58 protein-coding genes and 1 tRNA gene (1 of these 59 cut by a window edge) are annotated in these 53989 nt (G+C 71.0%); 30 read left to right on the top strand and 29 right to left on the bottom strand.

The window, feature by feature from the left end; genetic code table 11:
• Positions 1 to 480, top strand: the end of a protein-coding gene (locus JMJ56_RS23405; RefSeq protein WP_202834191.1) for a porin. It extends 972 nt beyond the left edge of the window; the window shows 480 of its 1452 coding nt (coding positions 973-1452); the start codon falls outside the window, past its left edge; its stop codon occupies positions 478 to 480.
• A 17-nt stretch (positions 481 to 497) separates the two neighbouring features.
• Here JMJ56_RS23405 and JMJ56_RS23400 read toward each other — a convergent pair whose 3' ends face one another.
• The gene (locus tag JMJ56_RS23400; RefSeq protein WP_202834190.1) at positions 498 to 716 is read right to left on the bottom strand and encodes a hypothetical protein; all 219 of its coding nucleotides are present in this window, start codon (positions 714 to 716) and stop codon (positions 498 to 500) included.
• 173 nt (positions 717 to 889) lie between these two features.
• On the opposite strand from JMJ56_RS23400, the gene JMJ56_RS23395 reads away from it, so the two are divergent.
• From JMJ56_RS23395 to JMJ56_RS23380, 4 genes are read left to right on the top strand one after another with little or no spacing between them, the layout of a single operon-like run.
• Positions 890 to 1756, top strand: a complete 867-nt coding sequence (locus JMJ56_RS23395; protein WP_202834189.1) for a transporter substrate-binding domain-containing protein — start codon at positions 890 to 892, stop codon at positions 1754 to 1756.
• Positions 1753 to 2493, top strand: a complete 741-nt coding sequence (locus JMJ56_RS23390) for an amino acid ABC transporter ATP-binding protein (protein ID WP_328702457.1) — start codon at positions 1753 to 1755, stop codon at positions 2491 to 2493. The genes JMJ56_RS23395 and JMJ56_RS23390 overlap by 4 nt, the downstream gene beginning before the upstream one ends.
• A 3-nt stretch (positions 2494 to 2496) precedes the next feature.
• Positions 2497 to 3177: an amino acid ABC transporter permease gene (locus JMJ56_RS23385; protein WP_043341165.1), complete on the top strand. Its 681-nt coding sequence runs from the start codon at positions 2497 to 2499 to the stop codon at positions 3175 to 3177.
• 3 nt (positions 3178 to 3180) lie between these two features.
• Positions 3181 to 3861: an amino acid ABC transporter permease gene (locus tag JMJ56_RS23380; protein WP_202834188.1), complete on the top strand. Its 681-nt coding sequence runs from the start codon at positions 3181 to 3183 to the stop codon at positions 3859 to 3861.
• A 70-nt stretch (positions 3862 to 3931) separates the two neighbouring features.
• Here JMJ56_RS23380 and JMJ56_RS23375 read toward each other — a convergent pair whose 3' ends face one another.
• The 3 genes from JMJ56_RS23375 to JMJ56_RS23365 all read right to left on the bottom strand — a co-directional run bounded on the left by JMJ56_RS23375 (position 3932) and on the right by JMJ56_RS23365 (position 5733).
• Positions 3932 to 4765 carry a cytochrome c family protein gene (locus JMJ56_RS23375; RefSeq protein WP_202834187.1) on the bottom strand — a complete coding sequence of 278 codons (834 nt, stop codon included), beginning with the start codon at positions 4763 to 4765 and terminating at the stop codon, positions 3932 to 3934.
• A gap of 70 nt (positions 4766 to 4835) precedes the next feature.
• Positions 4836 to 5303, bottom strand: coding sequence for a DUF3237 domain-containing protein (locus JMJ56_RS23370; protein WP_202834186.1), 468 nt, complete (start codon positions 5301 to 5303; stop codon positions 4836 to 4838).
• A 13-nt stretch (positions 5304 to 5316) separates the two neighbouring features.
• Positions 5317 to 5733 carry a rhodanese-like domain-containing protein gene (locus tag JMJ56_RS23365; protein WP_202834185.1) on the bottom strand — a complete coding sequence of 139 codons (417 nt, stop codon included), beginning with the start codon at positions 5731 to 5733 and terminating at the stop codon, positions 5317 to 5319.
• Between the two features lie 108 nt (positions 5734 to 5841).
• On the opposite strand from JMJ56_RS23365, the gene JMJ56_RS23360 reads away from it, so the two are divergent.
• The 4 genes from JMJ56_RS23360 (at position 5842) to JMJ56_RS23345 (ending at position 11975) form a co-directional block, all read left to right on the top strand.
• A complete protein-coding gene (locus JMJ56_RS23360; RefSeq protein ID WP_202834184.1) occupies positions 5842 to 6585 on the top strand; it encodes a maleate cis-trans isomerase family protein in 744 nt (247 codons plus the stop codon).
• Between the two features lie 365 nt (positions 6586 to 6950).
• Positions 6951 to 8972, top strand: coding sequence for a TonB-dependent receptor (locus tag JMJ56_RS23355; protein WP_202834183.1), 2022 nt, complete (start codon positions 6951 to 6953; stop codon positions 8970 to 8972).
• Positions 8973 to 9003: 31 nt separating this feature from the next.
• On the top strand, positions 9004 to 10191 hold the full coding sequence (locus JMJ56_RS23350) for a multidrug effflux MFS transporter (protein WP_202834182.1): 1188 nt from the start codon (positions 9004 to 9006) through the stop codon (positions 10189 to 10191).
• 215 nt (positions 10192 to 10406) lie between these two features.
• Positions 10407 to 11975, top strand: a complete 1569-nt coding sequence (locus JMJ56_RS23345; RefSeq protein ID WP_202834181.1) for an ABC transporter substrate-binding protein — start codon at positions 10407 to 10409, stop codon at positions 11973 to 11975.
• A 6-nt stretch (positions 11976 to 11981) separates the two neighbouring features.
• Here the strand turns inward: JMJ56_RS23345 and JMJ56_RS23340 are convergent, their stop codons facing one another.
• Positions 11982 to 12803: an EipB family protein gene (locus tag JMJ56_RS23340; protein WP_202834180.1), complete on the bottom strand. Its 822-nt coding sequence runs from the start codon at positions 12801 to 12803 to the stop codon at positions 11982 to 11984.
• 29 nt (positions 12804 to 12832) lie between these two features.
• A complete protein-coding gene (aspS, locus tag JMJ56_RS23335; RefSeq protein WP_202834179.1) occupies positions 12833 to 14635 on the bottom strand; it encodes an aspartate--tRNA ligase in 1803 nt (600 codons plus the stop codon).
• 112 nt (positions 14636 to 14747) lie between these two features.
• On the opposite strand from aspS, the gene rnd reads away from it, so the two are divergent.
• Positions 14748 to 15932 (top strand): ribonuclease D, encoded by a 1185-nt coding sequence (gene rnd / locus JMJ56_RS23330; RefSeq protein ID WP_202834178.1) that lies wholly within the window; start codon positions 14748 to 14750, stop codon positions 15930 to 15932.
• 112 nt (positions 15933 to 16044) lie between these two features.
• On the opposite strand, the gene JMJ56_RS23325 is transcribed toward rnd, so the two are convergent.
• The 3 genes from JMJ56_RS23325 to JMJ56_RS23315 are packed head-to-tail and all read right to left on the bottom strand — an operon-like array spanning position 16045 to position 17257.
• Entirely contained in the window at positions 16045 to 16521 is a 477-nt protein-coding gene (locus JMJ56_RS23325) for a hypothetical protein (protein WP_328702456.1), read from the bottom strand.
• Positions 16522 to 16525: 4 nt separating this feature from the next.
• On the bottom strand, positions 16526 to 17083 hold the full coding sequence (locus tag JMJ56_RS23320; protein WP_202834176.1) for a nucleoside 2-deoxyribosyltransferase: 558 nt from the start codon (positions 17081 to 17083) through the stop codon (positions 16526 to 16528).
• A gap of 36 nt (positions 17084 to 17119) precedes the next feature.
• Positions 17120 to 17257, bottom strand: coding sequence for a hypothetical protein (locus JMJ56_RS23315; RefSeq protein ID WP_202834175.1), 138 nt, complete (start codon positions 17255 to 17257; stop codon positions 17120 to 17122).
• A gap of 269 nt (positions 17258 to 17526) precedes the next feature.
• Here JMJ56_RS23315 and JMJ56_RS23310 point away from each other — a divergent pair, with 269 nt between their 5' ends.
• Genes JMJ56_RS23310 through JMJ56_RS23300 form a run of 3 tightly spaced genes read left to right on the top strand, consistent with a single transcriptional unit; the run spans position 17527 to position 19856 of the window.
• Positions 17527 to 17745 carry a DUF2934 domain-containing protein gene (locus tag JMJ56_RS23310; RefSeq protein ID WP_202834174.1) on the top strand — a complete coding sequence of 73 codons (219 nt, stop codon included), beginning with the start codon at positions 17527 to 17529 and terminating at the stop codon, positions 17743 to 17745.
• Between the two features lie 45 nt (positions 17746 to 17790).
• Complete coding sequence (locus JMJ56_RS23305) at positions 17791 to 18648, top strand: MBL fold metallo-hydrolase (protein ID WP_202834173.1); 858 nt, start codon at positions 17791 to 17793, stop codon at positions 18646 to 18648.
• Positions 18645 to 19856, top strand: a complete 1212-nt coding sequence (locus JMJ56_RS23300) for an MFS transporter (RefSeq protein WP_202834172.1) — start codon at positions 18645 to 18647, stop codon at positions 19854 to 19856. The genes JMJ56_RS23305 and JMJ56_RS23300 overlap by 4 nt, the downstream gene beginning before the upstream one ends.
• On the opposite strand, the gene JMJ56_RS23295 is transcribed toward JMJ56_RS23300, so the two are convergent.
• Positions 19843 to 20109, bottom strand: a complete 267-nt coding sequence (locus JMJ56_RS23295; protein ID WP_043338497.1) for a hypothetical protein — start codon at positions 20107 to 20109, stop codon at positions 19843 to 19845. The genes JMJ56_RS23300 and JMJ56_RS23295 overlap by 14 nt on opposite strands.
• 16 nt (positions 20110 to 20125) lie before the next feature.
• Positions 20126 to 20608: a peroxiredoxin gene (locus JMJ56_RS23290; RefSeq protein ID WP_202834171.1), complete on the bottom strand. Its 483-nt coding sequence runs from the start codon at positions 20606 to 20608 to the stop codon at positions 20126 to 20128.
• Positions 20609 to 20756: 148 nt separating this feature from the next.
• Here JMJ56_RS23290 and JMJ56_RS23285 point away from each other — a divergent pair, with 148 nt between their 5' ends.
• Entirely contained in the window at positions 20757 to 21359 is a 603-nt protein-coding gene (locus JMJ56_RS23285; RefSeq protein WP_202834170.1) for a YqgE/AlgH family protein, read from the top strand.
• Between the two features lie 102 nt (positions 21360 to 21461).
• Here JMJ56_RS23285 and JMJ56_RS23280 read toward each other — a convergent pair whose 3' ends face one another.
• Together JMJ56_RS23280 and pdxR are read right to left on the bottom strand one after the other, a co-directional pair.
• Positions 21462 to 22691 carry a multidrug effflux MFS transporter gene (locus JMJ56_RS23280; protein ID WP_202834169.1) on the bottom strand — a complete coding sequence of 410 codons (1230 nt, stop codon included), beginning with the start codon at positions 22689 to 22691 and terminating at the stop codon, positions 21462 to 21464.
• A 52-nt stretch (positions 22692 to 22743) separates the two neighbouring features.
• Positions 22744 to 24156 (bottom strand): MocR-like pyridoxine biosynthesis transcription factor PdxR, encoded by a 1413-nt coding sequence (gene pdxR / locus JMJ56_RS23275; RefSeq protein ID WP_202834168.1) that lies wholly within the window; start codon positions 24154 to 24156, stop codon positions 22744 to 22746.
• 95 nt (positions 24157 to 24251) lie between these two features.
• On the opposite strand from pdxR, the gene JMJ56_RS23270 reads away from it, so the two are divergent.
• Complete coding sequence (locus JMJ56_RS23270; protein ID WP_202834167.1) at positions 24252 to 24977, top strand: pyridoxamine 5'-phosphate oxidase family protein; 726 nt, start codon at positions 24252 to 24254, stop codon at positions 24975 to 24977.
• Positions 24952 to 26367: an amidase family protein gene (locus JMJ56_RS23265; protein ID WP_202834166.1), complete on the top strand. Its 1416-nt coding sequence runs from the start codon at positions 24952 to 24954 to the stop codon at positions 26365 to 26367. Before JMJ56_RS23270 ends, JMJ56_RS23265 begins: the two co-directional genes overlap by 26 nt.
• A 15-nt stretch (positions 26368 to 26382) precedes the next feature.
• Here JMJ56_RS23265 and JMJ56_RS23260 read toward each other — a convergent pair whose 3' ends face one another.
• Genes JMJ56_RS23260 through JMJ56_RS23250 form a run of 3 tightly spaced genes read right to left on the bottom strand, consistent with a single transcriptional unit; the run spans position 26383 to position 29937 of the window.
• Positions 26383 to 27966: an ABC transporter substrate-binding protein gene (locus JMJ56_RS23260; protein ID WP_202834165.1), complete on the bottom strand. Its 1584-nt coding sequence runs from the start codon at positions 27964 to 27966 to the stop codon at positions 26383 to 26385.
• Positions 27967 to 28020: 54 nt separating this feature from the next.
• A complete protein-coding gene (locus JMJ56_RS23255; protein WP_202834164.1) occupies positions 28021 to 28881 on the bottom strand; it encodes a TIGR01459 family HAD-type hydrolase in 861 nt (286 codons plus the stop codon).
• Positions 28882 to 28893: 12 nt separating this feature from the next.
• Positions 28894 to 29937, bottom strand: a complete 1044-nt coding sequence (locus tag JMJ56_RS23250; protein ID WP_202834163.1) for a quinone-dependent dihydroorotate dehydrogenase — start codon at positions 29935 to 29937, stop codon at positions 28894 to 28896.
• Between the two features lie 117 nt (positions 29938 to 30054).
• Here JMJ56_RS23250 and JMJ56_RS23245 point away from each other — a divergent pair, with 117 nt between their 5' ends.
• A complete protein-coding gene (locus JMJ56_RS23245; protein WP_202834162.1) occupies positions 30055 to 31002 on the top strand; it encodes a DMT family transporter in 948 nt (315 codons plus the stop codon).
• Here JMJ56_RS23245 and JMJ56_RS23240 read toward each other — a convergent pair.
• Both JMJ56_RS23240 and JMJ56_RS23235 read right to left on the bottom strand, forming a co-directional pair.
• On the bottom strand, positions 30909 to 31259 hold the full coding sequence (locus JMJ56_RS23240; RefSeq protein WP_202834161.1) for a DUF952 domain-containing protein: 351 nt from the start codon (positions 31257 to 31259) through the stop codon (positions 30909 to 30911). The two genes, JMJ56_RS23245 and JMJ56_RS23240, sit on opposite strands and share 94 nt — an antisense overlap.
• Complete coding sequence (locus JMJ56_RS23235) at positions 31259 to 32407, bottom strand: aminotransferase class V-fold PLP-dependent enzyme (protein WP_202834160.1); 1149 nt, start codon at positions 32405 to 32407, stop codon at positions 31259 to 31261. Before JMJ56_RS23235 ends, JMJ56_RS23240 begins: the two co-directional genes overlap by 1 nt.
• A gap of 59 nt (positions 32408 to 32466) precedes the next feature.
• On the opposite strand from JMJ56_RS23235, the gene kynA reads away from it, so the two are divergent.
• Positions 32467 to 33303, top strand: coding sequence for a tryptophan 2,3-dioxygenase (gene kynA / locus JMJ56_RS23230; protein ID WP_202834159.1), 837 nt, complete (start codon positions 32467 to 32469; stop codon positions 33301 to 33303).
• Positions 33304 to 33375: 72 nt separating this feature from the next.
• Positions 33376 to 34671 carry a DUF4214 domain-containing protein gene (locus JMJ56_RS23225; protein ID WP_202834158.1) on the top strand — a complete coding sequence of 432 codons (1296 nt, stop codon included), beginning with the start codon at positions 33376 to 33378 and terminating at the stop codon, positions 34669 to 34671.
• Positions 34672 to 34675: 4 nt separating this feature from the next.
• Here the strand turns inward: JMJ56_RS23225 and JMJ56_RS23220 are convergent, their stop codons facing one another.
• On the bottom strand, positions 34676 to 35161 hold the full coding sequence (locus tag JMJ56_RS23220; protein ID WP_202834157.1) for a hypothetical protein: 486 nt from the start codon (positions 35159 to 35161) through the stop codon (positions 34676 to 34678).
• A gap of 108 nt (positions 35162 to 35269) precedes the next feature.
• Here JMJ56_RS23220 and JMJ56_RS23215 point away from each other — a divergent pair, with 108 nt between their 5' ends.
• The 8 genes from JMJ56_RS23215 to JMJ56_RS23180 are packed head-to-tail and all read left to right on the top strand — an operon-like array spanning position 35270 to position 41934.
• On the top strand, positions 35270 to 36040 hold the full coding sequence (locus JMJ56_RS23215; protein ID WP_202834223.1) for a heme ABC transporter permease: 771 nt from the start codon (positions 35270 to 35272) through the stop codon (positions 36038 to 36040).
• A complete protein-coding gene (locus JMJ56_RS23210; protein WP_202834156.1) occupies positions 36037 to 36195 on the top strand; it encodes a hypothetical protein in 159 nt (52 codons plus the stop codon). The genes JMJ56_RS23215 and JMJ56_RS23210 overlap by 4 nt, the downstream gene beginning before the upstream one ends.
• Entirely contained in the window at positions 36192 to 36710 is a 519-nt protein-coding gene (ccmE, locus tag JMJ56_RS23205) for a cytochrome c maturation protein CcmE (protein ID WP_202834155.1), read from the top strand. Before JMJ56_RS23210 ends, ccmE begins: the two co-directional genes overlap by 4 nt.
• Positions 36707 to 38671, top strand: coding sequence for a heme lyase CcmF/NrfE family subunit (locus JMJ56_RS23200; protein WP_202834154.1), 1965 nt, complete (start codon positions 36707 to 36709; stop codon positions 38669 to 38671). Before ccmE ends, JMJ56_RS23200 begins: the two co-directional genes overlap by 4 nt.
• On the top strand, positions 38668 to 39255 hold the full coding sequence (locus tag JMJ56_RS23195) for a DsbE family thiol:disulfide interchange protein (RefSeq protein ID WP_202834153.1): 588 nt from the start codon (positions 38668 to 38670) through the stop codon (positions 39253 to 39255). Before JMJ56_RS23200 ends, JMJ56_RS23195 begins: the two co-directional genes overlap by 4 nt.
• A complete protein-coding gene (locus tag JMJ56_RS23190; RefSeq protein ID WP_202834152.1) occupies positions 39252 to 39710 on the top strand; it encodes a cytochrome c-type biogenesis protein in 459 nt (152 codons plus the stop codon). Before JMJ56_RS23195 ends, JMJ56_RS23190 begins: the two co-directional genes overlap by 4 nt.
• On the top strand, positions 39707 to 40513 hold the full coding sequence (gene ccmI / locus JMJ56_RS23185; protein WP_202834151.1) for a c-type cytochrome biogenesis protein CcmI: 807 nt from the start codon (positions 39707 to 39709) through the stop codon (positions 40511 to 40513). Before JMJ56_RS23190 ends, ccmI begins: the two co-directional genes overlap by 4 nt.
• Positions 40471 to 41934, top strand: coding sequence for a capsular polysaccharide export protein, LipB/KpsS family (locus JMJ56_RS23180; RefSeq protein ID WP_202834150.1), 1464 nt, complete (start codon positions 40471 to 40473; stop codon positions 41932 to 41934). The genes ccmI and JMJ56_RS23180 overlap by 43 nt, the downstream gene beginning before the upstream one ends.
• 10 nt (positions 41935 to 41944) lie before the next feature.
• Here the strand turns inward: JMJ56_RS23180 and JMJ56_RS23175 are convergent, their stop codons facing one another.
• Positions 41945 to 42916 (bottom strand): Bug family tripartite tricarboxylate transporter substrate binding protein, encoded by a 972-nt coding sequence (locus JMJ56_RS23175; RefSeq protein WP_202834149.1) that lies wholly within the window; start codon positions 42914 to 42916, stop codon positions 41945 to 41947.
• A 462-nt stretch (positions 42917 to 43378) separates the two neighbouring features.
• Here JMJ56_RS23175 and JMJ56_RS23170 point away from each other — a divergent pair, with 462 nt between their 5' ends.
• Complete coding sequence (locus JMJ56_RS23170) at positions 43379 to 43552, top strand: hypothetical protein (protein WP_202834148.1); 174 nt, start codon at positions 43379 to 43381, stop codon at positions 43550 to 43552.
• A 238-nt stretch (positions 43553 to 43790) separates the two neighbouring features.
• Here the strand turns inward: JMJ56_RS23170 and JMJ56_RS23165 are convergent.
• The 6 genes from JMJ56_RS23165 to JMJ56_RS23140 all read right to left on the bottom strand — a co-directional run bounded on the left by JMJ56_RS23165 (position 43791) and on the right by JMJ56_RS23140 (position 50318).
• Positions 43791 to 43865 (bottom strand) — tRNA-Gly (locus JMJ56_RS23165).
• A gap of 257 nt (positions 43866 to 44122) precedes the next feature.
• On the bottom strand, positions 44123 to 44332 hold the full coding sequence (locus JMJ56_RS23160; RefSeq protein WP_202834147.1) for a hypothetical protein: 210 nt from the start codon (positions 44330 to 44332) through the stop codon (positions 44123 to 44125).
• Between the two features lie 307 nt (positions 44333 to 44639).
• On the bottom strand, positions 44640 to 46442 hold the full coding sequence (locus JMJ56_RS23155; RefSeq protein WP_202834146.1) for a DUF927 domain-containing protein: 1803 nt from the start codon (positions 46440 to 46442) through the stop codon (positions 44640 to 44642).
• A complete protein-coding gene (locus JMJ56_RS23150; protein ID WP_236038327.1) occupies positions 46439 to 47515 on the bottom strand; it encodes a hypothetical protein in 1077 nt (358 codons plus the stop codon). Before JMJ56_RS23150 ends, JMJ56_RS23155 begins: the two co-directional genes overlap by 4 nt.
• A 26-nt stretch (positions 47516 to 47541) precedes the next feature.
• On the bottom strand, positions 47542 to 48927 hold the full coding sequence (locus tag JMJ56_RS23145) for an ATP-dependent DNA helicase (RefSeq protein WP_202834144.1): 1386 nt from the start codon (positions 48925 to 48927) through the stop codon (positions 47542 to 47544).
• Between the two features lie 515 nt (positions 48928 to 49442).
• On the bottom strand, positions 49443 to 50318 hold the full coding sequence (locus JMJ56_RS23140) for a hypothetical protein (protein WP_202834143.1): 876 nt from the start codon (positions 50316 to 50318) through the stop codon (positions 49443 to 49445).
• Positions 50319 to 50408: 90 nt separating this feature from the next.
• On the opposite strand from JMJ56_RS23140, the gene JMJ56_RS23135 reads away from it, so the two are divergent.
• Positions 50409 to 50780, top strand: coding sequence for a hypothetical protein (locus JMJ56_RS23135; RefSeq protein WP_202834142.1), 372 nt, complete (start codon positions 50409 to 50411; stop codon positions 50778 to 50780).
• Complete coding sequence (locus tag JMJ56_RS23130; protein WP_202834141.1) at positions 50780 to 51001, top strand: hypothetical protein; 222 nt, start codon at positions 50780 to 50782, stop codon at positions 50999 to 51001. Before JMJ56_RS23135 ends, JMJ56_RS23130 begins: the two co-directional genes overlap by 1 nt.
• 253 nt (positions 51002 to 51254) lie before the next feature.
• Here JMJ56_RS23130 and JMJ56_RS23125 read toward each other — a convergent pair whose 3' ends face one another.
• The 3 genes from JMJ56_RS23125 to JMJ56_RS23115 form a co-directional block, all read right to left on the bottom strand.
• Positions 51255 to 52985 carry a competence protein CoiA family protein gene (locus JMJ56_RS23125; protein WP_236038325.1) on the bottom strand — a complete coding sequence of 577 codons (1731 nt, stop codon included), beginning with the start codon at positions 52983 to 52985 and terminating at the stop codon, positions 51255 to 51257.
• 203 nt (positions 52986 to 53188) lie between these two features.
• Entirely contained in the window at positions 53189 to 53341 is a 153-nt protein-coding gene (locus tag JMJ56_RS23120; RefSeq protein WP_202834139.1) for a hypothetical protein, read from the bottom strand.
• Between the two features lie 12 nt (positions 53342 to 53353).
• Positions 53354 to 53749: a hypothetical protein gene (locus tag JMJ56_RS23115; RefSeq protein WP_202834138.1), complete on the bottom strand. Its 396-nt coding sequence runs from the start codon at positions 53747 to 53749 to the stop codon at positions 53354 to 53356.
• Positions 53750 to 53989 lie beyond the last annotated feature (240 nt).

Below are 53989 nucleotides of genomic sequence, written 5' to 3'. Positions count from 1 at the left end.
CGCTGGCGCAACTTCATGCTGCAGGGCGAGTACCAGCAGATCAACGTGGCACAGGCCCAGACCAGCGGCGCGCTGCGGCCCGACCTGACCTTCGATGGCGGCTATGTCGAGGCAAGCTGGGTCATGACCGGCGAGCCGCGGCGCTACAGCACCTCCTCCGCCGCCTTTGGCCGGCCCAACCCCGCGCGCCCCTTCGACTTCAGCGGCGGCGGCTGGGGCGCCTGGGAGCTGATGGCCCGCTACAGCGTCGCCGACCTGAACGACAAGGTCACCCGCGGCCAGGCGCAGGCGGCGACTGGCGGCGTCCATGGCGGCCGGCAGGAGGTGGTGGGCCTGGGCCTGTCCTGGTACCCGACCAACTTCCTGCGCTTCATGCTTGATTGGAACATCGTCAACGTGGACCGGCTGAATACCGCCGGCACCCAGCAGATCGGCGACCGCTTCCACACGATCGGGCTGCGGTCCCAGATGGCGTTCTGATCCGTGCCGCGCCGGCCTTAGCGGCCGTAGAGGGCCGGGACCGGGTGGCGGTCCCGGCTGGTGCGTTCCAACATCATCAGCCCGGCGATCAGCATGCCGCCGGCGCCGCAGGCCGCCCAGAAGGCCAGCATCGGCGGCACGCGGCCGGGGGTGAAGGCGTCGGACAGCAGCAGGGCGACCAGGGCCGAGATCACGGCCAGGGAGGCGCCGATCAGGCTGCAGGCGATCCGTTGCATGCTGAGTTGCTCCGTTCATCGATGGGCCAGTCGGCCCGTGCAGCGATAAGAACACCCGGCGCTTGGCAGCTTCTGGTCGGTGATGGGGCGATTTCGTGGCAGCGCTCCCGGTTGCGCCGCAGCAAGGAATGCGGGATCGTCCCGCCCCGACGCCTGCCGGGAGCCCCTCGCCCATGATCCGTGCCTTCCTCGCCACCCTGCTGGGCGCCGGCCTGCTGGCCGCGCCGGCCCTCGCCCAGACCACCGTCGGTGCCCCGGCCGGCGGCCAGCCGCCGCTGCGCTGCGCGGTGGATGGCACCTTCGCGCCGCACGCCTTCCCGAGCCTCCAGGGCGGGGTGCAGGGCTTCCAGATCGACCTCTTTGATGCCGTGGCGAAGCGGCTGGGGCGGCAGCTCGTCATCGACAGCGCCAGCTTCTCGGGCCTCATCCCGGCGATGAATGCGGGGCGCTACGATTTTCTCTGCGCGCCCGTGACGGTGACGGAGGAGCGGGCGCGTAGCCTGCTCTTCACCGAGGGCTATCTCTGGACCGAGCTGCAATTCGGCATCAGGCGCGGCACCACGCCGATCCGCTCGGAGGAGGACCTGCGCGGCAAAACGGTCAGCGTGAACAAGGGCACGCCCTATGAGCAATGGGTGCGCAACAACGCCGAGCGGCTGGGACTGACGCTGCTCGCCTTCGACAGCCAGCCGGATGCGGTGCAGGCGGTGCTACAGGGCCGAGCCTATGCCAACCTCTCGGGCAACACGGTGATCAAGTACTCGGCGGCGCGCACGCCGCAATTCATCGCCGACTTCGCGCTGCCCGGCACGCGCTTCCATTGGGGGACGCCGACGCGGCAGGACAACACGGCGATGCGGGCGCAGCTCGAGGAGGCAATCGAATGCCTCAAGAAGGACGGCACCATCGCGCGGCTTTCCGAGAAGTGGTTCGGCGCAGCGCCGAAGGAGGACGATGCGGAGCGCGTCCCCTTCCCCGGCTATGGCCCGCCCGGCCTGCCGGGCTATGACGCGACGCCGGTGCGCGCGGCCTGCGGGTGAGCGCCGCGATCGTCGAGGCGCGCGGCGTCCACAAGCATTTCGGCGGCCTGCATGTGCTGAAGGGCGTCGATCTCGCGGTGCGGGAGCGTGAGCTGGTCTTCGTCATCGGGCCGAGCGGCTCGGGGAAGTCGACGCTGCTGCGCTGCCTCAACCGGCTGGAGGAGCCGAGCGACGGCAGCATCACGGTGGACGGCATCGACATGCTCGACCGCCGTACCGACATCAACAAGGCCCGTCAGCGGATTGGGATGGTCTTCCAGTCCTTCAACCTCTATCCGCACATGACGGCGCTCGGGAATGTCGCGCTGGCCTTGCGCCGGGTGCAGGGGCTGCCACGGGCGGAGGCGGAGGCCAGGGCACGGCAGGCGCTGGAGCGGGTGCACCTGGCGGACCGTGCCGGGCATTACCCGGGCCAGCTCTCGGGCGGGCAGCAGCAGCGCGTCGCCATCGCGCGGGCCATCGCGCTGGAGCCCCGCGTGATGCTGTTCGACGAGCCGACCTCGGCGCTCGACCCGGAGCTGGTCGGCGGCGTGCTCCAGGCGATGCGGGAGCTGCGCGAGAGCGGCATGACCATGGTCGTCGTCAGCCACGAGATGGGCTTCGCCCGCGCGGCGGCGGACCGGGTGGTGTTCATGGATGGCGGCCGCATCGTCGAGGAGGGTCCGCCCGAGGCGATCTTCGGCAACCCGCAGCAGGAGCGGACGCGCGCCTTCATCGGCCAGATCGAGCGGCACTGACCCGTGACCAATTGGGACCGCTTCCTCGACAGCTTCTTCAACGCGCGCGTGGCCGCCGAATACCTGCCGAAGATCATCGAGGGCTTCTGGCTCACCATCCTGCTCGCCGCCTGCATCATCCTGGCCGGGGTTGCGGCGGGGCTGGCGCTGGCGGTGCTGCGCAGCCTGGGCATCCGGGTGCTGAACTGGGCGATCATCTTCGTCGTGGACCTGTTCCGGGCGCTGCCGCCGCTGGTCATCATCGCGCTGCTCTATTTCGGGCTTCCCGCGGCGGGGCTCTCGCTCTCCGGCTTCGCGGCGGCCTGGCTGGCGCTCTCGCTGGTGCTGATGGCCTTCACCGAGGAAATCTTCTGGGCCGGCATCACCGCCGTGCCCAAGGGCCAATGGGAAGCGGCGCGGAGCACGGGGCTCGGCTTCCTCGACACCTTCACCCTGGTCGTGCTGCCGCAGGCGGTGCGAATGGTGATCCCGCCGCTGACCAACCGCACCATCGCCATCACCAAGGGGACGGCGCTGGCCTCCGTCGTCGCGGTGCAGGAAATCCTGGGCGCGGCGCAGGCGGGCGTCTCCTTCAGCTTCAACCCGACGCCGCTGACGCTCGGGGCGGTCGCCTATCTCGTGCTGTTCCTGCCCGTCGTGATCCTCGGCCGCTGGGTCGAGACGCGCTTCGCCTGGAAGCGTTGAGCCATGTCCTTCGATGAGTTCCTCCAGGCCTTCTTCTCGCTCGAGATATTGCAGCAGGCCTGGCCGATCCTCTGGGCGGGGCTTCTCAACACGCTGCTGCTCTCGGTCGTGGTGGTGCCGCTCGGCTTCCTCGGCGGGCTGATCCTCGCCCTGCTCGGCACGGTGCACAGCCGGTGGGTGCGCTGGCCGCTGATCGCCTGGGTCGACCTGTTCCGCTCGCTGCCGCCGCTGGTGCTGCTGGTCTTCGTCTATGCCGGTCTGCCCTTCGCCGGGCTCGAGGTCACGGCGCTGACGGCGGTGGCCATCGGCTTCTTCCTCAATACCGGCGCCTATTACGGCGAGATCCTCCGCGCCGGCATCGAAAGCGTGCCGCGCGGGCAGGTGGAGGCGGCGCGCTGCACCGGCCTCACCGCGGCGCAGGCGATGGCGCATGTGGTGCTGCCGCAGGCGGTGCGGAACGTGCTGCCGGACCTCATCTCCAACACGCTGGAGGTGGTGAAGCTCACCTCCATCGCCTCGGTGGTGGCGCTGCCGGAACTGCTCTTCCAGGCGCGGCAGGCGCAGAGCGTGACCTACAACGCGACGCCGATCATGGCCGCGGCGGTGATCTACTTCATCCTGCTCTGGCCGGTGGTGCGGCTGCTCTCGCGGCTGGAGAACCGGCAGATGGCCGGGCGGCGGTAGTCCTCGCCGTCAGCCGCCTGCTCATCCCGTCCGTTCGTGGGCGGCGCCCATGAGCTTCAAGGACAGATGACTAAGGCCCACTGGGCAGGGCCCGCAGATAAGCCACGATGTCCGACAGGTCGTCGGGGCTGACGCGCGCATAGTAGCCATAGGCCATCGGCGGGTTGAGCTGGTGGCCGTCGGCGGAGATGCCCTGCGTGATGGCGCGGAAGATCTGCGCCTCGGTCCAGTCGCCGATGGCCCTCGGGGTGATGTCGCGCGGCACGACCTGCCCCAGCGGCGAGGCCATCGGCGGGCCGCCGGCGCCCGCCCGGCTCCAGTCGCGCCGCCCGTCGGGACCGACCGGGCTATGGCATTCGATGCAGTGCCCGAGGGGCCCGGCGAGATAGGCGCCGCGGGAGACCGGGTTGTCGGCCGGCATCGCCACCGTCCCGACCGGCGGCCCGTAGGAGGGCGGCAGCGGGATCTGGAAGCTCGACCTCCCCGTCGCGTTCCGCACCGGCGGCACGCTGCGGAGATAGGCGACCATGGCGGCGAGGTCGCGGTCGGCGATGCCGCGATAGAGCTCGATTGGCATAGGCGGGCCGATCAGGCTGCCATCCGGCCGCCGCCCCTCGCGGATGGCGAGTGCGATCTGCGCATCGGTCCAGCGGCCGATGCCGGTCTCGGGGTCGGGCGTGATGTTGGAGGCGACGGCGCGGAACAGCCCTGGCTCTTCGATGACCAGGCCGCCGGCCAGCGCCATGCCCGGCACATCGCCGGACGGGCCCTTCGGCGTATGGCAGTTGCCGCAGGCGGCAATCCCCTCGACCAGGTAGCGGCCGCGCTCCAGCAGGGCGGCCTCCTGGGCCAGGGCCTGGCCGCCAAGCAGCAGGGCCAAGCCCCATCCAAGCCAGAACCGCATCCTTCCGCCCCCTATTGGTCCGGCCAAGAGAGCAAGGACGATGCACCGGCGCAACCGGCGCGGCGGTCATCTACTTCACGGCATAGACATCGTAGGTCGGCCCGCTCGGCGGCCGCTGGCCGATGCCGATGGCGAGGATCCGGTTCAGCCAGGCCAGCGGCGCGGCGCCGGTCTCGAAGCGGATGGCGGTGCGGAAGTAGTACTCGGCCGGGTCCACCGCCTCGCCGGCATTCAGCCGCGCCAGCACCTCGGGCGCCGCGGTGCGGATGCCGCTGTAATGCATGAAGATGTGGTGGCCTTCGGCGGACTTGACGGTCAGCCGCACATCCATATGCGCCGTGCCGTCCGGGTCGACGCGCAGCCAGTCGGCGGCGGTGCCGGGGAGGATCTCGCCGGTCAGCGCCGGGCCTTCGATGCGGCCGCCGGTGACGGGGACGATGCGGAGGTCGCCGGTCCGTGTCGCGCCCACGGGCTGGGGCGCGCCGACCGTGAGGGTGGCGCGGAAGAGGAATTCGCCCATCAGTGGCAGGGGTGTCATGGCCTTGTCCTCCTTATCGTTGCCGCCAGGGCAGGCCTTCGGCCTTCCAGCCGGCGAGTTGGCCGCGATGGCCCTCCTCGTCGGGCGGGCCCTCGAAGCCGTCGGCCACGTTGAAGGCATGCGGGAAGCCCATGCTCTGCGCAGCCTGCCCGGCGGCGAGGCTGCGGACGCCGGAGCGGCAGATGAAGTAGAGGCGGTTCTCCGCCGTCAGCCCGGCCTTGCGCATCTGCTCGGCGAAGGCGCCGTTCACCTGCATGGAGGGATAGACCTGCCAGGGGATGAGCAGGAGCTGCTTGCCCGTCTCGGTGATGTCCGGCAAGCCGACGAAATTCCATTCCGCGTCGGTGCGGACATCGATGAGAATGGTGGCGGGGTCCTGGACCAGCGCCTCCCAGGTGTCGCGGGGGCGGATATCGGGCACACCGGGCATGCGGCGTCTCCTCTGCACGGGGTTCGGGCGGAGCATGGGCGGCCTGCCGGCGGAGGGCAATCCGGCTTTCCGGTTGACCGGCCCGGCCCGAGGTCCGACCATTCCGGCATGGACGCCCCGATCCGCCTTGGCATGCTCACCCCCTCCTCCAACACCGTGCTGGAGCCGGTGACGGCGGCGATGCTCGCCGGGCTGCCGGGGGTAACGGCGCATTTCGCCCGGATCCGGGTAGTGGCGATCGATCTCGGCGCCGGATCGCGGGGGCAGTTCGACACCGGGCCGATGCTGGAGGCGGCAGGGCTGCTGGCGGATGCCAAGGTGCATGCGATCTGCTGGAACGGCACCTCCGGCGCTTGGCTGGGGCTGGAGCAAGACCGGGCGATTTGCGAGGTCATCACCCGCGCAACCGGCATCCCGGCGGTGACGGCGACGCTGGCGCTGATGGAGGCGCTGGCGCTGCTCGGGGCGCGGCGGCTGGGGCTGGTGACGCCCTATCTCGGCACCGTGCAGGAGGCGATCGTCGCCCGCTGGGCAACGGCTGGCCTCGATGTGGTGGCGGAGCGGCATCTGGAGGATCCGGGCAATTTCAGCTTCGCGGACCACCCGGAGGCGCTGGTCGCGCGGCTGGTGCGGGAGGTGGCGCAGGCCGGGCCGGAGGCGATCGCCATCCACTGCACCAATTTCCGCGGCGCCGGGGCGGTGGCGGCGCTGGAGGCGGAGACGGGAATCCCGGTACTGGACAGCATCGCCGTCGCGCTCTGGGGAGCCTTGCGGGCGGCGGGGTCGCCGACGGGAAGGCTGGCGGGCTGGGGACGGCTCTTCCGGCTTGGGGAAATGTCTCGAAGAGATTAGCAGTCTCTTTTCACCGATGAGGCGTTGATTCCGGCTTACCTCATTCCGGCTGAGCACGCCCAACCCCAGTATCCTTCTCGGGGTCCCGCCTTGTCGCAGCGGCGGCTGCTGCTGCTTACCGACAGCCTCGCCCATGACGGGCTGGACGATGCCGGCAACTACCGCGCCGATGGTGGTGGGGCGGCCTTCAACCTTCACCAGCAGGGGCGGCGCGGACGGCACTCGCGTTCTCTTCGCTTGAGCGGCTTGCGGCAAGGGATGTTATAACATAACGTATCTGTATGAGACGATCTCTGGCGCTGCTGCTCGCCCCTTGCCTTGCCCCCTGGCCTGCGCCCGGGCCTGCCCTGGCGCAGGAGGCGCCCGTGGCAGTGCTGCCGGAGATGGTGGTGGAGGCGCAGCGCGCCGCCGCCGCGCGGCAGGGCATCCTCGCCCGCTTCGGCGCGCGCGAGGTGACGGTAGACCGGGAGACCATTGAAGGCCTGCCGGGCGGGGCGAACCAGCCGCTCAACCAGATCCTGCTGCAGACGCCGGGGGTGGTGCAGGACGGTCTCGGCGACATCCACATCCGCGGCGAGCACCGCAACCTGCAATACCGGCTGAACGGGGTGCAGCTGCCGGAGGGCATCAGCGGCTTCGCCCAGGTCTTCGATGCGCGGTCGCTGCGCAGCGTCTCCGTCCTGACCGGCGCCCTGCCGGCGCAATTCGGCTTCCGTACCAATGCGGTGATCGACCTCGAGACGCGGACGGGCGCGCTCGATCCGGGCGGCAGCATCGGCGTCTATGGCGGGGCGCGCGGCACGATCCAGCCGCATGCGAGCTGGGCGGGCCTCGTCGGGCCGTGGGATGTCTTCGTCACCGGGAGCTTCCTGCGCAGCGACCAGGGCATCGACAACCCGACCAGCTCCTGGCGTGCCATCAACGGCAACACGCAGCAGACCCGCGGCGTCGCCTATGCGGCGCGGCAGCTCGACGACACCACGCGGCTCTCGCTCATCGCCGGGACCTCGCTGAGCCGCTTCCGCATTCCGGTGACGCGGGGGCAGGAGCCCGCCTTCACCGCCTTCGGCGCCTCCGACTTCGACTTCGACAGCGCCGATCTGCGCGCGCGGCAATGGGAGCGCAACTGGTACGGCGTCGCCGCCTTGCAGAAATCCTATGGCGATGTCGATGTCCAGATCGCGCCGTTCGTGCGCTATTCCTCCATCCACTACGTGCCGAGCACGGTGGGCGAGACGGTGTTCAACGGCAGCGCGGCCGATGTCTTCCGCGCCAGCATGGCGATGGGCGTGCAGGGCGATGCGGCCTGGCGCGTCGCAGCCAACCACACCATCCGCATCGGCGTCCAGGCGCAGGGCGAGCGCGCCCGGTTCCGCAGCAGCACCACCGCCCTGCCCCTCGATGCCGATGGCGCGCCGGTGGACGATCCCTTCACCATCGGCGACCGCTACGGGCGCACCGGCTGGCTCTATGGCGGCTATGTGCAGGACGAGTGGCGGATCACGCCGCGGCTGACGCTCAATGTCGGCGTCCGCTGGGACCAGATGGTGCAGTTCGTCACCGCCGGGCAGCTCTCGCCGCGCGTCAACTTGGTCTGGAAGCCGGGCGACACGACGACCATCCACGCCGGCTATGCGCGCACCTTCACCCCGCCGCAATTCGAGCTGGTGCAGGCCGGCTCCATCGCCCGGTACGAGGGCACGACGGCGGCGCCCTTCAGCCTGGAGAACGGCCTCGCCCGGCCGGAGCGCGCCCATCGCTTCGATGTCGGCATCTCGCAGCGCATCGGGCCGCGGCTGACGCTCGGCGTCGATGCCTACTACAAATCCGTCCGCGACCTGCTGGATTTCGGCCAGTTCGGCGCGGCACCGATCTTCACGCCCTTCAACTTCCGCCTGGGCCGCGTCTATGGCGTGGAGTTCTCCGGCAACTGGCGCGGCGACCGCTGGCTGGCCTATGCCAACCTGGCCTTGAGCCGCTCCGTCGGACGCGACCTGCGCTCGGGGCAATTCGCCATCGAGCCGGATGAGCTGGCCTATATCGCCGGCAAGTATGTGCGCACCGACCACGACCAGCTCATCACCGGCTCGGCCGGGGCAATCTGGAATGCCTGGGAAGGTGGGCGGCTCTCCGCATCGATGCTCTATGGCAGCGGGCTGCGGCGGGGCTTCGCGGCGACGGAGAAGGTCGATCCCTATGCGACCTTCAATCTCGGACTGAGCCAGGAATTCACCGGGCCGGATCGCGGGCGGTGGACGGCGCGGATCGACCTCATCAACGTCTTCGACTCGATCTACCAGTTGCGCGACGGCACGGGCATCGGGCTCGGCGCGGCGCAATACGGGGTGCGGCGGGGCGTCTTCGCCGGTCTGAGCCGCAACTTCTAGCGGCAGCGGCGGGTGGGGGGTAGGCTCCCCCATGGCCGAGACCGTGCAGCCGAAGCGACCGCCCCTCTGGCTGCTGGCCTTCATCACCCTCAGCGGCACGATGGCGATGCATATCTTCGTGCCCGCCCTGCCCGAGGCGGGGCGCGACCTCGGCGCCGGGCTCGGCGCGATGCAGATGACCATCAGCCTCTACATCCTCGGCCTCGCCTTCGGGCAGCTCGCCTATGGGCCACTGGCCGATGCGCTGGGGCGGCGGCCAATGCTGATGGCGGGGCTCACGATCTACGCGCTGGCCGGGCTGGCGGCGGCGCTGGCGCCGAATGCCGGGGCGCTGGTGGTGGCGCGGCTCTTCCAGGCGCTCGGCGGCTGCGCCGGGCTGGTGCTGGGCCGGGCCATGGTGCGCGACACGGCCGGGCCGGAGGAGACGGTGCGGCGCCTCGCCCTGCTGACGCTGATGATGCTGGTCGGTCCGGGGCTGGCGCCGGTGCTTGGCGGGGCGATGGCGGCGACGCTCGGCTGGCGGGCGATCTTCCTGCTGCTGGCCGCGATGGGGGCGCTCGGCATCGCCCTCTGCTGGCGGCTGCTGCCAGAGACGGGCGGGCGCGCCGGGCCAGTGAACCCACGCCTGCTGGGGCGCGAGTACCGGGCGCTGGTCGGCTCGCGCGCCTTCCTCGGCCTCGCCATCGGCGGGGGCTGCGCGACGACCTCCTTCTACGCCTTCGTCGCCGCGGCGCCCTTCATCCTGACCGGGGAGTTGCACCGGCCGCCGCAGGAGGTGGGGCTCTGCCTCGGCCTCATCATCCTCGGCATGGCCGCAGGCAACCTGATGACCGGACGGCTGGCGGCGCGCTTCGGCACGGAGCGGCTGCTGCTCGGGGCGAATGCGCTGAGCGGCGCGGCGGCGCTCGGCTTCCTCGGGATGGTGCTGGCGGGGCGGCTCGGCCTCGTGCCGATGCTCGGGCTGATGCTCGTCTTCACCCTCGGCATCGGCATGGCGAGCCCGGCGGCGCTGGCACGGGCGGTGAGCGTCAACCCGAAGGTGATCGGCTCCGCCTCCGGCCTCTACGGTTTCGCGCAGATGGGCGTCGGCGCGCTCTGCACGGCCCTGGCCGGGCTGGGGCGGGACCCGGCGCTTGCCGCCGCCGCGGTGCTGGCGGGGGCGAGCCTCGTCGCGCAGCTTGCCTTCCGCATCGCCTTGCGGCGCGTGCCGGCGAAGTAGGACGGATACACCGGCCCGATCGCCCGCACCGCGAGCAGCAGGCGGTGACATGGCCGTGGCCGCCCGGGACGGGCTCAAGCTCGCTACGCCGGTGCCGCCGCCGCTTCCAGCGTGCGCAGGGGCATCGCAAATGGCCACATGGTGCCGGGCATCGCCCGGAGCCCCTTCCGCCGGCGGCGCCCCTGGCCTATCCGGCAGGCGCAAGGGAGGCAGCGATGCGGCGGAGGCAGGTGTTGCAGGGAGCGGGGCTGGTCCTGGCGGGACCGGCGCTCGCCCAGGGGAGCCGGGCGCGGAGCTTGCGCTTCATGCCGCAGGCGGCGCCGGCGGTGCTCGACCCAATATTCAACCCGACCACGATCGCCACGACGCATGGCTACTGCGTCTTCGACACCCTCTATGGCTGCGACAGCGCGCTCCGCCCGCGGCCGCAGATGGCGGCGGGGCACGAAGTCTCGGCCGATGGGCTGGCCTGGACCATCCGCCTGCGCGAGGGCCTACGCTTCCATGACGGGGAGCCGGTGCGGGCGCGGGACTGTATCGCCTCGCTCAGGCGCTGGGCGGTGCGGGACGGCTTCGGACAGGTGCTGGCGGCGGCGGTGGCCGAGTGGGCGGCGCCGGATGACCGGACGCTGCTGATCCGCCTGCACCGGCCCTTCCCCGCACTGCTCGACGCGCTGGCCAAGCCGGCGGCGAGCCCCGCCTTCATCATGCCGGAGCGGCTGGCGGCGACGCCGGCCGACAAGCCGATCACCGAGATGGTTGGCAGCGGGCCCTGGCGCTTCCTGGCCGATGAATTCAGCCAGGGCGCGAAGGCGGCTTATGTTCGGAACGAGGCCTATGTCCCGCGCGACGAGCCGGCGGAAGCGGCCTCCGGCGGCAAGCGCGTGCATTTCGACCGGCTGGAGCTGATCTGGATTCCGGATGGCGGCACGGCGGCGGCGGCGCTGCGGACAGGGGAGATCGACTGGATCGAGTACCCGCTGCCCGACCTGGTGCCGGTGCTGGACCGGGCGCCGGGCGTCACCACCCAGATCTACGACCCGAACGGCTTCCTCGGCTTCCTGCGCTTCAACCACCTGCATGCGCCTTTCAACGATGTGCGGGTGCGGCGGGCGGTGCGCGAGGCGATGGCGCAGGCGGACTACATGGCAGCCGTCGCCCTGCCCGGGGATTGGCGGGAATGCCATGCCGTCTTCCCCTGCGGGCTGCCGCAGGTGCGGGAGTTTCCGGCGGCGCTGGGCGGCGAGCCGGCGATGGAGCGGGCGCGGGCGGCGCTGCGCGAGGCCGGCTATCGCGGCGAGCGGGTGGCGCTCGTCAACCCGAGCGACTTCCCTGCCGTTACCCAGCAGGGCCGCGTCACCGCCGACCTGATGCGGCGGCTCGGCGTCACCATCGAGCTGGTGGAGAGCGACTGGGCCACGATCATCGCCCGCCGCGCCAACAAGGCGCCGCCCGAGGCGGGCGGCTGGAGCCTGCACAACACCAATTTTCCGGCGGCCGCCATCGCCAACCCGGCGGTCAGCCCGATCATCCGCGGGCATGGCGAGCGGGCCTGGTTCGGCTGGCCGACCGATGCGGCGAGCGAGGCGGCGGTGCAGAGCTGGATCGGCGCCGCCGATGCCAGGGCGCAGGCCACGGCCATGGCCGAACTCCAGGCCGCGGCCTGGGAAAGCGTGCCCTTCGCCCCGACCGGGCTGTTCCGCCTGCGCACCGCCTTCCGGCGCGAGCTGACGGGGGTGCTGCAGGGGCCGAACCCTTTCCTGTGGAACCTCAGACGGGGCTGAGGCGCCTCAGCAGGGGTTGGGCAGCAGCGCCAGCTCGCGCATCCGGCCATTCACGCTGAAATCGCCGAATTCCATCTTCAGCTCGTCGGCGATGCCGTTCTCGTAGTAGCGCAGCCCGACCTCGTAATCGGGCGCGCTGGCGCCGCCGGCACTGCTGCCGGGCGTACGGTCGAAGAAGGCGATGCGCATCCGTGCGCTGCCGAGCGGGGCCAGCGCCGGGAAGCGCTCGTTCGCCTGCGCCGTCTGCCAGGCCTGGAGAACGCTGGTGGTATCCTGTGCGCCATCGGCGCTGGTGCCGTCGAAGAGCGGCACCACCAGCAGCCGCTGCCCGGCGCGGGATGCGGCAAGTGTCCGGATGGTGTGCAGCATCGGCAGCAGCGTGCCGGGCGGCAGCGCCACCTGCTTCGCCTCCGGGTCGACATAGCGGACGGTGCCGCCCTCCGGCGTCACCTCCGCCTCGCCCGAAATGCGCTGGGAAACGGCGCCCTGCGAGGTCTGCGTCAGGGAGAAGCGGATGCTCCGACCGTCCTTCGTCTCGTAGGTCGAGTAGTCGGAGGTGGTCTCGACCTCCGTCCCGTCCCGGTCGGTGATGGTGAGCTGGAAGCGCTGCCGCGTGGCCCAGCCGTCGCAGGCATCGACCACCTCATAGAGCATGGCGCCCTCGGCCCGGGCGATGTCGGAATTGTCCCGCACCCGGTCGAGCGTCAGTTGGTAGGCGGCGCGGTGGCCGGCCATGGCGCTGGCCCCGGGCGCCTCCGGCTCCGCGGCGACGGGCGCCGCCCAGGCAGCGAGGAGGGCGGCGGCGAGCAGGGGGCGGCGCAGCGGCATCACTCTGTCCTTTGAAGCGACGTGTTGATCTAGGGCGCCTTGGGCGCCGCGGCAGCCCCCTTTGCGGGGGGCAGCTCGGTGCGGATGTGCAATTCCTTGAGCCGGGCGGGCTCGACGGTGGAGGGCGAGCCCATCATCAGCTCCTCGCCCTGCTGATTCATCGGGAAGAGGTTGACCTCGCGCAGGTTCGGCTCCTCCGCCAGCAGCATGACGATGCGGTCGATGCCGGCCGCCATGCCGCCGTGCGGCGGGGCGCCGTAGCGGAAGGCGTTCAGCATGCCGCCGAAGCGCTCCTCCACCGCCTCGGGCGGATAGCCGGCGATGCCGAAGGCGCGCACCATGATCTCCGACTTGTGGTTGCGGATGGCGCCCGAGGCCATCTCGTATCCGTTGCAGACCACGTCGTACTGATAGGCCGGGATGGTCAGCGGGTCCTGCCCCTCCAGCGCCGCCATCTCGCCCTGCGGCATGGAGAAGGGGTTGTGGCTGAAGTCGACCTGCCCGGTTTCCTCGTTCAGCTCGTAGAAGGGAAAGTCGGTGATCCAGCAGAAGCGGAAGCCCGTCTTCTCGGAGAGGCCGAGGTCGTGGCCGAGCTTGAGGCGCGCCTGGCCGGCGAGCTTCGCGGCATCCGCGGCCTTGCCGGCGGCGAAGAAGACGGCATCGCCTGCCCCAAGACCGCAGGCGGCGCGGATGGCCTCGGCACGGTCGGCCTTGAGGTTGCGGGCGATCGGCCCCTTGGCGCCCTCGGCGTCGAAGGTGATGTAGCCGAGGCCGCCGGCGCCCTGCTCGCGCGCCCATTCGTTCATCTTGTCGAAGAAGCTGCGCGGGTTGGCGGCGGCGTCCGGCGCCGGGATGGCGCGCACCACGCCGCCCGAGGCCGCGATCTTGGCGAAGAGGCCGAAGCCGGAGCCGGCGAACTGCTCGGTGACGTCGCGGATGACGAGCGGGTTGCGGAGATCCGGCTTGTCGGAGCCGTAGTCGAGCATGGCCTTCGCATAGGGGATGCGGATCCAGGGGCCGGCATCGACATGGCGCCCCTCGGCGAAGCGCTCGAAGGTGCCGCGGATCACCGGCTCCATCGTGGTGAACACGTCCTCCTGCGTGACAAAGCTCATCTCGACGTCGAGCTGGTAGAACATCAGCGTGCGGTCGGCGCGGCCGGCCTCGTCGCGGAAGCAGGGGGCGATCTGGAAGTAACGGTCGAAGCCCGCCACCATCGTCAGCTGCTTGTACTGCTGCGGCGCCTGCGGCAGGGCGTAGAACTTGCCGGGATGCAACCGCGCGGGGACGAGGAAGTCGCGCGCGCCCTCGGGGCTGCTGACCGTCAGGATCGGCGTCTGGAATTCGTTGAAGCTGGCGGCGATCATCCGCTCGCGGATGTCCTGGATGATCTGCGCGCGGAGGATCATGTTGCGCTGCAGCCGCTCCCGCCTGAGGTCGAGGAAGCGGTAGCGCAGCCGCATCTCCTCTGGGTACTCCTGCTCCGCTGCGATCTGGAAGGGCAGCACCTCGGCCGTCGATTGCACGGTGAGCTCGCGGACGCGGAGCTCGATCTCGCCGGTCGGCAGCTTGGCGTTGATCGTGCCCGGCTCGCGGTTCACCACCTCGCCAGTGACGGTGATGACGCTCTCGGGCCGCAGCCGGTCCGCCACCTCGAAGACGGGCGAGCCCTGCGCCACCACGCATTGCGTGAGGCCGTAATGGTCGCGCAGGTCGATGAAGAGCAGTCCGCCATGGTCCCGCTTCCGGTGCACCCAGCCGGAGAGGCGAGCCGTGTTGCCGGCATCGGTGGCGCGGAGGGCGCCGCAGCTATGGGTGCGGTAGGCGTGCATGGGAGTTGGGAACCTGCGCTGGCGATCGGAGCGCCCGTAAGAGGGGCCGGTGGCCGGTCCTGTCAAGCTCGCATGGCTTTCCCCCGGCCCCGCCCGGGTCTAGAAGCCTCGGATGAGCCGTCGTTCCGTCGAAGCCGAGCCCGTTCCCGCCCTCGTCACCACCACCGAGGCCCTCGCCGCCCTCTGCGAGCGGCTGCGGGGGGAGAGCTTCGTCACGATCGATACGGAGTTCATGCGCGAGCGGACCTATTGGCCCGAGCTCTGCGTCGTCCAGCTCGGCGGGGAGCGTGAGACGGCCGTGGTCGATGCCTTGGCCCCCGATCTCGACCTCGCCCCGCTCGGCGCCCTGCTGGCCGACCCCGCGGTGGTGAAGGTCTTCCACGCCGCGCGGCAGGACGTGGAGATCTTCCTGCTGAAATTCGATGCGGTGCCGGCGCCGCTCTTCGACACCCAGGTGGCCGCCATGGTGGCCGGCTTCGGCGACCAGGTGAGCTACGACCAGCTCTGCCGCTCGCTGGCCAATGCCCAGATCGACAAGGCGCACCGCTTCAGCGACTGGTCGGTGCGGCCGCTCTCCGCCGCGCAGGTCGCCTATGCGGCGGCCGATGTCACCCATCTCCGCCGCATCTACGTCGCGCTCAGCGAGCGGCTGGAGCGGGAGGGGCGGCTCGACTGGGTGGGCGAGGAGATGGCGGTGCTGAACCGGCCGGAGACCTACCGCGTCGATCCCGAGACGGCCTGGGAGCGGCTGCGCCCGCGTACCGGCAACCGCCGCTTCCTTGGCCTGCTGCAGGCCGCTGCCGCCTGGCGGGAGCGGGAGGCTCAGCGCATCAACATCCCCCGCCAGCGGTTGGTGAAGGACGAGACGCTGCTGGAACTGGCCGCCACCGGGCCGGAGACTCCGGCCGACCTGGCGCGGGCGCGGGGCATCTCGGAGGGTTTCGCCAAGGGGCGGAGCGGGGCCGGGCTGATCGCCGCGATCAAGGCGGCCAAGGCGCTGCCCGATTCGGACCTGCCGGAGGCGCCGCGCGACCGCGGCGGCCCCTCCCCCTCCCCTGCCCTGGTCGCGCTGCTGAAGGTGCTGCTGGCGGCCAAGGCGGAGGAGCACCATGTCGCGCCGCGCCTGCTGGCGAACAGCGAGGAACTGGACCGGCTGGCGACCGAGGCGGAGCCGGATCTGCCGGCGCTGCATGGCTGGCGGCGGGAGGTCTTCGGCGAGGCGGCGATGGCGCTCAAGGCAGGCCGGCTGGCGGTCGGCGTCGAGGGGCGGCGGATCAAGCTGATCGCAGTGCGGTAGGCGGCCGGGCACCGCCGCCGGTGCCGGCCGGCTGCTGGGGCTGCGGCACCATCGGCGTGCCGGGCTTCGCCTGATCCTCTGCCATGCCTGTCTCCTGTCCTGGGAGGCAGGCTCAACGCGGCAGGCCCTCCGCGGTGCCCTCGAGGCCAAGCGCCCGCAGCTGCGCGATGCTCCCCGCCGCCGAGACGTGGTGGATGAAGCGCCCGCCCTTCCGCTCCCACCCATCCCGCGCCGAGGCGCGGTCATCCACCAGCACATGGCCGGGGCCTGACCAACGCGGCTTCTCGTGGCTCATGCAGGTGATGATGGGGACATGCGCGCCGAGTACCCGCGCCACCCAGCGCCGCTTCTGCTCCGGCGCCCAGGCGCCGCGCGGCAGGCCGGTCAGGATGGTCGGTCTCAGCGGGGCGCAGAAGCGCCAGAGCGCCTCGGCATCCTGCATCATCTCCAGCGTCTCGAAGAAGCGCGGCGCGCGGGCGAGCGCGGCCCACATCGCCTTGAGCGGCAGCGCCTCCGGCCGCTGGCCGGTCACGATCTCGACGCCGCGGTCGAAATCCGCCAGCACGCCGTCGAGGTCGAGGAAGAGCACGGCGCTACCGGCGGCAGGCCCCGGCGGCGAGGCGGACGCAATCGGCGAAGACATCGAGCGCATCGAAGGCCCGGTCCACCCCATCCGCCGGCAGCACGACCGGGTGGCCGCCGCCCTGCAGCACGGCGCCGGGAATCATCAGGTTGTCGGCCAGGCCGAAGCCCTCGACCATCAGGCCGGGCATCGGGTCCGGCACCGCAGCCAGGTGCCGGCGGCTGCGCTCGGCGAAGGGCGTCGCCGTGTTGGAATAGGCGAAGATCGGCTTGCCGCGGCCGAGGAACCAGCCGAGTTCCACCAGCGTGCCCGCATCCGCCGAGGGGCCGCGGAAGGGGGTGAGGTTGGCGATGACGATGTCGCATTCCTCCATCATCGCCACGTCCTTGTCGTAGATGACGCGCCACAACCGGTCCTCTGGCAGGGTGCGCAGCGTCTCGACATCCTCGTTCAGCGGCGGCCGGCCAATGACGCCATGCTGCGCGCAGAGGGCGACCTTGCGGGCCGCGTGGGCGATGGCGTCGGGGAGGAAGACGTCCGGCCCGGCGAGATAGGCGGTGATGCTCATGCGCCGGCAGTCAACAGGAGCCGGCGCCACCTGTCATTAGGGGAAGACACCGAGCAGCCAGGCGGTGCAGAGCAGGGCCAGCGCCCAGGCGAGGACGGCGCCGCCGAACAGCTTCCAGGCATGGCTGGCGGCGCCCCGCTCCAGCAAGCGCTGCAGCACCTCGCCGAGGCTCACGCGTGTGGGCCGGGGCGGACGCATCGCCGCGGCTCGCGGGCGGGCCTGCTGCCAGGCATTGGGATTGGGCCGGAGCGCCTGGCGGGCCTCCGTCCTCCGTCGATCGAGAATGTCCTGCACAGATGGGCCATGACGTCGTTACGGAACGGAGTTTGTGCGGCGCAACCGTTCCGATCCAGTCACTGACCCGTGCATCGCGGATCGGTGCAATGGCGCGTCGAACCGTCTGCCCTCTGGCCGGTTGATGCGACGGAAAGAGAGGACCCGGAATGAGCGACGACGACGACCGCGCGCGGCGCATCCGCGAACGCGCCTATTTCCTGTGGCTTGGCGATGGCCAGCCCGATGGCCTAGCGGAGGCGCACTGGCGCCGCGCCGTCGCCGCCGAGCGGCAAGACCGCGAGGCCGACGAAGCCAGCGAGGAGAGCTTCCCCGCCAGCGACCCGCCGGCGCATAGCGGCATCACCGGCGTCGGCGGTCCGGCTTGACGCAGCCCGGCCCCGCCGCTGCTATGGCGGAGGGGAGGGCCTTCCATGCACTGGACCATCGGCCAGGTCACCGTCACCAAGCTCGTGGAGCTGGAGGCGACCGGGGGCAGCCGCTTCCTGCTGCCCCAGGCGACGCCGGAGGAAGTGCGGAAGATCGACTGGCTGGTGCCCGACTTCGCCGACGAGGCGGGGCGGTTGCGGCTCAGCATCCATGCGCTGGTGGTGGAGGCGCCGGGGCGGCGCATCCTGGTCGATACCTGCCTCGGCAACGACAAGCAGGGGCGGAAGATCCCGCACTGGAACGCCCGGCAGTCCCGCTTCCTCGAGGAAATGGCGGAGGCCGGCTTCCCGCCCGAGAGCATCGACACGGTGCTCTGCACCCACCTGCATGTCGATCATGTCGGCTGGAACACCCGGCTTGTCGAGGGTCGCTGGATGCCGAGCTTCCCGAACGCGCGCTACCTCTTCGGCCGGCGGGAATTCGAGCATTGGTCGGCCGGCGCGGGCGGTGAGGCGCAGGCCGCGGTCTTCGCCGATTCCGTCCAACCCATCGTCGAGGCGGGGCTGCACGAGTTGATCGAGGCGGATCACCGCCTTTGCCCCGAGGTACGACTGGTGCCGAGCTTCGGCCATACGCCGGGGCATGTGAGCGTCGCCATCGAGTCCGGGGGCGAGCGGGGCTTCATCACCGGCGATATCGCGCACCACCCCTGCCAGCTCGCCCATCCGCACTGGAACTCGACCGCCGATGCCGACCCCGCCCAGGCGGAGGCGACGCGGCGGGAGGTCTTCGGCGGGTTGGCCGGCACGCCGGTGCTGGTCATCGGCACGCATTTCGCCGGGCGCACCGCCGGGCGGGTGATTCGCGGCGCGGCGGGACTGCGGATGCTGATGTGCTGGTGAGCATCGAGAGCCGCGCCTCCTGGGTCATCGCGGTCACGGCGGTCGTCATCCTCTCCATCTCCTTCGGAGCGCCGTTGCTGGTGGTGGTGGCGCTGCGGCCGATCGCCGCCGATCTCGGCGATGCGCGCTCAATCCCGGCGCTGGCCTCGTCGCTGGCCTATCTCGGCGCGGGCGCGGGCGGCATCCTGATGGGGTGGATCGCCGGGCGAACCTCCACGCGGCTGATCGCCATGGTCGGGGGCGCGATGGTCTGCGCCGGGCTGGCGCTCGCCTCGGGCGGGGCGGCCTGGCAGCTGGTGGTCGGCTTCGGGCTGCTGGTCGGGCTGCTCGGCAACGGCGCGCTTTTTCCGCCGATGATGACCTATGTATCGCTCTGGTTCGACCGGCGGCGGGGGACGGCGCTGGCGCTGGTCGCCTCCGGGCAATATGTGGCGGGCGCCCTCTGGCCGGCGCTGCTCGAGCGGTTGATCGCCGCCCATGGCTGGCAGCGGGTGATGCTGGGCTACGGGGTCTTCGCCGCCGCCACCATCCTGCCGCTGGCGGCGCTGGTGCTGCGGCCGGCACCGCAGCCGCTGCCCGGGGCTGCGGCGGAGGCCGGGCCGGTCGTCGGGGAGACGGTTCTCGGCCTCCCGCCGAACCTGGCGCTCGGGCTGCTGGCGCTCGCCTCCTTCCTCTGCTGCATTCCGATGGCGATGCCGGCGGCGCATCTCGTCGCCTTCTGCGGCGATCTCGGCATCAGTGCGCAGCAGGGGGCGTGGATGCTCTCCGTGCTGCTCATCGCGGCCTTCCTGGCGCGGCAGTTCTGGGGCTGGGTCGCCGACCGGATCGGCGGGCTGAACACGCTGCTCGCCGGCAATCTCTGCCAGACGGTGGGGATGGCGGCCTTCCTCACCACCCAGGACGAGGCCGGGCTGTTCCTCGTCGCCGCCGGCTACGGCCTCGGCTTCAGCGGGATCGTGCCGGCCTATGTGCTGGCGGTGCGGGAGCTGTTCCCCGCCAGCGAGGCGGCCTGGCGGGTGCCGGTGCTGCTCTTCCTCAGCCTCTCCGGCATGGCGGCGGGAGCATGGCTGGCGGGCGCTCTCTATGACGGCTTCGGCTTCTATGCCATCGCCTGGCAGGTCGGGATCGCCTGCAACCTGGCGGCGCTCGCCCTGCTCGGCGGGCTGGCGCTGCGGCGGAGGCGGGCGCCCCTCCTCAGCCCCGGATGATCTTCCGCATGTTGGCCCGCACCCGGCGATGCGAGGGGGCGATGGCGGCGGCCATCACCGCCTCCGCCCCGGCACCGGAGAGCGCCGCCTGCCCGGCGGCGAAGGCGCCGCTGGTGAAGGCCTTCTGCTTCTCCAGCACATAGCCGGTGAGCCGGGCCTGCGCCTCGGCCGGCTCGGCCCAGAGCTGGGCGCTGCGGAGCGTGAAGACGAAGGCCGTCTGCCAGGCGAAGGCCGCGGCGGTGAAGGGGTTCATGGCCGCGGCCTCCCGATCAAAGCGCCGCCAGGGCGGCTTCGGCCGTGCTCACCTCGAAGGCGCCCGGCGCCTCGACGGCGACATGCGTCACCTTGCCGTTCTTGGCGATGAGGGCGAAGCGCTGGCTGCGGACGCCGAGGCCGCGTGCCGTCAGGTCCAGCTCAAGCCCGAGCTTCCTCGTGAACTCGGCGCTGCCATCGGCCAGCATCACCACCTTGTCGCCGACGCCCTGGTCCTTGCCCCAGGCGGCCATGACGAAGGCGTCGTTCACCGCCATGCAGGCGACCACATCGGCGCCCTTGGCCTTCAGCGCGTCATACTGGGTGACGAAGCCCGGCAGGTGCTTGGCCGAGCAGGTGGGCGTGAAGGCGCCGGGCACGCCGAACAGCACCACGGTCTTGCCGCCGAACAGCTCCTCAGTCGAGGTCTCCTTCGGGCCTTCGGCCGTGCCCTGCATCAGCTTCACTGCGGGGATGCTGTCGCCAACCTGGATGGTCATGGGGGGTACTCTCCTCCGATCCGCCATCCTGTAACCGCTTCCCCGGCGCCTGTCACCGCACGGGATGGGGCGCGGCCGGGCCTTCACCCCCGCGCGTGCGGGCGCGGCCCGGCTTGCGGGACCACTGGCCAGCCGCCATCTTGAGGGCATGGCCAAACGCCCACGCACCCGACCGACCGCCCAGGCCAGCCATGAGGAAGGCTATCTGAGCGGCCAGATCCTGGTCGCCATGCCGAACATGCAGGATCCGCGCTTCGCGGGCACCGTGATCTGCCTTTGCGCCCATTCCCCGGAAGGGGCGATGGGCATCATCCTGAACAAGCCGATCGAGGGCATGTCCTTCGACGAGCTGCTGAAGCAGCTTGAGCTGGAGCCGGTGCCGCCGCAGCGGCGCATCGCCCTCTGCCAGGGCGGGCCGGTCGAGGGCGGCCGCGGCTTCGTGCTGCATACCAAGGACTGGACCAGCGACGCCTCCCTCCCCGTTGCCGAGGACCTGGCGCTGACCGCGAGCGTCGACATCCTGAAAGCGATCGCCGGCGGTGGCGGCCCGCGCAGCGGCATCCTGGCGCTCGGCTATGCCGGCTGGGGGCCGGGCCAGCTGGAGGACGAGATCCAAGCCAATTCCTGGCTCTCTGTCGATCCGGACGAGGCGTTGCTCTTCGGCGAGGGGCATGACGGCAAGTGGCGGCAGGCCATGGCCAAGCTGCGGGTCGATCCGCTGCTGCTCTCCGGGGCGGCGGGGCACGCATAACTCCCCACGACGCCGCTGCGCCGCGCTACGGGGCCCCCGGATGTCGCTCATCTCATAGCACTCCGCGTGCCTGCCACGGCAAAGCCGCGGCAGGGCCCGGCGCTACGCCTTCAACCGGCGTGAGGCGCGCAGCGCCCAAAGCGTCGCCAGGGCCGAGACCAGCATCCAGGTGCCGGTGGCGAGGCCATTGCCCGTCTCGGTCATGCCACAGAACACCGTCATCAGTGCCCCGCAGCCCATCTGCGCCGCACCGATCAGGCCGGAGGCGGTGCCGGCCAGGTTCGGCCGCACGCTGATGGCGCAGGCGATGGCGTTCGGCTGAGTCATGCCGTTGCCGAAGGCGGCGACCGCCATCGGCAGGAAGACCAGCGCGATATGCCCCGGCACCAGCAGCGGCAGCAGCACCGCGAGCGTGCCGCCTGCCAGCATCACGGCCGTGCCGAGCGCCATCATCCGCACCATGCCGACCCGCTGCGTCAGCCGTGCCGCGGTGAAGGTGCCGGAGCTCCAGGCGAAGGGCGTCGTCATCATCGCCACGGCATAGGCGGTGGAGCTGTAGCCGAGCCCCTTGATGACGGTCAGCGGCGCCCCGCCGGCGAAGGCGAAGAACATGCCCGTGGCGAAGGCGGTGATGCCGCAATAGGCGCGGAAGGCGGGCAGCCGCAGCAGCGCGGCATATGCGCCGAGCAGGCCGGCAAGGCCAGGCAGCGGCGCCGGCTCGGCCAGCGTCTCCGGCAGGCGGAGGCGGATGGCGGCCAGCAGCGGCAGGCCGAAGACGAGGCAGGCGAGCATGCTGGCGCGCCAGCCGAACTGCGCCTCGAGCAGGCTGCCGAGCAGCGGGCCGATCATCGGCGCGATGGCCATGGCCGAGCTGACGATGCCGAGGCGGCTCGCCGCCTCCTCGCGCGGATAGGCGTCGCGGATCATGGCGCGGCCGAGCACGAGGCCGGCGCAGCCACCCACCGCCTGCACCACGCGGGCGAGGATCAGCGCATGGATGGAGGGCGCCAGCGCCGCGCCCAGGCTGCCGAGGCAATAGAGCACCAGTCCGGCCAGCAGCAGCGGCTTGCGCCCGTAGCGGTCCGAGAGCGGGCCGTAGACCAGCTGCGCCCCGGCCACTCCGACCAGATAGAGCGTCAGGCTGAGCTGGGCGAGGCCGTAGCTGGAGGCCAGCGCCTCCGCCAGGGCCGGCAGGCTCGGGATGAGGATCTGCATGGTGAAGGGGCCGATGCCCGTCATCGCCACCAGCAGCAGCATGGACGGGACCGGCCGCCGGGGCGGGGCTTTTGCGGCGGGGGAAAGGTCGCCCTCTGGGATGTCGCGCGGGCTCACCCGGCCCTTCTAGGCGCCGCCGCCGCCGCTGCCCAGGGCGAGGGACGCACAATTACGCCAATGCGCGGGCCAACTCCCGCGCCGCCCAGCGCAGGCTGCCCGGCTCATGCCCGGAAAAGCCAAGCATCAGCGCCTGGAGAGGCGGGGCCGCGAGGAACATCGGGCTCACCGGCCGGGCGATGACGCCGCGCCGTGCCGCCGCCTCGGCCACCGCCTGATCGGCGAGGCCGGGGCGGAGGCGGGCGAGGAGCTTCATCCCCTGGTCCGGCACCTCCACCTCCAGCGTGCCGGCCAGGTGCTCGCGCAGCGCCGCCACCAGCGCGTCCCGCGTGCCGCGGTAGTGCTGGCGCATCCTCCGCAGGTGCTGGGCGAAATGTCCCTCCTCGATGAAGTCGGTGACGACACCTTCCTGCAGGGCGGCCGGGTGCCAGTCGCTCAGCAGCCGGGTGGAGCGGACGCCCTCCAGCAGGGCGGGCGGCAGCACCGCGTAGCCGAGCCGCAGCCCGGGGAAGAGCACCTTGCTGAAGGTGCCGACATAGATCACGCGCCCGGCGGCATCGATGCCCTGAAGCGAGGCCAGCGGGCGGCCGGCATAGCGGAATTCGCTGTCGTAGTCGTCCTCCAGCAGCCAGGCGCCGGCGCGGTGGGCCCAGGCCAGCAGCTCCATCCGCCGCGCCATGGAGAGCACGACGCCGAGCGGGTACTGCGAGGAGGGCGTGACATAGGCGAGCCGCGCCTCGGGTGCCGCGGCGATCCCGGCCGCCACGTCCATCCCCTGCGCATCGACCGGCACGGGCACGATCCGTGCTCCGGCGGCGGCCAGCGCCGCGCGGACCGCCGGGTAGCCGGGGTCCTCGAACCAGGCGGCATCGCCCGGACGCAGCAGCACGCGCAGCACCAGGTCGATCGCCTGCTGGGCGCCGGCCGTCACCACCACCTGCTCCGGCTCGCATCGCACGGCGCGCGCGGCGCGGAGGTAGCGGGCGATGGCGCCGCGCAGCGCGGCCGAGCCGCTCGGGTCGGCATAGCCGAGCAGGGCCGGGTCGGGCCGCGCCAGGCGCCGGGCGGTCAGGCTACGCCAGACCTGGAGCGTCCGGTCGTCCAGCGTGCAGCGGCCGGTGTTGAAGGGGGCGGCGCCGTATTGCCCGGCATGCGGCACGACGGGGGGCGGGGGCGGCATGGCCGGAGGCGGCAGGTCCAGCGGCTCCGGCAGGTCGCGGGAGACGAAGCTGCCGGCGCCGACCCGGCCCTCGATGAAGCCCTCGGCGAGCAGTTGCTCATAGGCCGCCACGACCGAGTTGCGGGCGATGCCGAGCCGCGCCGCCAGCGCCCGCGTCGGCGGCAGGCGGCCCCCGGCCGGGATGGCGCCGGAGAGGATCGCCCGGCGCAGGCCGAGATAGACCTGGCGCAGCACCGGCGCCGAGGCGGCGCGGTCGATCGGGATCAGCAGCAGATCGGCTTCCATGTCGATTGGACCAGCCTCAGGACGCTCGATTGGCCCTCACGAGGGACCAATCCGATCTGTCATATGCACCTATCGACCCGTGCGAGAGAAGACCGATGCCCGACACCGCCTATCCCGTCACGCCCCGCAACCGGGTGAAGCGCCTGCATGAGCGCGGACGCTACGACCACGAGACGGTGCATGCCATCCTCGACGCGGCGATGCTCTGCCACATCGCCTATGTCATCGACGGCCAGCCCTACTGCACGCCGACCGCCTTCTGGCGCGAGGGCAGCCACCTCTACTGGCACGGCTCCTCGGCCAGCCGGATGCTGCGCACGCAGAAGCCGGGCATCCCGGTCTGCCTGACGGTGACGCATCTCGACAGCCTGGTGCTGGCCCGCTGCGGCTTCAACCACTCGGTCGACTACCGGTCGGCCATGTGTTTCGGCACCGCGCATATCGTGGACGACCTCGACGAGAAGTCGCGCGCGCTCGACATCATGATCGACCGCTTCTACCCCGGCCGGAATGCCGAGCTGCGCCCCAGCACCACGCAGGAGCTGAAGGCGACCATGGTCATCGGCATGACCATCGAGGAGGCGAGCGGGAAGATCCGCGCCAAGGGCGTCGGCGACGAGGAGGAGGACTATGCGCTGCCCATCTACGCCGCCCGCTTCCCGGTGACCCAGGTGATCGGCGCCGCCGAGCCCTGCCCCCGCATGCCGGAGGGCGTCCCCTACCCGCCCGGTTTGGCAGGCTTCACGCCCGGTCGTAGGCTCGACGAGATCATGAGCGAGAGCTACCGGACGACCTATGGCACAGGACACGGCGACGACTGACCTGGCGACCGCCTCGGCGGTGGCGATGGCGGCGATGGTGCGCGAGCGGCGCGCCTCGCCGGTCGAGATCACCGAGGCGGTGCTCGCCCGCATCGCGGCGAAGGAGCCCGCGCTCAACGCCTTCGTCGCGCTGGATGCCGAGGGCGCCCGCGCCGCGGCGCGCGAGGCCGAGGCGGCGGTGATGCGCGGCGGCGTGCTCGGGCCGCTGCATGGCGTGCCCGTCACCATCAAGGACGTGCAGGCAGTGAAGGGGCTGCCCACCCGGCGCGGCTCCCGCCTCTCCGACCCGAGCCCCGCCGCCGCCGATGCCCCGCTGGTGGCACGGCTGCGCGAGGCGGGCGCGATTATCCTCGGCAAGACCACCAGCACCGAGCAGGGCTGGACCGCCGTCAGCCACAACCCGTTGACCGGGGCGACGCATAACCCCTGGATGCACGGGATGACGGCCGGCGGCTCCTCCTCCGGCGCCGCGGCGCTGGCCGGCGCCGGCTGCGGGCCGCTGCATCTCGGCACCGACGGCGCCGGCTCCATTCGCCTGCCGGCACATTTCTGCGGCGTGGCCGGGTTCAAGCCGACCTATGGCCGGGTGCCCTATGTGCCGGTGCCGAACAACGGCGCGCTTTCCCATGCCGGGCCTCTCGCCCGCAGCGTGGAGGACGCGGCGCTGATGTTCTCCGTCATCGCCGGGCCGCATGCGCTCGACCACACGACGCTGCCCGACCGCTTCCCGCCCGAGGTGGCGCCGGGCGGGTTGCGGGGGCTGCGCATCGCCTGGAGCCCGGATCTCGGCCATGCCCGGGTCGATCCGGAGATCGCCGCCCTCACGGCCGAGGCGGTGCGCGCGCTGGAGGCGGGCGGCGCGCTCGTCGAGGCGGTGACGCCGCCCTGGGGGCCTGAAGGCCCGGCGTTGGAACGCGACCTCTGGGGAGGCGCCATGCGGCCCTTCCTCGCCGCCGACGACAAGGCCGCGGCCGAGATGGACCCCGGCCTCGTCGCCTGCACCGAGGCCTATCGCCACCTGAGCTTCGCCGAGGCGCATGCGGCGCAGACCCGGCGTTTCGCCTATGCCGGCCGGGTCAACGCCTGGTTCGAGGAGGCGGGCTTCGACCTGCTGGCGACGCCGGCCGCCTCGGTCGCCGCCTTCCCGGTCGGGATGCAGCGGCCGCCGCACTGGCCGCAGCATGACTGGGACTGGTTGGTCTGGGCGGAATTCTCCTATCCCTTCGACCTCTCGCACGGGCCGGCCATCTCCGTGCCCTGCGGCGTAACCGAGGCAGGGTTGCCGGTCGGGCTGCAACTGGCAGGGCCGCGGCTGGCGGATGCGCTGGTGCTACGGGCGGGGGCGGGCTTCCTCGCCACCAGGCCCTTCGAGGTGCTGCCGGCCCGGTAGGCGTCGCCCCCGGCCTCAGCCCCGCCTGACGTTCCAGAACAGCGGCAGCCCCTTCAGCAGGCCGCTGACATCCTCGCGGTAGGCGGTCGGCTGGTAGAACTGGCCGAGCGGCACATAGGGGACGTCGAGGAAGGCCTGGCGCTGCATCTCCCGGCCGAGGCGGCGGCGGGCCTCGTCATCGGTGGATTGCAGCCACTGGTTCCGCATCTCCTCGAGCTGCGGACTGGTGGACCAGCCGAAGGTCGCGGTCAGCCCGCTGCCGCGGATGAAGTTGTGGGCGGCCGGGTTGAACTGGTTCACCCCTGCCGTGTAGGTGCAGAAGGCGTTGTAGCCGCCCTTGTCCGGCAGCTCCCGGTTGGCCTGGCGACGCAGCGCGCTGCCCCAATCCATCGCCACGTAGTCGAGGTTGAGGCCGAGCTTGCGGAAGACGTCGCCCACCACCTCGCTCATCGCGTTGATGGCGGGGAAGTCGGTCGGTGCCATCAGCAGCACCTTCTCGCCCTTGTAGCCGGCGGCCTCCAGCGCCCGGCGGGAGGCGGCGATGTCGCGCGGGCCGGTCAGCGCCGCCATTCCCTCGTCGCTCGCCATGATGGAGCCCGGGGCGAAGAAGCCGACGCCGTCCCGCCAGAGCGAGCGGTCATTGCCGGCAACGGCGGTCATCACGTCCTCCTGGCTGATGGCGCCGAGCACGGCACGGCGGACGCCTGGATTGTCGAAGGGTGGATGCAGGTGGTTGAAGCGGAGCATGGCGATGGCCCCGGTCGGGTCCAGCACCTCCACCTTCAGGCCGCGGCCGCGCCGCAGCGTCGGCAGCAGGTCGGTCGTCGGCTGCTCCCACCAGTCGATCTCGCCCCGGCGAAGGGCGGCGGCGGCGGTCGTGGCATCTGGCAGGGTCAGCCACTCCACCCGGTCGAGATGGGCGATCTTCGGCCCGGCGAGCAGGCTCGGCGTGCCGTCGGGGCGCGGCACGTAGCCATCGAATTTCGCATAGACCGCGCGCGAGCCGGGGACGCGCTCGCTGGCCACGAAGCGGAAGGGGCCGCTGCCGACCATCTCCGAGATGGGCAACGCCGCGTCCTGGCTCGCCAGCCGCTCCGGCATGATGAAGGCGACATTGGCGCCGACCTTGCCGAGCGCATCCGGCAGCAGCGGGAAGGGCCGCTTCAGCCGCCAGCGGATCACCCGGTCGGAGGGGGCGGTGATCTCCTCGGTCACCGCCATCACCGCGAGGCCGAAGCTGTCGCGCAGCCCCCAGCGCTTCACGCTGGCGACGGCATCCCGCGCCCGCACCGGCTCCCCGTCATGGAAGCGCAGACCCTCGCGCAGGGTCATGGTCCAGGTCAGGCCATCATCCTCGATGGTGTGGCCCGCAACCATCTGCGGCTGCGCCCGGTACTGCTCGTCCCAGCCATAGAGGGTGTCGAAGACGAGGAAGGCGTGGTTGCGGGTGACGAAGCCCGTGGTGGTGATCGGGTCGAGGATGGCGAGGTCGGCCTGCGGGGCGAAGCGCAGCAGCTTCTGCCCAGACTGCGCGCCGGCCAGGCGCGGTGCCGCAAGGGTGAGGGCCGATGCCTGTAGGAGCCCGCGCCGCTGGATCATTCCCTGTCCTCCCGCTGCCTGCTTAGGGCAGCATAGGCCGGAATGACCGCGGCGCTACCAGCGCAGCGCGCGAATCGCGGCGATCGGGTCGACGCCCTCGGCCAGCGCTACCTGACGCAGCCGCTCCGGGTCCGGGTCATCGCCATGGGCGTGGGCGGCGAGGCCGGTCATCGCCCAGAGCGCGTCCATCCCCGCGGCCGCGGCACCGGCAAGGTCGGTATGCGGCGTGTCGCCGATGGCGAGCACCCGGCGCCGGTCGGCGAGGCCCAGCAGCTCCATCACCGGGTCGTAGACGGCAGGGTCCGGCTTGCCGACCTCGAAAACCGGACAGCCGAACTCCAGGTAGATATCGGCGAGCGCGCCCGCGCAGATCAGCCGGTCCTCGCCCACCATGACGAAGCGGTCCGGGTTGACGCAGACCATCGGCAGGCGATGGGCGGCGGCGGCCTCGAGCGCCGGGCGATAGGGCGCCGGGTCGCCCGAGCCGCGCTCCGGGTCGGGGCCGGTGTTGAGCAGGAAGTCGGCATCGGCCGCGCTGTCCACCACCTCGGCGACGCCCTCCTCGATCACCGAGAGGTCCCGCTCCGGCCCGATATGGAAGGCCCGTCGGCCGAGCGGCGCGAAGAAGGGATGCCGCCGCTCCTTCAGCATCATCCAGGCGATCTCGCCCGAGGACATGATGCCGTCATAGAGCGCGCGGTCGAGATCCATCCGGTCCAGCATCTCCTGGACGAACCAGGCGCGGCGCGGCGCATTGGTCAGGAAGACGACGCGCTTGCCGCGCTTCTTCAACTCGGCCAGCGCCTCCGCCACGCCGGGATAGAGCCGCTTGCCGTTGTGCACGACGCCCCAGAGGTCGAGGACGTAGCCGTCATAGCGATCCGCCAGCGGGGCGATGCCGTCGAGGATGTCCATCTCGCTCTTCCTTCAGGCCGCGGTGCCGACCGCTTCGGCGACACTGGTGAAACCGTCCCGCCGCAGCAGCGCGGCGAGGTCGCGGAGGATCGCCGAAACAAGGGCCGGGCCGGCATAGGCGAAGGCGGTGTAGAGCTGCACCAGGCTGGCGCCGGCCTTGATCTTCGCCAGCGCATCCGCGCCGCTGGCGATGCCGCCGACGCCGACCAGCGTCAACCGTCCCCCGGCGATCCAGTGGCAATGGCGCAGCACCTCGGTCGCCCGGTCGCGCAGCGGCGCGCCGGACAGGCCGCCCGCCTCCCCGCGATGCGGCGAGCGCAGGCTCTCCGGCCGCGCGATCGTCGTGTTAGAGACGATGAGGCCGGCGACGCCCTGGGCGATGCAGGTCTCGATGATCGGGCCCAGGGCGTTCTCGGAAAGGTCCGGGGCGATCTTCACCAGCACCGGCGGCCCATCGATGGCCGCGATGCCGGCGAGGATCTGTGCCAAGCGCTCCTCCCCCTGAAGGTCGCGCAGGCCAGGGGTATTGGGCGAGGAGACGTTGACGGTGACGTAGTCGGCGAGGCCCACGAGCGCCTGGTAGAGCGCCGGATAGTCCCGCGCCGGGTCGGCGCCCTCCTTGTTCACCCCGATATTGGCGCCGAAGACCGCCGGCAGCGGTCGCGGCAGGGCACGGAGGCGGGCGAGATAGGCCTCCACCCCGCCATTGTTGAACCCCATGCGGTTGATGACGGCCGCATCCTCCGTCAGCCGGAAGAGGCGCGGGCGTGGATTGCCCGGCTGCGGCCGCGGGGTGACCGTGCCGGCCTCGACGAAGCCGAAGCCGAGGCGCATCAGCGGCAGGACCGCCACCGCATCCTTGTCGAAGCCCGCCGCCAGGCCGAGCGGGTTGGCGAAGCGGAGGCCGAGTGCTTCGGTCGCCAGGATTGGGTCCGCCGCGGCTTCGGCCCGGCCGGCGAGGCCGGCGGAAAGGGCCTTTAGCGCTAGGCCATGCGCCGTCTCGGCATCGAGGCTTCGAAGGAGGAGCGTGGCGAGGGAGGCGAGGCGCGGGGTCATGGCGCCGCTGTGTGCCCGACCCGGCGCAGGTTGGGAAGCGCGGTTGACGCCCTGATGTTGACGCCCTGGGCGCCGCCCGCGACAACCTCTGCGGGGAAAGCCCGGGAGGAATGCCGAGTGAAGGGACCAGCGCTGCTGCTGGCCGGCGTCGTGTTGTTCAGCATCAACGATGCGAACAGCAAGCTGCTTTCCGGCCATTACGGGCTCGGCGAGGTGCTCTTCCTCCGCTACGCCATGCTGCTGCCGGCCTTCCTGCTGGCGCGGACGGTCCGGCCGGGCTTCGGCGGACCCCTCTCGACGCGGCATCCCGGGCTGCAGGCACTCCGGGCCTGCTCGATGATGGTTTCGGCGGGCGGCTTCTTCCTCGGCTTTCGGCATGTGCCGCTGGCGGAGGGCTACCTGTTCTTCTTCACCGCGCCGCTGCTGACCCTCGGCCTGTCGGTGCTGATCCTGGGCGAGGTGGTGGCGCGCGCGGCCTGGGCCTGGTGCCTGCTCGGCTTCGCCGGCGTGCTGCTGGCGGTGGCGCCGAAGCTCGGCGGGCTCGATGCGCCGCTCGGCGGCTACCTGGCGCTGCTGGCCGCGACCTTCGCCTTCGCCATGAACCAGACGCTGAACCGCAAGCTGCGGACGGAGCCCGGGCTGGTCGGCGTCATCCTCTGGCCGAGCCTGCTGGGGCTCGCGCTGTTCGGGCCGCTGGCGGCGCTGGATTGGTCCTCGCCGCCGCCGATGGAACTGGCGCGGATGCTAGGGAACGGGTTGCTGGCGGGCGGGGCGGTGGTCTGCACCGCGGCCGCCTTCCAGCATTCGGACGCCTCGCGGTTGGCGCCCTGGGGCTTCGCGGCGCTGCCGGTCTCGGTCGGGCTCGACCTCGCCATCTGGGGGCATTGGCCGGATGCGGCGATGCTGGCGGGCGGCGCGGTCGTCGTCTTCGCCTGCCTGATGAGCGAGCGGGCGCGGCGGCGCGGGCTGGTTCAGTCAATCCCGGCGGGGAAGACATGGGTGCCGTCCGCGCCGAGCGGCAGCGGCGTCACCGTCCGCACGGCTGAGAGCGGCAAGGCGCCGTAGAGATGCGGGAAGAGGCCGGGGCGGCTGCCGGCCGGCTCCCAGCGGAGCGCCTCGCCCAGCGCCGCGGGATCGGCCTCGACCAGCAGCAGGTCCCGCTCGCTGGCGCGATGCTTGGCCGCACTGGCGCGGAGCTGCGCGGCGCTGGAGAAATGCAGGAAGCCGTCGCGCCGGTCGTCCGCGCTGCCATGGTAGGCGCCGGCCGCTTCGGCCAGGCGCCAGTCGGCGACGCGGACCATGGTGTAGATGGGCTGGGTCATCAGGGCAGAGTCTGGAGCCGATCGAGCAGCCGGTCCACCTCCCCCCCGGTCTGGTAGAGGCCGAAGCCGAAGCGCAGCCGCCGGCCTCGGCGGTCGGTGACGATGCCGGCGGCGGCGAGGCGGGCCTGCCAGGCTTCGGCATCCTCTAGGTCGAAGGCGAGGAAGTTGCCCCGCGCCGGGTCGTCCGGCGATACCACCAGCTGGGTGGGGTCGAGCCCGGCCCGCGGCAGGCCGGCGAGAAAGCGGGATTGCAGCGCGTGGGCATGGGCGTGGATGGCAGCAGCATCAATCCCGAGTCCGCCCAACCAATCCATTACCGCATTCAGGCGGTAAAGGCCGCTGGCGTCGAAGGTGGATCCCATGAAGCGCCAGCCATCCGTGGCGTAGGGGATGCCCGCATCGCCTTCCGCCAGCGCGCCGAAGCCGGCATACCAGCCGGTCGAGCGGGGGCGCGGCAGCCAGCCCGGGGGGCAGTGCAGGAAGCAGGCCCCCTCTCCCGCCATGGCGTATTTGTAGCCGCCGGCCAGGTAGAAGGCGCGGTCGGCGATGCCGGCAAGATCGACCGGCCGGGCCAGGAAGGCGTGGTAGCCGTCGATGACGAGGGCCGCCTCGCCCGCCGCCTCGGCCAGGGCCGGCAGGTCCGTCAGCGCGGCACCGGAGGTGAAGAACACCTCGCTTGCCCAGATCAGGTCGAAGCCTTGCCGGGCAGCCTCGGCGAGGCGCGGGATGCAATCGCGGGCCGGCTCGCTCGGGATGCGGGTGACGGCGGCCAGCCCATCCTCCTCCAGCCGCGCGACCTGCCGGGCGAAGCTGTGGAATTCGCCATCCGTCGTCAGGATGCGGGGCGACCGGTGGGCCGGCAGCGCCGAGAGGATGCGGACGACGAATTCCTGCGTGTTCGGCGCGAAGACAATCGTCGCCGGGTCCGGCAAGCGGCAGTGCCGGGCGACATGGCCCTGCGCCGCCTGCCAGACCGGGCCCAGCACATGCCCCCATTTGGCATCGAGCAGCCGGGCTGCATCCTCCCAGGCGGCGAGATGCGCCGCGCGGGTGACGTCGGGCCGCGGGTGGTGACTATGGGCCGCGAAATGCAGCCGCTCCGGTGCGGCGCCGAGGCTCAGGGAGAAATGCGGGCGGAGGTCCAGCATGGTCTTGCTCCGGCTGATTGCTTTAAGCTTAAAGTAACTCTTCCGGGGAGGCCACCACCATGGTCGAGGGCGTCGAGACCGATTTCGCCAGGCGCATGAGCTATGGCGACTACCTTCACCTCGACCAGATCCTCTCGGCGCAGCAGCCGCTCTCCGGCCAGCATGACGAGCTGCTCTTCATCACCATCCACCAGGTGCAGGAGCTTTGGATGAAGCTGCTGAACCATGAGCTGGACCTGGCGATGGCGAATATCCGCGCCGATGCGCTGCGGCCGGCCTTCAAGGCGCTGGCGCGGGTCTCGCGCATCCAGAAGCAGCTGGTCGAGGCCTGGGACGTGCTCGCGACCATGACGCCGCACGACTACCTGGCCTTCCGCGACAGCCTCGGCAGCTCCTCCGGCTTCCAGTCCTGGCAGTACCGGCTGATCGAGTTCAAGCTCGGCGCGCGGGACGGCTTCATGCTGAAGCCGCATGCCCACCGGCCGGACATCCTGGCGGTGCTGGAGGCGGCCTTCCACGGGCCCTCGCTCTATGACGAGGCGCTGCGGCTGCTCGGGCGCCGCGGCCTGCCGGTGCCGGAGGCGGTGCTCGGGCGCGACCTCAGCCAGCCGCACCAGGCCGATGAAGGCGTCACCGCGGCCTGGGCCATCGTCTACGAGCAGGTGGAGGCGCATTTCGACCTCTACGAGTTGGCCGAGGAGCTGGTCGATTTGGAGGATGCCGTCCAGACCTGGCGCTTCCGGCACATGCGGACGGTGGAGCGGATCATCGGCCACCGGATGGGCACGGGCGGCTCGGCCGGCGTCGCCTATCTCAAGGGCGTGCTCGAACGGGGATTCTTCCCGGAACTCTGGACGGTGCGGACGCAGCTGAGGCCTATCCCGCACGCGGAATGATCGTCTCACTTATGGTTCCGTAAGCCGCACGCCGGATGGTTCGTCCCGTCAGTCGAGACGGGGCGCGAAACCATGCCGAGCATCCAGGTTTCCGGGACCATTCCCAGCACGTTGCGGGAGAACACGAAACGAGGGGAATGGGTCGCGGGCCTGACGCTGACCGGCGATACGGGCAGCCTGGCCGGGATCGAGCTCACCGGGGCGAATGCGCTGAACTTCTCGGCGGTCTGGAACCCCTCGCTCGGGCTCGCCACGCTTGGCCTCGCTGCCCCGGTCGATTACGAGTATTTCGCCGCGGCGCACCTGCCGACGCAGCTGTCCTTCTCGCTGCGCTTCGTCTTCACCGATGGCAGCCGGCAGAGCCCGAGCACGGTCTATCGCGTCGCCGTCCTCGACGAGGACGACGCGCCACCGAGCGGCCTGCGCTTCGTCACCGGCGGCAGCGTCGCGGCGGGTGCGATCGGCAACGCGATCGGCACGCTCTCCGTCACCGACCCGGATTCGGCCGGGCCCTTCGCCTTCAGCTTCGCCGAGGAGGATGCCTGGCGCTTCGAGGTGGTGGGCAATGTGCTGAAGCTGAAGGAGGGCATCAGCCTCGGCCTCGACGAGATGCCGACCCATCCGCTCTTCGTACAGGTCTCGGACGGGCGGCAGAGCGCGGGATTCACCCTCAACCTCACCGTGACGGATCCGGGGACGCAGCAGAGCCAGGTGGATGTGCTGACGCCGGCGGCGCCGCAATCCGGCTTCGTCCTCCATGCGCCGGGCCAGGTGGTGGCGCTGCATGAGGCGCGCGCGGTGACGGCGGCCAACAGCCATGGCGAGGATCTGCGCCAGGTGCTCCTCGCTGAGGGCAGGGAGGTGTGGATGCCGGCGGTGCAGACCCTCCGCCTCGCCGACGGCTTCCTCGATTTCGATCCGGCGGGGCAGGCGGTGCGGGCCGCGGCCCTGCACGGCACGGCGACCGGGCAGGCGGCGGACGGGACGGCGCTGGCGACCCTGGTGGAGCAGAGCTCGGCGGGCCGGGGCTGGGTCGACCTGGCGGCGGGGTTGCTGCCGGGGACGTTGGCGGGGCTCGGCGATGCGGCGCTGGTGACGACGCTCCACCACACGGCCCTGCATCGCGACCCGGATGCGGCGGAGCTGGCCTTGCAGCTTGGGCGGCTGGCCTCCGGGGTGAGCCGGGCGCAGCTCGTCGCCGACCTGGCAGGCTCCGACGCGGCGCTGGCGGCGGTGGCCGACTTTGATGGGGTCTGGGTCGGGCAGGCGCTGGGCGGCAGCGCGGCCTGGCACATGGATACGGGCGGGCTCGGCAGCGGGATGCTGCCGCCGGCGAGCTACCCGGCCGGGTCGGCTTGGATGATCTGAGGCGTCAGAATTTCAGGCGCTGGACCTCGCAGGTGCCGGCCAGGGTACCGGCGGCGACGGGCAGGTCGCAGGGCGCGGGCGGCGTCGGCGGCTGGTCGCCCGGCCCGGCCAGGGGCGGCACTGCGGCGGCACGGCAGGCCTCCACCCGCGCCGCATCGGGGCGGCGGGAGAAGAGCAGCCGGGCTTCGCCGGTGACGCGCGAGAGGCTGAGGGCGAAGCGGTCATGCGCCGGGACGCCGCGCCAACCCTCGCCCGGCAAGGGTGAGCCGAAGCCGGCGACCAGCGGGTCGCGCCGCGCGCCCATCTCCTGCGACTCCATCCAGGCGGTCTGGCCGGGCAGTTCGATGGCGAAGCCACGTTCCTCCACCAGCACCCGGAGCTGGCCGCCATTGGGGAAGCGGCAGACGAGGAAGGTCTCCGACGCAGCCGGCCAGGCAAGGGCCAGGGCCGCAAGGGCGAGGGCGGCCGTCCTGGCCGGGCCGTGCCGCATGGTCGTTCCTTCCGGTTATCGATGACCGCACGTTACCTCGCTGCGCGAAAGCTTCAATCCGCCGCGCGCAGGGCTTAGGTTAGACCCGTGGAAACCGCCGACACGAGCCTGGGCGCCAGGCCCCTCTCTCCCGCCCCGCGGGGTGGGCTGCACCGATTCGCCAATCCGGGCCGCTTCCTGCGGCTGTCCGGGCGGGTGCTGCCCTGGCTGACGGCGGCGGCGGTGCTGGCGCTCGGCATCGGCCTGCCCTGGGGCCTCCTCTTCTCGCCGCCCGACTGGCAGCAGGGCGAGACGGTCCGCATCCTCTACATCCATGTGCCGATGGCCTGGCTGGCGATGGGCGGATATGCCGGGCTCGCCATCGGCTCGATCCTGTCGCTGATCTGGCGGCACCCGCTGGCCGACCTCGCCTGCCGGGAGCTTTCTCCAGTGGGGGCGATGGCGACGGCGCTGTGCCTTGCCACCGGCAGCCTCTGGGGCAAGCCGATGTGGGGGACCTGGTGGGTCTGGGATGCGCGGCTCACCTCGGTGCTGGTGCTGTTCTTTCTTTGGCTTGGCCATGCCGCCCTCGTCCGCGCCTTCGACGATACGGAGCGCGGCGCGCGGATGGGCGCGATCCTGGCGCTGATTGGGGCGGTCAACGTGCCCATCGTGAAATTCTCGGTCGATTGGTGGAACACGCTGCACCAGCCGGCCAGCGTGACGCGGCTCGGCGCGCCGGGGCTGCATGTCGACATCCTCTATCCGCTGCTGGTCTGCGCGCTGGGCTTCACCCTCGCCTTCGCCGCGCTGGTGCTGGCGCGGACGCGGGCGGCGGTGATGGAGCGGCGCATCCGCGCTCTGGAACTCGCGGCCGCTCGCCGCGCGGAGGCCGCATGAGCCTGCACTGGATGCATGTGACGGCCAGCTATGGGCTGGTGCTGGGTGGCTTCCTGATCCTCGGCCTCGCCACCATCTTCCGTCATGCCGCGGCGAAGCGCCGGCTGGCCCAGCTCGACCCGCGCGCTGCAAGGCGCGCACAGGATACCGCATGACCCGCAAGTCCCGCCGGCTCTGGCTGCTGCTGCTCTGTGCCCTCGGGCTCGGCAGCGCCACGGCCCTGACCCTCTCCGCCTTCCAAGACAATCTCGTCTTCTTCCGCTCGCCGAGCGACATCGCCCGCGAGGCGCCGACGCCGGAGCGCGCCTTCCGCCTTGGCGGGTTGGTCGAGACCGGCAGCGTGGTGCGGGAGACGGCGGCGGACGGCAAGCCGGAGGCGCGCTTCCGCGTCACCGATGGCGCGCATGGGGTGGCCGTCACCTATGCCGGCGTGCTGCCGGACCTGTTCCGCGAGGGGCAGGGGGTGGTGACGCTCGGCAGGCTAGGGCCGGACGGCACCTTCCGCGCGAGCGAGGTGCTGGCGCGGCACGACGAGAGCTACATGCCGCCCGAAGTGGCCGATGCCCTGAAGAAGAGCGGTCACTGGAACCCGAACCAGGGCGCCCCGCCGCCGGCCGCCACCTGGAACACGCTGGAGCCGGCGCAGGCGCAGCCGAGGCGCGGCTCATGATTCCAGAGATCGGGCATTTCGCCCTCGCCCTCGCGCTGGCCCTGTCGCTGGCGCAGGCCTTGGTCGGGCTGGTCGGCGCGCAGCGGGCCGAGGCGCGGCTGATGGGCGCTGCGGCGCCGCTCGCCGCCGGCGTGCTGGTCACGGTCCTCGCCGCCTTCGCCTGCCTCGTCTGGGCCTATGTCGCCAACGACACCACGGTGCTGAACGTGGTGCAGAACAGCCATTCGGCGAAGCCGCTGCTCTACAAGATCAGCGGGGCCTGGGGGAACCACGAGGGATCGATGCTCCTCTGGGTGCTGATCCTGGCGCTCTGCGGCGGGGCGGTCGCGGCCTTCGGGAGCAACCTGCCCTCCGCCCTGCAGGCGCGGGTGCTCGGCGTGCTGGCGCTGGTGGCGCTCGGCTTCCTCGGCTTCATCCTCGCCACCTCGAATCCCTTCGAGCGCATCTGGCCGCCGCCGATGGACGGCCAGGGGCTGAACCCGATCCTGCAGGACCCCGGCCTCGCCTTCCATCCGCCCTTGCTCTACCTCGGCTATGTCGGCTTCGCGGTGACCTATGCCTTCGCCGTCGCCGCGCTGATCGAGGGGCGGGTCGATGCCGCCTGGGGGCGCTGGGTGCGGCCCTGGGCGCTGGCGGCCTGGAGCTTCCTGACGCTCGGCATCGCCCTCGGCTCCTGGTGGGCCTATTACGAGTTGGGCTGGGGCGGCTACTGGTTCTGGGACCCGGTCGAGAATGCCTCGCTGATGCCCTGGCTCGCCGGCTGCGCGCTGCTGCACAGCGCCATCGTCGTCGAGAAGCGCGAGGCGCTGAAGACCTGGACGGTCTTCCTCGCGCTCCTCGCCTTCGGGATGAGCCTGCTCGGCACCTTCCTCGTCCGCTCCGGCGTGCTGAACAGCGTCCACGCCTTCGCCAACGACCCGGCGCGCGGCACCGTCATCCTCGTCCTGCTGGCCATCTATATCGGCGGCGGCTTCCTGCTGTTTGCCTGGCGGGCGCAGGCGATGCTGCCGACAGGCGTCTTCACCCCCATCTCGCGCGAGGGGGCGCTGGTGCTGAACAACCTGCTGCTCTGCTCGATCGCGGCTGTGGTGCTGGCCGGCACGCTCTACCCGATGTTCGCCGACCTGGTGCTCGGCGAGAAATTCTCCGTCGGTCCCCCCTTCTTCAACACGGCGATCTTCCCGCTGGCGGTGCCGCTGATCGGCGCCATGACGCTCGGCCCGGTGATGCCCTGGAAGCGGGCGCGGCTCTTTCCCGCCCTGCAGCGGCTGTGGTGGGCGGCGCTGGCCGGGCTGGCGGCGCTGGTGCTCTGCTTCGCCATCGAGGACAATCGCGTCGGGCCGGCGCTCGGCTTCGGCGCGGCGGTGTGGGTGATCCTCGCTGCCGTCGCCGACATCGCCGACCGCATCGCCCTCTTCAGCCGGCCGCGGGCGGCCTGGGCGCGGGCCAAGGGCCTGCCGCGGGCGGCCTGGGGTGGCGCCATCGCCCATGCGGGGATGGGGGTGATGATCCTCGGCCTCGCCGGCATGGGCCTCGCCACCGACACGCTGCGCCTGGTGAAGCCCGGGGAGAGCGTGGCGCTGGCCGGGCTCGACTACCGGCTGATCGGCGTCGCCGATGCGCCGGGGCCCAATTTCTCGGCCCGGCGCGCGACCGTCGAGGTACGCGACGGCGGGCGCCTCGTCACCACGTTGGAGCCGGAGCGGCGCAGCTTCCCCGTCGCCCGGATGACGACGACGGAGGCGGCGATCCACACCACCTGGCTTTCGGACCTCTATGTCGTGCTCGGCGAGGAGCGGGACGGTGGCGCGGTGCTCCGCATCCACCACAACCCGCTGGCGCCCTGGATCTGGCTCGGCGCCGCGATCATGGCGCTCGGCGGCGGCATCTCGTTGAGCGACCGGCGCGTCCGCGTCTCGGCGCCGGCAGCGAAGGCGGTGAAGGCCGGGGCGCGGGCATGAGCGAGGCCGCTCCCAATCCCGAGGCGGCCGCCTGGCGCCGGCGTGCGCTGCTGCTGGCGCCGCTGGCCGCAGCAGGGCTCGGTGGGGCCGGGTTCTATGCCATGCTCCGCGGCCTCGGCACCGGCGACTACGACCCGCGCGGCGTGCCTTCGGCGCTGATCGGCAAGGCGCCACCGGATTTCAGCCTGCCGCCGCTGGAGGGCACCGGCCTGCCGGGGCTTTCGGCGGCCGATCTCCGGACCGGCAAGCCGATGCTGGTGAATTTCTTCGCCTCCTGGTGCGTGCCCTGCGTGATCGAGCATCCGCAGCTCATGCGCCTCGCGCGCGAGGGCGTCGCCATCATGGGCATCGCCTACAAGGACAAGCCTGTGGACAGCCTCGGCTTCCTGAAGCAGCGCGGCACGCCCTATGCGCGGCTCGGCGTCGACCAGCCGGGGCGGGTCGCCATCGATTGGGGGCTGTACGGCGTGCCGGAGACCTATCTGCTCGACAAGGGCGGCATCATCCGCTGGCGCATGGCCGGCCCGGTGACGGAGGAGATCCTGGCGCAACAGGTCACCCCACTGCTGCGGCGATACGCATGATCCGCTGGCTGCTGCTGCTGATGCTGGCCGCGGGCCCGGCGCTTGCCGTAGGCGACCCGGCCGACCAGCTCCCCAATCCGGCGCAGGAGGAACGGGCCCGCGTCATCGGGCGCGAACTGCGCTGCATGGTCTGCCAGAACCAATCCATCGAGGACAGCGATGCCGACCTCGCCCGCGACCTCCGGCGGATCGTCCGCGAGCAGGTGGCGCAGGGCAAGCCGGACGAGGCCGTCCTCACCTTCGTGCATGAGCGCTATGGCGACTTCGTCCTGCTGAAGCCGCCCTTCAAGATGGCGACGGCGCTGCTCTGGGGGATGCCGGCCATCGCGCTGCTCGGCGGCGCGCTGCTGATCCGCGGCATGCGGCGGCGGCAGCGAGTGGCGCCAGGGCCGCAGGAGCTCACCCAGGCGGAGCGCGATCGCCTCGCCCAACTCTCCGGCAGGCCGCGCGAGTGAACTGGTTCCCCTTCTGGCCGCTGCTCGGCCTGCTGGCCGTGGCGGCGATCCTGCCGCTCGCCACCAGCCTGTTCCGCCCGCCGGCGGCGCGGGGGCGACGCGAGGCCGACCTCGCCCTCTACCGGGCCCAGATGGAGGAGCTGGACCGCGAGCGCGAGGCCGGGCGGCTGGACGAGGCGGCGCATCGGGCGGCCGTACTCGAGGTGCAGCGCCGGCTGCTTGCGGCGCCGGCCGAGGCGGGCACGCGCTCCGGCCGCGGAGCGAAGCTCGCCCTGTGGGGCATGGTGGCGGCTGTGCCGCTGCTGGCCCTCGCTCTCTACTGGCCGAGCGCGCTGCCGGACATGCCCTCGGCCCCCTTTTCGCTGCGCCAGCAGGTGGCGGCGCGGGACGAGGAGATGCTGGAGTTGCTGCGCAGCCGCCTCGCACGGCTCGACCCGGCGACGCCGCAGGCGCAGGAGGGCTACCGCCTGCTCGGCAATGCCGAGCGCAGCCGCGGCGCGCTCGGCCCGGCGGCGGCGGCCTTCAAGCGGGCGCTCGATGCGAGGTTCGACCCGGAGCTGATGAGCCAGCTCGCCCAGATCCTGATCGAGGACGACAAGCTGGACGAGGCCAGGCGCATCCTGGCCGCTGCCCTGCCGCGGGCGCCGCAGCATGTCGGGCTGCGCTTCCTCTCCGGCCTGGTCGAGGCGAAGGCCGGGCGTCCGGAGCGGGCCCGCGAGCTCTGGCAGGCGCTGGTGGCCGAGGCACCGCCCGAGGCGCCGTGGCGGACCATGGTCGAGCGGCGGATGCAGGAGCTGCCCTGACCGCGGGCGCGCATCTGGCAGCCTTCTTCCCAGAGGGCGTGCCGGAAGGGGTGCGGTTGGCCGAGGGGCCTTGGGCGGCGCCCGCCTTCGGCCCCCGGCGGCGGGCAGTGGGGCTGCTGGCCGCCATCGGCGAGGACCCGGTCGCGGCGGCACTCGCCCGGCCGGCCCCGGCGGAGGCGGTGGCGCGGGCGGCCGCGCTGCAGCCGCTCTGGCCGGAGCCCATCGACCCCCGCCTGCTGGCGGCGACGCGCTGGGCCGACCCGTTCCACGAGCGGGCCTCGACCGCGGAGGACGGGCTGGCGCTGCTCGCGCTGTGGCGGCGGGAGGTGGCGGCCAACCGGGGCATTGCCGCCTTCCTCGGCATGGCCGGATGGAAGCAGGCCGCCATCGCCGCCGCTTTCGCGCAGGACGGCCCGCCTGCCGTCTTCGCCCGGGACGAGGCGGAGGCGCTTGCCGCAGCGCGGGAACGGGCGGGCGGCATCGCCGTCTGGGCGACGCGGGCGGCGCCGGCGCTGGTGGACCAATGCCGCGCGGCGGGGGTGCCGCTGCATTGGGTGGAAGATGGCTTCCTGCGCTCGGTCGGGCTTGGGGTGGATTTCATCCCCTCCGCCTCGCTCGCCGTCGATCCCCTGGTGCCGCATTACCATGCGGGCGAGGCCTCGACGCTGGAGCGCATTCTGGCGGGGGGCGACTTCACCCCGCCCCTGCTGGCGCGGGCGGCGGCGCTGCGGGCCGCGATCGTCGCGGGGGGAGTGACCAAGTACAATCTCCGCCGGCCGACCGCGCCCCTGCCGGCGACGCCGGGGCGGCGGCGCATCCTCGTCGTCGGGCAGGTGGAGGACGATGCCTCGATCCGGCTCGGCGCCGGGCGGGTGCGGACGAATCTCGCCCTGCTGGAGGCGGTCAGGCGCGAGGAGCCGGAGGCCTTCATCGTCTTCCGCCCGCACCCGGATGTTGAGACGGGCTATCGCCGCGGCTATGTGCCGCGCCGCACGGCGCTGCGCCTGGCCGATGCGGTGGCGGCGGGGGGCGATATCGGCAGGCTCTTCGCGGAAGTGGATGCGCTGCACGCCATCACCAGCCTCGCCGGCTTCGAGGCGCTGCTGCGCGGGCTGGAGGTGACGGTCTGGGGCCGGCCCTTCTATGCCGGCTGGGGGCTGACGCGGGACAGGGAGCCGCTGCCGCGGCGCGGCCGTACCCTCCCGCTCGATGCGCTGGTGGCCGGTGCGCTGATCCTCTACCCGCGCTACCTCGACCCGGTGACCATGCTGCCCTGCGGCCCGGAACTGCTGCTGGAGCGGCTGGCCGATCCGGCCGGCTGGGCGCCGGCCTCAGCAGCGCGGCGGGCCTTCCTCCCCTGGTGGCGGCAGCAGGGCTGGTGGCTGAAGCAGGCCCGGCGCTTCGGCCTCTGGCAGCGCTGAGCGCCTCCCCTCAGTCGACCGAGATGCGCGCGTCCTTCGCAATGCCCTGCCAGCGAAGGGCGCTGGCGCGGATATAGCCGTCCACCTCGGGCTGCGGGATGTAGAGCGGATCGACGAAGGCCGATTGCAGGCGCTGCTCGGTCTGCGGCATGCGGGTGCGCTCCAGCGCCGCGGCCAGGGAGCGGGCGATGGCGGGCGGCATCTTCCGCGACACGAAGAGGCCGAACCAGATGCCGAGCTCGACATCCGGCATGCCGCTCTCCTTCAGCGTCGGCACCTGCGGCAGGGCGCTGGCCCGGCGTGCGGTGGTGACGGCGAGCGGGCGGAAGGCGCCGGACTGGATATGCGCGGTGGAGGTGGCGGTGGTGTCGAAGCCGAAATCCACCTCGCCCGCCAGCATGGCCGCGACCAGCGGCGAGGAGCCGCGATAGGGCACATGCGTCGCATCGATCCCCGCCTCCTTCAGGAAGACGGCGGCCGAGAGGTGCGAGGAACTGCCGTTGCCGACCGAGCCGTAGATCATCGGCCGCGCCTTGGCCTCGGCGATGAAGGACCGCAGGTCCTTCGCCTGGACGCGGGCGGGGATGACGGAGAGGATGTTCGCCACCTCCCCGATCGTGCCGAGGCAGGCGAAGTCGCGCACCGCATCGACTCCGCTATTGGCGTAGAGGATGGGGTTCACGCCGAACATGGCGGTGGTGCCGAAGAGGATGGTGTATCCGTCCGGCTCGGCCTGGGCGGCGGCCCCCGTCCCTATATTGCCGCCGGCGCCGGCGCGGTTCTCCACCACGACGGGCTGGCCGAGTTCCCGCCCCAGCGGCTCAGCGACAATGCGTCCGACGATGTCGGTCACCCCGCCAGGCGGATAGGTGACGATCAGGCGCAGCGGCCGGTCGGGCCTCCACTCGGCCGGCTGGGCATGGAGCGCCGGGGCGGCGAGCAGGGTGCCGAGACCGGCCAGGGTGGTACGGCGGTGGAGCATGAAGGTTCCTCGATCCTGGTGCGCAAGGAAGCCGAGGCGAGGCGTGCTGTCCAGTCTCAGGACGGCGGCTTGAGACGGCCGCGGCGGGCGAGGCCGGCGGTTTTCCAGCGTGGCTCCGCCGCCTTGGCCCGGCGACGGGGCGCGGCAGGCTCTTCGGCGGCCGGTGGGGGTTCCACCGCTTCTGACTCTACGGGGGCAGCTTCCGCCTCCACGGGCGCAGCTTCCGCCTCCACGGGCGCAGCGGCCTTCGGCGGCGCGCGGCGACGCCGGCGGGGAGGCGGCGGAGCCGTCTCCGCCGGAGACGCGGCGGGCGGTCCCGGGGCCGGAGCGGCCGGTTCCGGAGCGCTGGCCTGGGCGGCCGGGACGGGAGGCGGCTCCGGGGCCGGGGAGACCGGTTCTGGAGTGCTGGCCTTCGCGGCCGGGGCGGGAAGCGGCTCCGGAGCCGGGGAGGCCGGTTCCGGAATGCTGGCCTTCGCGGCCGGGACGGGAGGCGGCTCCGGAGGCGGAGATGCCGGTTTCGGAGTGCTGGCCTTCGCCGCCGGGGCGGGAGGCGGCTCCGGGGCCGGGGAGGCCGGGGACGTGGGGGGCATCGCCTTGGCGATCAACGCCCGCAGCGTGCCGGCCGTCTCGAAATAGGAGCCGTCGCGGCTCAGCAGGTAGTGCTTACCCTCCACCTTGAAGATGCGTTGCTGCATGGTGAGGCGCTGGACCTGCAATTCGGTCGCAGGAAAGAAGGCGCAGCCGATCGCCCGGGCGGCGGCGACCTGTTCAGGCGTCAATTCCAACTTGTGGCAATTCCCAAAGGCGTTCGGCCCGCACTCTGCCCTTCGGGCCGGCACAGGCCAAGTGAAAGGCCGTTGATGATGAGCGAGCGTGGAGCGGGCGATGGGAATCGAACCCACGACATTCAGCTTGGGAAGCTGACGTTCTACCTCTGAACTACGCCCGCAGTAGTCCGGACATTATATCCGGAGCAAGCCCTGGCGGCAAGCCATCGGCCAAACTGCTTGATTTTGCTGGGGTTGGCCTCGGCGGGACGATAGGGAGGTGAGTTTGGCCCTGGTCACCCTCCTGCGGCCGCCCTGGGGCACCACGGACTCTCCTCGGACTCTGGAGCCGTTTTGGTGGTTTGATCCTGCAACAAGTTTGGAGCCTAGGGTCCAACCGCGATTACCGAAACGTCTGGGGGCATCGATTGGGACAAAGTTACCCCTGCACGGCCCCGCCCTGGCCGGGACCGTCGGCGTGGCCATCAATGACAATCGTGCCCAGGATCAGGCTGACGATCTCGACCGTGGCGGCGAGTTGGCCAGCACGACCTCGACCTTTGGGCTCGTCCGGCGCGGGCGCTAGTTCACGCGGAAGCTCGGCCAAGTCACGGGACAAAATTTCGTCCCATAGGACAAAATTAATCATGGTTTTGTCCCGAAAAAATCTCAGTAATGCCAAATACTTACATGAAGACCGGACAGAAAGGACAAAATTATTAAGATATAGATAGAGGCTAATTGTCGGTTCGATCTCTTGCCTATCCGCCGCGTGGTACTCCGACCCGCCGGTCGCCTACCCCTATACCCGAAAATTTCCGTCCTTTTTGTCCCGTGACGGCGAAGTCCCAAAAGCACCAAAGGAGTCCGTCGGGCCTAAATCGCCGAACGGTTTTGCCCCATGGCTCTCCCATGTAACAAAACGGCGGGGGCGACCCCCGCCGTCCTGCCTGACCTCAGCCTTCGCCCGCGTCCTCTGACCAGCCGAGGATGTCGCGGTTCACCGCATAGACCCGCGCCCGCTGCTGGTCGCGGACGTACTCGCGGGTGCTGCCGGCCTCGGCCATAAAGCCTTCCTTGCGCAGCACCTTCGCCGCGTCCTTCTTGCCCGCCGGCCGCACGGCCTCGGCGAAGGCCGGGGCGGTGAACAGGAAGTGGCTCGGCGTCTTCCACCCGGCGCGGTCGCGCACCACCGGCTCGTACTCCGTCGTGCCGTCCACGTCCTCGAACCGGGCCTGCCCGTGCGCGGCGACGAAAGATTGCACCGCGCGCAGCACATCCAGTTCCTCTCGCGCACGGGTGGAGCCGCGCCGCGCCAGCCACGCCCGGCAGCACTCCGCCACCGCCTGCTCGGCCGTGCCCGCCGGCCAGGGCAGCACGCCGAAGGCGATGGCGAGTTCGCCCGCCACGGCGACCAGGGCCATCTTGCCGACGACGCGCGCGACCTGCCCGTCCGCGCCCGCGGGCGTCATGCGGGCCGCCACCTCGGCGGCCTTCTGGCGGACCGCGGCGTCGAACTTGCCGGTCGGGTCGCGTTCCCGAACCAGGGCGGCCAACCAGGCGCGGCCCGCCGTGCCGTAGTGGCGCGCGGCGGCGGCCCTGAGGGCGTCGGCGAAGGCGCGCGGCGAGGGGTGCCCGTGCAGGCACTCGAAGGCGCCCATACCCTTGCCGGCGTCGGCCGAAATCACGGCGAGCCGAACGTCCAGCCCGGCGGGATTGTCGCGGCTCCGCCCGGCCGTGCGGATGATGTCCTCCGGCGACCGCTCTCCGGTACTGAACAACGAGGTGCGCCACGACCGCACCGCGCGGGCGGAGCCGTCCGTGGTGGCCCGCGCCTTGCCGGCCCCATTCGCAAGCATGTAGAGCGACGCAGCCACGGTCTCCGGCGGGGCTTGGCCGAGTTCGTCCAGCGCCAGCAGCCCGTCGTTGGCCAACGCGGCGACCGACTCCAAGGCGTTGTCCGTGGAACGCCAGGACCGCACCGCGTCGCGGGCGTCGGGACGCCCCCACACGCTGGCAGCGGCTTCCAGGACGGTGCTCTTGCCGGTACTGGAACCGCCTTGTAGGTGCGAGGCGACGAAAGCTTCCTGCGCGGCTTCCAGCAGCGGCCCGGTCAAGCTCTGGCAGATGCCGTAGGCGAGGCGGCTATTGCCTACGGCGGGCGCGGCCACCGTCTCCTTCCAGGCGTCCAGGTCGCCCGCTTGGCAGCAGCGGTCCGGCGACCGGGTAGCAAGATGATGGGAGCCGGCCGGCGCGCCGAAGACCTCGCCGGTCGGCAGCACGTAAACGCCGCCCATCTGCCATCCCGGCCGCTCGCAGCGCTCGATCTGGGTGCCACAGTCCAGGGCGGAGAAGAAGAAGCGCAGGTGCTTCTCGCTGTTCACCGCGCAGCGCAGGCCGCGGCGAGCGAGCTCCGCTGGGAGCGCGCCGCCGCTGCTGTGCAGGAGGGTGTCGGACACGATGGTCTCAAGCCGCCTGCCTAGGTTGTCCGTCCAGCCGATGGCCGTGCCGGGGTTGGTGCCATCCGCGTCGGCGATCCGGCCGCGCACGTCGAAGGGGTCCAGCGTCACGATCGCGGCGTGCTCGGCCCCCTCCGGCCGGAAGCGGAGCCCCCGCGCCGTCATCATGAAGCCGTGCGGCAGGCGGTCGCACCCAGTCATCGGGACCGCCAGGTCGCGCTCGTCGGAGAAGGCGCCGCCCTCGGCGGCGATAATCTCCTCCATGCTCATGGCCTGGTTGTGGTCGTCGTTTTTGTTCAAGTGTTTTGCTCCATGGAGATGATGCGGTAAGCGCCGGCCAGGAGGCGGCGCATGTAGGCGTGGTCGTAGGCGAGGCCGAGCGCGTGGCGGCACCGCTGCGTCGGCGCGGCGGCGACAAGGCGCAACAGCAAGCCGATCAGCTGCTCGTCGCTCCGCTGCGTGTGCCCGCCCGCGACCTGCGCGGCGTAGCGGAGCGTCGCCCGGCGCAAGGGCTCGTGAAATCCCTTCCGGCCGGGGCCGTCGCCCAAGCTGCGTTGCAGGTCGTCGAGGAAGCTCGTAGAGGGCAGGTTGCTGACGCGGGGCACCTCAAGCCCGCCGTCCTCGTAGAGGTGGTGGGTGTCACGCGCCTTCCGGGCGGGCCGCGGAGGCGTTGGCGGCAGCGCGGGCAGGACCGCCTCGGCCGCGCCTTCGCGCCAGCCGGTGCGGCGCCCGGCGAGCGGGTCGCGCCCGCCGACCACGCGCGGATCGGTGACGAAGTGTGGCTGCACCGGATTGAACGGCGCGTGGTCGATGTCCGGCATGTGCGCCTTGAGGACGCGGCGTAGGTGGTCGTCATCCACCGGACCGTTGAGCCAGAAGAACAAGTGGATTTTCACCGTGTCGGTCACCGACAAGCCGGCGCTGTTGGAGAACTGCCAGAAGCAGCGCGCGTACCAGAAAGCCGGGGGGAACGAGGCGCGGATCGTGGCGTCGATGATGGCCGCGTGGTCCTCCCAGCGGAGGACCGACAAGCCCTCCGGCATCGGCAGCCGGTCCACGTCGCCCATGAACCAGCGCCGCGCGCAGGCCCGCAGCGAAGGCCGATCGCCCTTACGCTTCGGGTTGATCCTCCTGTTGGCCGTGTCCCGGGCTTCCCTCCCGGCCTCGGTGAGTTCGCCGCGGACCAGGATGGCGTCGCGGCCGGCCAGCCCGGCGACCAGCCCGGCCAGTGCGTCTAGATCATCAAGCCGCGCCTCGTGCGCGGTGAACTCCCAGCCGAGATCGTAGTCGCTCAGCTTGCGGAAGCCCGTGGGACTGCCGAGGTCGGCGCTGTATGTCTTGGTCGCCGTGTGCCCTGGCTTGGGCACCAGCACCGTGCAGCCGCAGGGGCCGCTTGCCATCAGCACGCCCTCGCGTAGAGCAGCAGCGACTTGGCGCGGGTGACGCCGGTGTAGAGCCACCTCCTGAACTGCTCGCCGTCGCGCGCCCGGTGGTGGTCGTCGATCAGCAGCACGTTCGGCCACTCGCTGCCCTGGCTTTTATGTACGGTGAGCGCGTAGCCGAAGCCGATCTCGGCCATGCCGTGTTCGATTGCGCCCTTTTCGCGGGCGGTCTTCTGGTAGGCGAGCCCGGCGAAGATCGCGGCGAGACAGGGCACCACCACCTCGCCACCTTCGTCGATGTTGCGGAGCCGGAGGCGCCAACCGGAGAACCATCCCGACCGCGCGTCGCCAAGCACCTCCAGGACTTCAAGCTGGCACGCCTTGCCGACGACGACGCGCTCGCCAACAACATAAGCTTCGTGGCTGAACAACTGCGCGCCAACCGGCGGCGGGTCGCCGGGCAGCCACCCGGGGAACCGCGCCTGCACAGCCATGACGTTCGCCGCCCCGCAGGTAGAATTCTGGTGCGCTAGGATCATGTCGAGGCCCACGAGCCCGTCCGGCCCGAGTTCCTTGTCCCAGGCCCGCCCGCGTAGGTCGCCCACGTCGGAGAAGTCGATAGGCCCAGCCGCTAGCGCGCCTGCGTGTCCGCACTCGCGCACCGCCTGCCCGAACAGAGCGATGCCCGATCCCGCGGCTTGCCGCATCACCTCCGTCAACTCGGCGTCCGGCGTCTGCCGGCCCAGCCAGTCGGGGACGGCGACCGGCGGCAACTGGTGACGGTCGCCAATGAACAGGACTTTTGGGCACCGCTCCACCATCAAATCGGCGTCGCGCGGCGACAGCATGGAAACCTCATCGACGATCACCACGGTATCCTCGCCCGAGGCGATGCCGGCCGGGACGTAGACGCGGCGCCGCAGCACCGCGTCGGCGTCCAGGCCCAGGTCGCGCTGCTCCCGCGCCGAAGGGTTGCCCGACTGGTGGGTCAAGCGCTTGCGGTGCAGGAACCGGCTGATCGTGATGGTCCGCGCGAACGCTTCTCGCGCCCGCGGGCAGGAGACCCGCGACGCGTTGGCGCGCTGCACCCGCACCGCCTTATTAGTCGTGGCGGTGACGATGACCCGGTAGCCTGCGGCCAGGAGGGCGCGGACGATTTCGCATGTGGTCCACGTTTTTCCTGTGCCGGCGGCGCCGGTCAGGAGAAAGGATCGGTGCGAAGGGTTGGTGAAGAAGGCGGGCAGCTTCGCCAGCACGGCGGCCTGCCCGGCGGTCGCCAGCGCGGCGTCGAAGGCCAGGGCAGTGGGCGTGAAGGCGGGCGCCGCGGGGCACGGCGGCGGGAGGAGGGCGTGCGGGCGCCTCCGGCGCGCGGGGGCGCTCCGTTCGAGAACTTCGGTTGTCAATGTCGCGCTCTCTTCTTGTGCTCGGATGTCTACGCGGTGGCCAACCCGATGGCCGTCATGGGGTGCGCTTCCTGGCCGTGGTAGCGGCGCGCAGCGTGGCGCAGATCAGGCTGGTGTTGGGCGCGTCGAGGCGGCTCTCCGCCGCCATCGCGCACGGCGGCGGGTCCATCCTAGCGCGCTTCTGCCGGAAGGCGTCCGGCGGATGCTCGCACGGCGACCTCACCCGGGCGGGCGCACCACGGCCGAACGCCGGAACGGGGTGGAAGCTTCGCACATGCAGGAGCCCGCGCGGGCGCGTCACCAGCCCGGGGTGCTCCGACAACTTCGTGGGCACGTTGCCAAACGGCGGCCGGTCGAGGTCTGGGCCGGCCTGTCGCATTTCTCTCGCGCCGGCGCGCGGGCACCAAGAGTCCATCCCGTTAATCCCCGAGGCAGGCCGGCCCGGGTGATTCCGGGGCGGCGGGGATCAAATACCGAGAGGCGCGACCGGGCAGTGCCAGCGTGCGCGGAGAAAATTACTTGCTGTTGCGCTTGCGCCTGGCATCCTCGCTGGCGGCCTCTGCGCGCTCAATGCGCAGCGCCCGCGATGCAGCCTTCAGCGCGTCCGGGGCCAACTCGATCAGCGCCGGCGGCTCCGCGTTGAGCCCGGTGCGGTACACGATGGCCTCTTCCGTGCGGAGGATGCGCTCGTATTCGGGTCGGCGGGGCTTGCGGTAGTCGATGGCGAACCGCCGGAAGGCCGGCTCCCAGCGAAAGATGCGGCCGCGACCCACAGGGTCGCGAAGCAGATCGGAGAGACGGTTCCGGAACTCGTCGAAACGGATAGGCCGCCACAGCGCGTGTTCGATCGCCGCCACCGCCGCGGCCCACAGCGGGGCGAGCTGCCGGTGCTTCGTCAGGTCTTGCTCCAGCACGCGCGCGGTCCCGCCCGGGCGGAGCAACAGGCGGGCGGCGAGGGTAGCGGTTGGCGGCTCGCTGGCCTTGTCGAGCTTGAAAAGGGTCAGTAGAAGCAGCGCAGCGTTGAGCGGTTCTCCCCTCAGCGCCATGCCGACTTCCCTCTCAATGTCGCGCCGCGATGCAGAGACCACGAGGCGGGCGAGGCCGCCGGCTGGGACGTACTGCTCGGCTTCGATCACTGCCCGGGCTTCGGCCATCTGCCTGCGGGTGACCTGCTCGATAGGCTCGACCAGCAGGCGCTTCCGCGTCAAAGGGTCTACGCGGTGGACGGCGACGGACCCGCCCGTGTGCTCGGCGTACCCCGCTCCGAACTCGACGACCGCGCGGCGCGGCTCAAGCGCTAGCAGGCCGTCGGAGGACAGCAGCGCCATGTGCTTGGCGGCGCGAGTCGCCCGTTCGGCAGCGCGCTTCTCCGGATCGAGCGGCCAGAGCATCACCCCCATGACCTCGGAGCAAGGGAAGCGGCTGCTCAGGTTGACATGGACGTAGTGCGGCATGCGCTGCCCCTCCAGGAAGGCGCCCGATTGCGACAACTCGTCCCGGCGGTCAACGAGTGGGCCGCAAAAATCCGCGCACGGGGGGGCTGCGCAGTTCCGCGAGGTGGCACTTACGCACCGCCGCCGGTGCTCGCCGGCGGCGCGGCCAATCCGGTAAGGAACGCGGTGGTCGCCGCTTACTCGAATAGGGAAGATCGTGTGATGCCGAGGTTCAAAGTGGAGCTGCTGCGCGTGGTCACAGACCGCGAGGTTGCCGACGTGGTGGTCGAGGCCGAAGACGCGGATGGAGCGCGGAGGCTCGCGCTTGAGGGGTGCGAGGACGGCGAGATTGATTGGGTGGGCTACGACCGCGAGGACGTGACTGACGCGGAGACAGGCGCGGTGGAGGAGTTGCCCTGATGCCCAGGTTCGCGGTGACGCTCCGGGTGGAGTACCGGGACGTGTTGGAGGCCCGCGTTTGGGTCGAGGCGGCGGATGCCAAGGGAGCGTGCGCGGAGGCGCTGAGGATCGAGGAGGCTGGCGCCGAGCTCGACTGGCAATGCGTTGAAACCGTGGAGTCGTCGGACAGCGCCACAATCGTGGATGTCAAGCAGCTCGACGAGGGCACGGCGCCCATCTGAGAGGTTAGGCGGCGTCGCTGACGCTCGCGCCGCCGAACCCACGCAGAGCGTTCCCAACTTCACCAGCGTGGCCGCCGTGACGGCCCGGCGCCGGTTGCCGCGCAGCACCCAGGAAGCCGTCATCCAGCGCGAGGATGGGATCGAGCCCCATCCTATCCCAGTACGGCGCGTCCCCAGGTGATCAGGGCCGGGGCGTAATGGAGCAGTCCGAGGTAGTTGGCCGGCTTTTTCGTCGGGCGGATCAACGAGCCCACTAACTCCACGGATTGAGGAACCGGATGGCCTCGGAGAGGCGATCGCGCACTTGAGCAACGCGTTCCCTCAGTGTGCGCTTCCGCCCAACTCGATGACGCGGCTTCGGCACAGCCGCAGCTTCCCGTTCGGCCGCTACACGCGATTCTTCGGCTTCGCCCCGTGCACGTTGTTCGGCTTCGCGGTCGAGCCGCGCCTGCTCGGCCGCTTGACGCCTTCGCTCGATCTCCGCCGCTACCCGGGCGCGTTCGGCAGCTTCGCGTCCGCGGCGTTCCGCCTCCCTCGCGTCCCGCTCGGGTTCGAGTGGCAAACCCAGAAGCCCAGCGGTTGGAACCTCGGTATTCGGTTTCAACATTTGCCGCAGGGCTTCCAGATAGTTCATGAGTTCCCTAAACCCAACCTCGCGTCCGCTAATCCTGGACCTCGGCGTGCCACTCAAGGTGACCTGGAATGTGTCCAGCCAGAACTCCCAATTCATAATAGGGCCGTTCTTGGCTTCCGCCTGGATCGCTTTGAAAACTTCTTCGACCTCGGCCACACGGAGGCGCCAGTAATACATCTCCCGGATGCGCCGTGCCCGTTCCTCCGCAAGCTCGGTAGGCTCCGAGTGCGACGAGCCGCTGGTGGATTTTGAACGAGGGACGAGACCATACAGGACCATCTGCCCCGCGTAGTCTTCGACGACCTTCAGTGGATGGCGGAATCCTGGGACAACCGCGCGCACGTGCGCGAGCAAGTCGCGGTCGATTTCACCCAGGAGCCTCCGGAACACCGGTTTCAGCAGCCCCTCGTGGTCCAGCCAATCGAGCGTGGCCTCGGCGTCGAAGCGACTGCGATCCGGCGATCGCAAGAAGCGCGAGAGGATCGCGCTCTGCCAAATCCCGGGCGCGACCGTGAAACAGCGATCCCCGGGAACATGGGTACCTACCAAGTCCTCGACTCTCGCGTCCTTGATGTCCTGTTCCCACCTGTTTTGAACGGGAATAAAGTCAACCTCATAGGCGTCGTTTAGGCTTGCGCCTATCCCGCCAAATGATTTTTCTGCCTCCTCCCGCAGCGCCGCCTCCGCATTGTGTATGGCATTGTTGAATAGCCATTTGCGCTTGGGTCCGTAGAGGACAGATTGCTTGAATTCATCCGCCGTCACGAAGCGAGGTGTCTTGGAAAGATTGATTTCGATCGTCGGCAACCTCCGTTCCCTAATCAGATCGATCTTTCGCTGCTCCGTGCGATGGGTGACAAAAATTTCCACCAGCAACTCGCGCGCGGCACTCGCGGAGCTTTTTGCAACGGATGCCTCACGCAGCACGACATCCGGTACGATGCCGTCCATCTGCACTTCGAGACGCGCGCCGTCATATTGAAACTTGCCGGGCTTGTCAGTAATGCTCCAGCTCCGGTGGCCGTGCCGCGCAACCACAGCTGGCAGCAATATCTCGCTGCTTTCCTCGATGATCTGCTCAGCAGCCTTGTGGAGGGATGCCTCGTAGGCATTGGAGCACTCGGCACCTTTGCGGTGCCGGAAATGCTGGCGCCTCCCAGTAGTGTTCAGTACCGCGGACAGAGGCCATTTGCAGGACGGACACCTGTAGGTATGCCCCGGCTTGACCTGGGTGACGTGCGTCGGCTTATCCTTCGAATCTAGGCCGAAAGGGATTCCCCTTCCAGGAGGACATGACCGATCGCTCGCCGGCATGGCGCCGCCGGAAGAACTATCGGTAGCTATGTTCACAGCGCATCGTCCTCCGTCCGGTCCTCGGCACCATGATCCAGATATGGGAAGAGCAGCAGATCATTCCTGCCGGCTAGGCGCTTAGCCTCGTCAGGCGACATTATCCGAGGGGGTGCTAGCGAGCCGGCAGCGTCGTGGCACGCGCAGGATCGCTGGAGCACATCGGGCGCCGGCGTCCCGATGAGGCAGACGCGGAGCCGGAGCTACCACAGGTACAGCGCTGGGCTGGTGTTGATCTCGCCCGATGACATCATGCCGTTGCGCAGGTCGGCGCCGCCCGTCACCACCAGCAGGCCCCGGAGTTCGAAGACAAGCAGCGGCGTGATGATCCGCTCCAGCTCGGGTTCGGCCAGCACTCGCCCGAGCGGTCACTCCTCTTGAATGCCGTCCTCGTCGATGCTCGCCGTGATGACCCCGGCGCGAGCGAGGAACGCGCGGAGGGCGTGCTCGATTTGCGGGACAAGAAGATGGAGGGCGGTGGCGAAGTCGTGGCGGAAGCCGGCGGCGAACCCGCTGGCGAAGAGATTCATCCGGTCCTCCGGAATAAACCTGCTGCCGGCCAGCAGCGCGGTCACATCCTCCTCGGCCATGACGTGCTCCTGGAGCAAGGTCCACAGCGCGGGCAGGACGAAGGCGTGGCATCGGAGGTCGCGCTCCAAGGCGGCGGCACCCTCCATCCTGGCGAGCACCGCGGCTTCGCGTTCCTCCAGGTTGGAGCCGCGGAAGGCCGGGGCCTTGTGGACGGTGCGGCCCTGCGCGTCCATCGTTCTGGAGCCGAACAGCGAAGAGAACAGGAAAACCGGGCCGCGTTGCCCTCCACCTCCTTGCGCAGCTTCTCCGGGTCCAGGACCGGGTAGATGTGCGCCAGCGTCAGCACGGCTTCGGTCAGGCTCAGGCCCGACATGGCGTTCCGCGTTGCCTTGACCTGGCGCTGTTGCAGAAATCAGTGTGAGGACTTGGTTCGGTCTTTGATGTCCTGATCAGGCGTGGACGACGGTGTCGGG

Origin of the sequence: Belnapia arida (genome assembly GCF_016773205.1) — a bacterium.
Taxonomy (GTDB): domain Bacteria; phylum Pseudomonadota; class Alphaproteobacteria; order Acetobacterales; family Acetobacteraceae; genus Belnapia; species Belnapia arida.
Note: the sequence above shows the minus strand (reverse complement) of the source record. Positions and strands in the feature narration are given on the sequence as shown.

Coding starts and splice junctions, on each gene's coding strand:
- JMJ56_RS23400 (WP_202834190.1), bottom strand. CDS start 716: ATGCAACGGATCGCCTGCAGCCTGATCGGCGCCTCCCTGGCCGTGATC.
- JMJ56_RS23395 (WP_202834189.1), top strand. CDS start 890: ATGATCCGTGCCTTCCTCGCCACCCTGCTGGGCGCCGGCCTGCTGGCC.
- JMJ56_RS23380 (WP_202834188.1), top strand. CDS start 3,181: ATGTCCTTCGATGAGTTCCTCCAGGCCTTCTTCTCGCTCGAGATATTG.
- JMJ56_RS23375 (WP_202834187.1), bottom strand. CDS start 4,765: ATGCGGTTCTGGCTTGGATGGGGCTTGGCCCTGCTGCTTGGCGGCCAG.
- JMJ56_RS23370 (WP_202834186.1), bottom strand. CDS start 5,303: ATGACACCCCTGCCACTGATGGGCGAATTCCTCTTCCGCGCCACCCTC.
- JMJ56_RS23365 (WP_202834185.1), bottom strand. CDS start 5,733: ATGCCCGGTGTGCCCGATATCCGCCCCCGCGACACCTGGGAGGCGCTG.
- JMJ56_RS23360 (WP_202834184.1), top strand. CDS start 5,842: ATGGACGCCCCGATCCGCCTTGGCATGCTCACCCCCTCCTCCAACACC.
- JMJ56_RS23350 (WP_202834182.1), top strand. CDS start 9,004: ATGGCCGAGACCGTGCAGCCGAAGCGACCGCCCCTCTGGCTGCTGGCC.
- JMJ56_RS23345 (WP_202834181.1), top strand. CDS start 10,407: ATGCGGCGGAGGCAGGTGTTGCAGGGAGCGGGGCTGGTCCTGGCGGGA.
- JMJ56_RS23340 (WP_202834180.1), bottom strand. CDS start 12,803: ATGCCGCTGCGCCGCCCCCTGCTCGCCGCCGCCCTCCTCGCTGCCTGG.
- aspS (WP_202834179.1), bottom strand. CDS start 14,635: ATGCACGCCTACCGCACCCATAGCTGCGGCGCCCTCCGCGCCACCGAT.
- rnd (WP_202834178.1), top strand. CDS start 14,748: ATGAGCCGTCGTTCCGTCGAAGCCGAGCCCGTTCCCGCCCTCGTCACC.
- JMJ56_RS23320 (WP_202834176.1), bottom strand. CDS start 17,083: ATGAGCATCACCGCCTATCTCGCCGGGCCGGACGTCTTCCTCCCCGAC.
- JMJ56_RS23310 (WP_202834174.1), top strand. CDS start 17,527: ATGAGCGACGACGACGACCGCGCGCGGCGCATCCGCGAACGCGCCTAT.
- JMJ56_RS23305 (WP_202834173.1), top strand. CDS start 17,791: ATGCACTGGACCATCGGCCAGGTCACCGTCACCAAGCTCGTGGAGCTG.
- JMJ56_RS23295 (WP_043338497.1), bottom strand. CDS start 20,109: ATGAACCCCTTCACCGCCGCGGCCTTCGCCTGGCAGACGGCCTTCGTC.
- JMJ56_RS23290 (WP_202834171.1), bottom strand. CDS start 20,608: ATGACCATCCAGGTTGGCGACAGCATCCCCGCAGTGAAGCTGATGCAG.
- JMJ56_RS23285 (WP_202834170.1), top strand. CDS start 20,757: ATGGCCAAACGCCCACGCACCCGACCGACCGCCCAGGCCAGCCATGAG.
- pdxR (WP_202834168.1), bottom strand. CDS start 24,156: ATGGAAGCCGATCTGCTGCTGATCCCGATCGACCGCGCCGCCTCGGCG.
- JMJ56_RS23270 (WP_202834167.1), top strand. CDS start 24,252: ATGCCCGACACCGCCTATCCCGTCACGCCCCGCAACCGGGTGAAGCGC.
- JMJ56_RS23265 (WP_202834166.1), top strand. CDS start 24,952: ATGGCACAGGACACGGCGACGACTGACCTGGCGACCGCCTCGGCGGTG.
- JMJ56_RS23260 (WP_202834165.1), bottom strand. CDS start 27,966: ATGATCCAGCGGCGCGGGCTCCTACAGGCATCGGCCCTCACCCTTGCG.
- JMJ56_RS23255 (WP_202834164.1), bottom strand. CDS start 28,881: ATGGACATCCTCGACGGCATCGCCCCGCTGGCGGATCGCTATGACGGC.
- JMJ56_RS23250 (WP_202834163.1), bottom strand. CDS start 29,937: ATGACCCCGCGCCTCGCCTCCCTCGCCACGCTCCTCCTTCGAAGCCTC.
- JMJ56_RS23240 (WP_202834161.1), bottom strand. CDS start 31,259: ATGACCCAGCCCATCTACACCATGGTCCGCGTCGCCGACTGGCGCCTG.
- JMJ56_RS23235 (WP_202834160.1), bottom strand. CDS start 32,407: ATGCTGGACCTCCGCCCGCATTTCTCCCTGAGCCTCGGCGCCGCACCG.
- kynA (WP_202834159.1), top strand. CDS start 32,467: ATGGTCGAGGGCGTCGAGACCGATTTCGCCAGGCGCATGAGCTATGGC.
- JMJ56_RS23225 (WP_202834158.1), top strand. CDS start 33,376: ATGCCGAGCATCCAGGTTTCCGGGACCATTCCCAGCACGTTGCGGGAG.
- JMJ56_RS23220 (WP_202834157.1), bottom strand. CDS start 35,161: ATGCGGCACGGCCCGGCCAGGACGGCCGCCCTCGCCCTTGCGGCCCTG.
- JMJ56_RS23210 (WP_202834156.1), top strand. CDS start 36,037: ATGAGCCTGCACTGGATGCATGTGACGGCCAGCTATGGGCTGGTGCTG.
- ccmE (WP_202834155.1), top strand. CDS start 36,192: ATGACCCGCAAGTCCCGCCGGCTCTGGCTGCTGCTGCTCTGTGCCCTC.
- JMJ56_RS23200 (WP_202834154.1), top strand. CDS start 36,707: ATGATTCCAGAGATCGGGCATTTCGCCCTCGCCCTCGCGCTGGCCCTG.
- JMJ56_RS23195 (WP_202834153.1), top strand. CDS start 38,668: ATGAGCGAGGCCGCTCCCAATCCCGAGGCGGCCGCCTGGCGCCGGCGT.
- JMJ56_RS23190 (WP_202834152.1), top strand. CDS start 39,252: ATGATCCGCTGGCTGCTGCTGCTGATGCTGGCCGCGGGCCCGGCGCTT.
- JMJ56_RS23175 (WP_202834149.1), bottom strand. CDS start 42,916: ATGCTCCACCGCCGTACCACCCTGGCCGGTCTCGGCACCCTGCTCGCC.
- JMJ56_RS23170 (WP_202834148.1), top strand. CDS start 43,379: ATGCTGGCCTTCGCGGCCGGGACGGGAGGCGGCTCCGGAGGCGGAGAT.
- JMJ56_RS23160 (WP_202834147.1), bottom strand. CDS start 44,332: ATGATTAATTTTGTCCTATGGGACGAAATTTTGTCCCGTGACTTGGCC.
- JMJ56_RS23140 (WP_202834143.1), bottom strand. CDS start 50,318: ATGCTCTGGCCGCTCGATCCGGAGAAGCGCGCTGCCGAACGGGCGACT.
- JMJ56_RS23130 (WP_202834141.1), top strand. CDS start 50,780: ATGCCCAGGTTCGCGGTGACGCTCCGGGTGGAGTACCGGGACGTGTTG.
- JMJ56_RS23115 (WP_202834138.1), bottom strand. CDS start 53,749: ATGGACGCGCAGGGCCGCACCGTCCACAAGGCCCCGGCCTTCCGCGGC.